Genomic DNA, 57,671 nt, shown 5'->3' on the forward strand with positions numbered 1-57,671 from the left:
GCGACCGCGATGCCGATCAGGATGCAGATCGCATAGGCCCGGATCGGCACCGGACCGAGGTGCCAGACCCCGGTTTCGGGACTGGGGATGAAGGTCAGCACCTCAGGCCGCAGTGGCGGTACGTACCGCTTCGGTGAACTGTTCGGGGGTCTGACCCTCGAACCACTCGACCTGCGTCCCGCCCACATAGAGCGCCGGGGTACCGGTGAAGTCGGCCGGCTTCTCGGCGTTGTTCACCGCGTCGACCCAGTCACCGTTCTGCTTGCGGGTGATGCAACCGGAGACGTCGCCGGCCGCGTCACCTCCGACCTGCTCGGCAAGGCTGACCAGCTGGTTGTCACTCCAGTTCAGGCCCTGATTGGCGAACAGCTGGGCCATGTAGGCCTGGCCGAAGCCGCGCTGGGCGGAGCAAGCAAAGGCATTGGCAGCATTCACCGATGCGCCCGGACGGACCATGAACGACAGTGGGTGGTAGGCGACCTTGTACTCCCCGGAGTCGATCAGTTCCTGCACTGTCGAGGCCTGCTCCTCCTCGAAAGCCTTGCAGTGCGGGCAGGAGAAGTCGAGGTAGACGTCCATCGTGTTGGGCGCAGCCTCGTCGCCGTAGACGATCGGGTCGGCGCCGGACAACTCACCGATCACCTGTTCGGAGCCGGCGACCTCGGTGTTCACACTGGGACCACCGAACTGCTGGTAGGCCAGATAGCCGCCGATGCTGCCGCCGACGATCAGCACGACGGCCACGGCGATGCCGATGATGATGTTGCGGTCACGCTTCTTCCGGGCGGCCAGGGCCGCCTCGGCCCTGGCTCGCTCGCGGGCGCTGGACGAACCGGTCTTCGGCGTCTGGTTCCGCTTGAGCTGCTTGGTCTGTCGGCTCTTGTCGCTCATCAACTTCCTTGCTCGTGACCTGACATCGGATGGGTGCCAGATGTGAAAACGCTTCGGCCCTGTCGACCGTGCCCACAGTGACCGAATCGATACCCGAGATCTCCGGACATCCGCTGTCTGCCAGCGCACGACCACTGTCGACGGTGACGAACCCGCCCACAGGCTACCTGTGGGAAGCCCCGGATCGCATCCTGACGGGCTGACACCCGTTGGGGTCGCGCGTCAGCGACCGGCCCGCTGAGAGCCTGGTCGGACTCCCCCGGCCCTGCCTCCGTCCACCAGCATGTCAACGGCGACCCGGATGACCGTGTCTACAGGTCTTGCCCCGTCCACCGGCCGGTATGGCGACCTGGATGATCGTGTCGATAGGTCCTGCCTCCGTCCGCCGGTTGGCTCGGCCGGTTCGGCTGCGGGTCGGCATCCTGGCATGTCCTGCGACACCAACGGATTGTGGGCACCCGCAGCGAACCTCGAGTCCCTCCGGTTCGACCACGTCGGGCGGGCGCTGTACGGTCAGTCGCTTCACGTACCGCAATCGTCGGTAACTCGGTCACCGACGACGCCCTCGGATGCACTTCGCGCAGAACACCCGACTCGAGCACACCGCAAACGAGCAGTCGCTACTACCTGCCCCGATCGTCGGTAACTCGGTCACCGACGACGCCCTCGGATGCACTTCGCGCAGAACACCCGACTCGAGCACACCGCCAAGGGTGTGCCGCGCCGTACAGCGGGGTCTGCGCAGGACGTCGGCGCGTACCGGATCACGCGGCCGGAATCGATTTTCGGCGCTGCGGAAACACGCAAGAGAGATGGCCAGACCACTCCGGAGTCGGGCTGTTCCCGAGCCAGGCTTGTTCCGGAGTCAGGCTTGTTCCGGAGTCAGGCTTGTTCCGGAGTCAGGCTTGTTCCGGAGTCAGGCTTGTTCCGGAGTCAGGTTTGTTCGGAGTCAGGCAGCACAGGTGTCGGGTGCGGCTGGGGGATCGCCCGGTGGCCGAGCACCCAGGTCTTCCCCGGCCGATGACCGATCCAACCGGTGGGTCATCGGTCCAGCCCGCAGGTACAGGTGACCGGCTGGGCTGACCCAGCAGAACAACCGAGGGGCGAGATGCCGGTAGCGCCAGCCGTGGAGGGTCTTGGCTCGGTGGTGCCGGCGGCACAACGGAGCGAGGTTGTCGGTGCTGGTGGGTCCTCCGGCGTCGAAGGCGACGATGTGGTCGAGATCGCACTGCTCGGCAACGGTGCTGCACCACGGAAAGATGCAGGTCGAGTTGGTGAGCACGACGTGTTCACGCATCCGCGCCGTCGGTACGTAGCAGTCGGTGGCTTCGGCATCGTTCAGATCGATCACCGGTCGCACAGTGATCTTGGCGCCGGGCACGCGACACCAGAGTCGCACCTGCTCGGCGGTGATCGATGACCCGGTATTGGCGATTCGACCGATGCCTGCCCCGGACTCGTCGTGGTCGACCGGCAGAGCACCTGCGGGGATGACGATGTGGAGAGTGACCGGACGCGGCGCAGGCCGACGGAGCGGGGGGCCCTCACTCTCGACCACCGGTTCATGACCCGCCTCGGGGCCCATCGGCTGCAGTTCCTCGGCCACAGTGCCCTTCGGAGCGACCGGGGCGGGCAGCATCGCCTGTGCCCGCGCGAGCTCTGCCAGGGCGTGAGCTCGGCGAACATCCAATGAGGCCGGATTGCCCCAGAACTTCTGCAGCGCCGCCCCGTGTTGCAGTGCCTGGTCGAGTTCGAGACCGTCGAGCAGATTGAGCTCGCCATGCAGTCGACTACGGCCGTTGACACTGGTCGTGTCATGGTCGAGGTGGACGAACAGCCCGGACTCGACCGCTGCCTGCGGTTCACCGGCGAGGGCTCGAGCAGCCTCGACCGTGCGATCGAGTTGGGTGGCCGACACGGTGCCGGCGAAGTGCACGAGTTGTTGATCAACCCAGTCGGCTGCCGGGCGGTCGAGGGACATCGTGCGGGCTGCCACCCGGCAGGCGTCATCGGCCGCAACCTCGAGTGCCTGTACCCGCGTCCACAGGCGGGGCAACCGGTGTCGCAGTTCCATCGCCTCGGCGAGGATCCGGAATCCGGAACCGGTCGGCTTGCCCAGCAGAGCGGCGAACTCCGGGACCGAGGCCGGATCGACCAGTGGGGTCCCCTCTCCCCCGGTCACCGCACGATCGGGATCGGGCAGCTCGGCCAGCAGATCATCGGTCGCCGGATGGGTGTCCACCCAGGCGCAGGCACCGTTGAGCCGATCACGCAGGGCGGCCCACAGACGGGTCGTGGCAGCACGCAACTCCGCGTGCTGGGCGACGATCCGGGTGCTGGCCATGAACAGAATCTACCTGTCGGGTCTGACACTGCCCGGTCATCGCAAACCCTTGTCCACAAATGGATGCAGGACATCAATCACCCTGGCATGACAAGCCCGACTCCACCGAGGAAGAGCGGGTGGCCCCAGCCGTGGAGCTGACCTCCGGCCCAATACGCGAGCTGCACAGTCTCGGCGGTGAATCGGTTGAATGTCTTCGGCGTTGTAGCGATCCTCATCGCCGTCCTCGCGTTCACTGGCTGGCCGACGTCCTCCGCGATGTGCTGGCCGGACCCAGGCAGCGCAACCGGCCGCCGATGGCCAGATCGATCACGGCGCCGACGCGCAGGTCGCCACTGAACGAGCCGGGGTTGATCATCTTCCTCGGGAAGTTGATCATGACCCGTGCCCGGCGCAACCGCTGCGGTTCGACCACCTGACGATCGCGTGGCCCCGCCTCGCTCCGCCACATTGCCGATCAACCCACCCGACTTCTCTCGCCCTGCCCGACCCCCGAGCGTCCGTCGCGACGGGACAAATCGATGTCGATGAGGCCCCGTGAGTTCCGTCGCGTCAGCGCGGCGGACAGCACCTCTTGCTCTGGGATGCGGTACAGCGCGCCCGGGAACTGCCTGCGACGCTCGGCCACCAGCCGGAACCTCGACCTCAGGAAGCCCGACCGGACCGGCCTCGGTGCGGATAGACCAGATACGTCGAGGGCACCAGCTCCAGCCCGGTTCCCAACGGCCCGACGATCCGGTACTGCTGGGCCGAGGTTTCGGAGAAGCGGAACAGCCGGCACAGCACAAAGGCCTCACCCCACTCCTCGGAGGCGGCCAGTTCGTTGCGCGTCAGCAGGAACGGCCGGTACCGGGAGGAGCGGGTGGTCTTCACCTCCAGGTAGCGCTCCTGCCCGGTCTCACCGGAGAACGACAGGACGTCGTAGCCCAGACCGTCACCACGGGTACGGGAGACATGTTCGACGCGCTCGGCGAGATCGTCCCTGCCACCCCGGCAAAGCACTGCCCGCTCGTAGTCCACCACCGCGTGCTCACCGGCCAGCCCGAGTGACCGGTTGGCTGCCTCCACGGCCGCGAAGTCGATCATGGCTGCGCGAGGTGTGAACCCGGTGTCCGGCACGATCAGCTCCGGGGTGTCGACCGGATCCGAGAGCACCGACCCCTGGCTCGCAGGCTCGGTTGCAGCCCGCAACATGGCCTGGCGAAGCTCGTGGTTCTTCTCGTACTGCTCGGCCACCTGTTCACGCAACAACTGCTGCACATTGCGAGCCGGCTTGTAACCGTCGACGGTCTCCGAGCCCAGGTCCTGCAGCACCGCGGAGATGTTCTGGAACTTGAACTCGAAGGAGGCCTCGGTTCGCCGATTTCCCAGATCGGCTCGCAGCTGACGCCGGAACTCGGTCTTGGAGTACCGCTCCCCACCCAGCTCCAGGCCGAGCATGGTGAAGTAGACCTCGACGGTCCGCTCCACCTCTTCGAGCGTCCAGTCCTCGGCCACTGCCCCTCCCTCGGTCGTCCTCAGGCGACCAGGCTAGTGCCGCCCGCCGGAATCGACACCGGCAGCGAACGAATCCTGCCGCACGGGCAACGAACCGCCCGCCGACGACCAACACCGTGGACCGGCCTCAGCCGCGGCGTACTCCTTCGGCCAACTCCGCGGTCAGCTTCGCCAGATCGGCCAGCTGCTCCGGGCGTGACTTCTCGGTCAGGCCGGTCTTCACCAGCGCCGAACCGACGATCACCGCATCGGCGAAACCGGCCACCTCGGCGGCCTGCTCACCGTCGGAGACGCCCAGGCCGACGCCGACCAGGGCATCGGGTACGAGCGAGCGCACCCGCCCGACCAATGCGGGCGCCAGCGAGGAGGTGCTGGTCCGGGTACCGGTCACGCCCATCACCGAGGTGGCATAGACCCATCCCCGGCAGGCGCGGACGGTCAGGCTGATCCGCTCATCGGTCGACGACGGGGCGACCAGGAAGATCCGGTCCAGACCGTGCGCCTCGGAGGCGGCGATCCACTCCTGCGCCTCGTCCGGGGTCAGGTCCGGGGTGATCAGTCCGTGACCGCCGGCATTGGCGAAGTCACGGGCGAAGGCCTCCACCCCGTACTGCTCGATCAGATTCCAATAGGTCATCACCAACGGCGACTTCCCCTGCTGGGCAACGGTTTCGGCGGCCACCAGGGCATCGCGGGTACGTACCCCGTTCGCCAACGCCGTCGTCGCTGCGCGCTGGATGGTTGGGCCGTCCATCACCGGATCGGAGTACGGCATACCGATCTCCACGATGTCGACACCCGGACCCTCGCCCCCGCCGCCGGCGATCACGCTGATCGCGTCCAGCGAGGCATGCACCTCGGGGAAACCGACGTGGTAGAAGCCCACCAGGGCCTTGCGCCCCTCGGCAGCCGCCTGCTGCAGCACCTTCCCGCTGTGGCCCGGCTGGAACTCCGCCGCCGTCACCGCGGTCCCGGTCTCGATGCTCATGCGCCCTCCACCCGATCGACCGAACCGTCCAGACCGGCCCAGGACACGGCGGTCGCCACATCCTTGTCCCCGCGACCGGACAGGCAGACGATCACCAGCGGCCGGGCCTGCGGATCGGTCTCGGCCAGCTCCCGGCCCCACTTCAGCACCCCGGCCAGGGCATGGGCCGACTCGATCGCCGGCAGGATGCCCTCGGTACGGGTGAGCAGTTGCAGGGCCTCCATCGCCTCGGTGTCGGTCACCGCGGCGTAGCGCGCCCGACCGGTGTGGGCCAGCCAGGCATGCTCCGGTCCCACCCCGGGGTAGTCCAACCCGGCCGAGATCGAGTGCGACTCGATGGTCTGCCCGTCCTCGTTCTGCAGGATGAAGGTACGGGCACCGTGCAGCACACCGACACTGCCGGCCGTGATCGAGGCCGCATGCCGACCCGTCTCCACCCCGGCACCACCGGCCTCGAAGCCCAGCAACTGCACCTCGGGATCGGGAGCGAACTCGGCGAACATGCCCATCGCATTCGATCCACCGCCGATACAGGCGGCCACCGCATCGGGCAGACGCCCGTACCGATCCAGCACCTGCTGTCGGGCCTCGGCGCTGATCACCCGCTGGAAATCGCGGACGATCATCGGGAACGGATGCGGACCGCCGACCGTGCCGATCAGGTAGTGGGTGTTGTCGACCGAGGCGACCCAGTCCCGCATCGCCTCGTTCATCGCGTCCTTGAGGGTCCTCGACCCCGCCTCGACGGCCACCACCTCGGCGCCCAGCAACTGCATCCGGGAGACGTTCAGCGCCTGCCGGTCGGTGTCCACCTTGCCCATGTAGACGGTGCACTCCAGACCGAACAGTGCCGCCGCGGTGGCCGTGGCCACACCATGCTGACCGGCACCGGTCTCGGCGATCACCCGGGTCTTGCCCATCCGCTTGGTCAACAGCGCCTGACCGAGCACATTGTTGATCTTGTGCGAACCGGTGTGGTTCAGGTCCTCCCGCTTCAGCAGCACCGTGGCATTGCCGGCGTGTTCACTGAATCGCCTCGCCTCGGTCAGCGGGGTCTCCCGGCCGGCGTAGTTGCGCTGCAGATCATGCAGTTCGGCCAGGAAGGCCGGATCGTCCTTCGCCTCGTTGTAGGCATCCTCCAACTGCGCCAGCGCGGCGTACAGCGCCTCGGGGACGAACTTGCCGCCGAACTGGTCGTAGTGACCTGCCTTGTCGGGGCGCCGCTCCTCCTCGGGCTCGGCCGGCTCCAGGGCCGGTGGGATGTCGGAAATGGATTCTTGCTGTTGACTCACGATTCCTCGTCAGGAGTTCCGCTGCGGATGTTGCAGCGCGGGATGTGCACCGGCGGCGACCAGGTCGGCAACCCCGGCGCGCGGGTCCTCGCCGGTGACCAGGGCCTCGCCGACCAACACCACATCGGCACCGGACTTGGCGAGTTCGATCACATCATGCGGACCGCGGACACCGGACTCGGCGATCCGGACGATCCCGGCCGGGATCAACGGCGCCAGCCGGTGGAAGGTGGTGGGGTCGACCTCGAGGGTACGCAGGTTGCGGTTGTTGACGCCGATCACGTCGGCCCCGGCGTCGACGGCCCGTCGTACCTCCTCGGCGGTGTGGGTCTCCACCAGCGGGACCAGGTCCAGGCTGCGGGCGCGCTCGATCAGGCCGATCAGTTCGGTGTCGCTGAGGGCGGCGACGATCAACAGCACCAGATCGGCGCCGTGCAGACGTGCCTCGACGAGCTGGTACGCGGTGACGATGAAGTCCTTGCGCAGCACCGGGATGTCGACGCTGCGGCGGACCGCGTCGAGGTCGTCCAGGCTGCCGGAGAAGCGCCGCTGTTCGGTCAGCACCGAGATCGCCGCGGCACCACCGGCCTCGTACCGTTCGGCCAGCACCGCCGGATCGGGGATGTCGGCCAGTGCACCCTTGCTGGGGCTGGAGCGCTTCACCTCCGCGATCACCGCCACCCCGTCGGCCCGGAAGGCGGGCCGGGGGTCGAGCGGTTTGCGGGCGGTGGCGAGTTGTCGCTTCAGCTCCTCCATCGGGAGCGCGCGCTCACGCTCGGCGAGATCTTCGCGAACCCCCGCGATGATCCCGTCCAGCACACTCGGACCGACGGCGGACATCATCGACGCCGACGACTGCCCTGGCCGAGACCGACGGCCCGGAGTACCACTGCTGCGATCAACCCGACCACGGCGATCACCACGGAGATGATCAACACGGTGAGGTTGAAGGCCGGGACGAACCCGAAGAAGGCGACGACGAAGGCGATCAGCGCAGCCATCGATCCCACCCAGGCAGCGGGCGAACGACCGTGGTGGTAGTAGCGCCGACCGTCGGAGCTGTACTCGACCTGGTGGTTCCGCTCCTCGCGCTCGGCGGTCCCGGTACTGGGTTCACTCATCTGTGCCCTCCTCGCTGTTGGGACACATTGTGTCCGGTCCGGTGCGTGGATGGGTAATCGGGGTCGACAGCCGAGACCGCTTCGCCGGACTCCGCGGTCGGCGGGTCGGCCTCCTCGACCGATTCCGCGGTCGGATCCCGGCCGGCGTCCATCGCCTTCCACCAGCCCTCGGGGTCGTCGGCGGCCACCGGTCCCGCGGTGCGCTGGTAGCGCGAGGAGCGGTCCGGCCACCTGCCTGCGGTCACCACCAGGATCACCGCGCTGACCAGTCCGAGCAGACCCGCCAGTACGTAGAGCCAGGCCGCGCCGGTGGCCGCCAAGGTCCATTCGGTGGCCAGGGACATGGTCTGCAAGGTGGCCTCCACCTCGCTGTCGTTCGGCTGCGGAGCACTCACCCCGAGGGCGATCATCGCCGCGAACAGCAATCCCAGCAGGACCCCCATCACCCGCCGGCCGCGACGCCCTGCCGCCAGCAGCACCAGGATGCCGGCCAGTACCACCAGCACCAGCAACACCGTCAGCCCGCTGCTGGACTCCGATCCGGTGAAGGTCGCCTGCGCACCCTCGGCCTGCAACCGCCACCAGGGGGTGCTGGCCGCACCGGCCGCGCCCACGGCGGCGAGCAACAGTCCGAGGGTGATCGCAGTCCGGGTGCCCCGGCCGATGCCGACCTTCGCCGGTACGTTGCCCGGGCCCGTCACCGGGTCCGTACCGGGTCCACCCGTCGTCCTGCGGTCCGGCTCACTCATGGCCACCTCGCTGTCCGGCACCGGGACCGCTCAGCGGTACCAGCCGATCCGCCGAGGCGATCGCCCGGAGCACGGCGGCTGCCTTGTTCCGCGACTCCTGGTCCTCGTACTCGGCGGTGGAGTCGGCGACCAGGCCACCACCGGCCTGGACATGTGCCGTACCGTCCTTCAGCACCGCGGTCCGGATGGCGATCGCATTGTCGGAGTTGCCGGCCAGGTCGAAGTAGCCGACGGTGCCCCCGTACAGACCACGCCGGGAGACCTCCAACTTGTCGATGATCTCCATCGCCCGCACCTTCGGCGCCCCGCTGAGGGTGCCTGCCGGGAAACAGGCCAGGGTCGCGGCCAGCGAGCTGACGCCCTCGGACAGGGTGCCGGTGACCGTCGATTCCAGATGCATCACATGGCTGTAGCGACGGACCACCATGAAATCGATCACCTGCACACTGCCCGGTACGCACACCCGGCCGAGGTCGTTGCGCCCGAGGTCGACCAACATCACATGTTCGGCCCGCTCCTTCGGGTCGGCCAGCAACTCGGCCTCCAACGCCGCGTCCTCGGCCGGCGTGGCCCCGCGCCAGCGGGTGCCGGCGATCGGATGGGTGGTGGCGGTGCCGTCGGTGACGGTCACCAAAGCCTCCGGGGACGAACCGACCACGTCGAACTCCCCCATCCGCATCAGGTACATGTACGGGCTGGGATTGTCGGTACGCAGTTCGCGGTAGATGTCGAACGGATCGGCCCGGGTCTGCACGTCGAACCGCTGGCTGACGACGATCTGGAACCCCTCACCGGCCTTGATCTCCTCCACCGCGGCCTCCACCGCACGGTGGTAGTCGGCGCTGTCGAGCTGCTCGCGGACCTGCGGCATCTGCGGTCCGTCGACACGGGAGGCGACCAGCGAACCGCGGGGCTCGGCGAGTCGTCGGGCCATCGCCAGCACCCGGGCCCGGGCATCGGCCCAGGCCTCCTCGGCCCGCTCGGCGCGGTCGTCCCAGTTGATCGCATTGGCGATCAGCCAGACCTCACCGCGATGGTGGTCGTAAGCGGCGATGTCGGTCGCCAGCAGCAGGCAGATGTCGGGCAGCCCGAGATCGTCGACGGTGGTGTCGGGCAGTCGTTCGATCCGCCGGACCACGTCATAGCCCAGGGTGCCGACCAGTCCGGAGTTGAACGGCGGCAGGTCGGGATCACGGGGGGTGTGCAGCCGGTCCAGGGCCTGTTCGATCAGTTCCAGAGGATCACCGCTGGCGTCCAGTACCGCCGGGACCTGTCCGAGCCAACGCCCTTCACCGCCCCGGGCGACCAGCCGGGCGGCGGAGTTCACCCCGATGAAGGACCACCGCGACCACACCCCGGCCTCGGCCGACTCCAGCAAGAAGGTCCCGGGCCGGTCGCCGCACAGCGCCTGGTACAGCGACAGCGGGGTCTCGGCATCGGCACGCAACCGGGTGTGCACACCGACCACCCGACGGTCGGCGGCCAGGGTGACGAAGTCGTCGCGGTTCGGTGTCACCTCGATCGCCTCGAGACCGGTGGCCGCGATGGGTGTGGTGGCCATCATCGGCTCCCGGCGGCGGTCAGGGTACGGGCGTCGAAACAGGTGTCGTCACCGGTGTGGCAGGCCGGGCCGGCCGGTCGTACCTGGATCAACAAGGTGTCACCGTCACAGTCCAGATCGACCTCGACCACCTGTTGGGTGTTGCCGCTGGTGGCGCCCTTCACCCACAGCTCCGAGCGGCTACGGGACCAGAAGGTCGCCAGCCCGGTCGTCAGGGTCGCCTGCACGGCCTCGGCGTTCAGCCAGGCCAGCATCAGCACCCGCCCGTCGTCGGCATCCTGGACGATGCCGGGAACCAGACCCCGGTCGTCGAAGCTGATCTGTTCGACGCTCACTGCAGAACTCACCCGACAACTCTAGGCGCTTCGACCGCTCGGCCGTCGCCACGTCTGCGCCTTGTCCGCGATCACCGACCGGCCGGCCACCGATCCGATGGCATAGCATGCGCGGATGCATCTCGCCCAGACCGAGCGCGCCGCCCTCTGCGACCTGCTGGAACTGACCGGACCCGACGCACCCACCCTGTGCGAGGGCTGGACCACCCACGACCTGGCCGCCCATCTGTGGGTACGCGAGACCGACCCGCTCGGCGCCCCGGGGATCATCGCCAAACCGTTGGCCAGTCTGACCGAACGGCGGATGGAGGAGGCGAAACAGCGCTGGAGCTATCCCGAGCTGGTGGCGCGGATCCGCCGCGGACCGGCCCCGCTGTCGCTGTTCGCGCTGCCGGGACTGGACGAGGGAGCCAATGCGCTGGAGTTCTTCGTCCATCACGAGGACGTCCGCCGCGCCGGTGAGGCACCGCTGGCGCCACGCGACCTGCCGGCAGAGACCGAGGACTGGATGTGGCGCCGGTTGCAACTGCTCGCCCGGGCGTTCTTCCGCCGGACCGAGGTGGGTGTGGTGCTCGAACGCAGCGGCGCCGGCTCCGAGGACGACGAACGGCCCGCGACCATCCGGGCAGCCGGTGGATCGCAGACCGTCACCCTGGTCGGCCGGCCGAGTGAACTGATCCTCTACGGCCAAGGACGGGGCACGCACGCCGATGTGCTGGCCGTCGGTGAACCCGAGGCGCTGCAGAGCTTGGGGCGGGCCGACCTGGGGCTTTGAGCGACCTTTCCCCGAAGCCGTCACGAACACGGACGCCCCGACAGGCGATCGGCGACCCCGATGTGGCAAAGTCGGACAGTGCTCTCAAAGATCGCCATCGTCAACCGCGGCGAAGCCGCCATGCGCCTGATCCGGGCGGTCCGTGACGTCAACTGGAGCCGCGTCGGCCAGCACCCCCTGCGTACCGTCGCCCTGTACACCGATGTCGATGCCCGGGCCGAGTTCGTCCGCGAGGCCGACGAGACGCTGTTGCTCGGCAATGCCGCCGACCGTCCGTACCTCGATCTCGCACGGCTGGAGGAGGCTCTGCTCAGCTGCGGCGCCGATGCCGTCTGGGTGGGCTGGGGCTTCGTCGCCGAGGACCCTGCCTTCGCCGAACTCTGCGAACGTCTCGGCATCACCTTCATCGGCCCCAGCCCGAAGGCGATGCGCCAACTCGGCGACAAGATCGGTTCGAAGCTGCTGGCCGAGGAGGTCGGCGTACCGGTGGCGCCGTGGAGCGGTGGGGCCGTCGACTCCCTGGACGCCGCCCTGCGCGCCGCCGAGGAGATCGGCTATCCGCTGATGCTGAAGGCGACCGCCGGCGGTGGTGGTCGCGGGATCCGCCGGATCGACACCCCCGCGGACCTGGACGACACCTTCCAGCGCACCCGGGACGAGGCGGCCCGTGCATTCGGCAGCGACGTCGTGTTCCTGGAGAAGCTGGTCAGCGGCGGCCGCCATGTCGAGGTCCAGGTGATCGCCGACGGCCAGGGCGAGGCCTGGGCGGTCGGGGTACGCGATTGCTCGGTGCAGCGCCGCAACCAGAAGGTGATCGAGGAATCGGCCTCCCCGCTGCTGGACGCCGAGCAGACCGCGGAGCTGAAGGCCGCGGCCGAACGGCTGGCCCTGGCCGTCGGCTACGCCGGCGCCGGTACGGTCGAGTTCCTCTACCAGCCGCAGAGCCGGACCTTCGCCTTCCTGGAGGTGAACACCCGGTTGCAGGTGGAGCACCCGATCACCGAGGAGGTGACCGGCCTGGACCTGGTCGGTCTGCAGCTGCAGATCGCCGAGGGCGAACCGCTCGGCGCGCAGCGCCCGACCGAGACCGGCCATGCGATCGAGGCCCGGCTGAACGCCGAGGACCCCGACCGTGACTTCGCCCCGGCCCCGGGCCGGATCACCCGGCTGGAGTTCCCCACCGGCGCCGGCATCCGGGTGGACACCGGGGTGGCCGAGGGGGACACCATCCCGGCCGATTTCGACTCGATGATCGCCAAGATCATCGCCCACGGTTCGACCCGCGAACAGGCACTCGCCCGATTGCGCCGGGCCCTGACCGAGACCACGGTGGTGATCGACGGCGGGGCGACGAACAAGAGCTTCGTACTCGACCTGTTGGACCAGCCCGAGGTGACCGTCGGTGACCCGATCTGGGCCGACACCGGTTGGATCGACCGCGCCCGGGGCGAGGGCCGGCTGGTTGCCCGACGCTTCTCCGGGATCGCCCTGGTCGCCGCCGCGATCGAGGCCTATGCCGAGGCCGAGGAGACCGAGATCGCGCAGTTCCTCTCCCACGCCCGGGGTGGACAGCCGCTGCTGCAGCACCAGCCCGCCCGGACCATCGAGCTGAAACTGCACGACGCGAGCTACACACTCACCGTCGCCAAGACCGGGCCCGACCACTACCGGGTCGGCATCGACTCCGGCACCGAGACCCGCGAGCTGGAGGCCGAGCTGGTCCACCTCGACGACGTCCACGCACGTTTGACGCTCAGCGGACAGACCTACCGTCTGGTCACCGCCAACCACGGCCTGGTGCACCTGATCGAGGTGAACGGGATCGCCCACCGGGTCAGCCACGACGAAGGCGGTGTGCTCCGCTCCCCCGCGCCGGCGCTGGTCGTGTCCACCCCCGCACCCTCCGGCGAGATCGTGCAGGCCGGCTCGCCGGCCGTGGTCCTGGAGTCGATGAAGATGGAGACCGTGATCCCGGCTCCGTTCACCGGCCGGGTGAAGGAGCTGCTGGTGCACACCGGCAGCCAGGTCGGCACCGGTGCCCCGCTGCTGCGGATCGAGCCGCTGGCCGACGGCCCGGAGACTGCGAACACCGCCGATCTGGCCGCGCTGGACCTGCCGGCGCCACCACCTGTCGGCTCCGAGGAGAAGCAGGCGCAGCGTGCCCTGGACTGGTTCCGGGCGCTGCTGCTCGGCTACGACGTGGACGCCTCCCGGCGCCAGGCGGTGCTCGCCGACTACCGTCGTACCCGCGCGGCCCTGGCCCGTTCCGGGGTCGATGTGCTGGCCGAGGAGATGTCCCTGCTGGACCTGTTCTCCGACTTCGCCGCGCTCACCCGCAACCGTCCGGCCTGGGAGGACCAGCAGACCGAACTGCGGGTGCACAGTTCCCGGGAGTACTTCCACACCTACCTGCGCAGCCTCGACCCCGACCGCGACGGACTGCCCGATCACTTCCGGGACAAGCTGCTGCAGGTGCTGAGCCATTACGGGATCACCGAGTTGACCCCGACACCGGCGCTGGAGGAGGCGGTGTTCCGGATCTTCCGGGCCCAGACCGACACCTCCGAGCTGGACGTGGTGGTCGGCATCCTGCAGTTGTGGCGTACCGACCCGCAGCCCTCGGCCGAGGTGGCGGTCCAGGCCCGGGCGAAACTCGAACGGATGGTCCGCGCCACCCAGTTGCGTTACTCGGTGATCGGTGACCTGGCCCGGTCGATCCGTTTCCAGTGGTTCGACCAGCCGGCAGTCGATGCCGACCGGGCAGCGGTGCTGGCCGGCGTCGCCGATGAGGTCGAGGATCTCGCCGCCCATCCCGACGCCGCCGACCGGGCCACACGGATCGCGGCGCTGACCGCCATCCCCGAACCGCTGGTCGGATTCCTGCGGGACCGGATGGCCGCTGAACTGCCCAGCTCCGAACCGCTGCTGGAGGTGCTGATCGGCCGCCACTACCTGGAGTACCGGCTCAGTGAGATGGCGGTGACCGAGGTCACGCTGTCGGAGGGGCGTACCCGACCGGTGGCCCATGCCGAGTACGAGAGCCACGAACACGGTCCGACCCGGGTGGTGACCACGATCGCCGACATCTCCGAGCTGTCACCGTCGGCACCCGACAGCGTGAACGAGCTGTTGTTGCCGCTGTTGGCGACCGACCACGACACCGTGGTGGAGCTGTACGTACGCTGGCCGCATCCGCCCGCCGATCCCGAGCAGACCTCCGCCGAGCTGGCTGCGATGCTGACCGGTCAACCCTTCGTCACCGCCTCCCGTCGGGTGTCGGTCGCGACCTGCCCCGATGCACCGGCAGCGGTCGACTACTTCACCTTCCGCCCCGACGGTTCGGGCGGGCTGGTGGAGGATGCCCTGATCCGGGGTATGCATCCGATGGTCGGTCGCCGGCTGAACCTGTGGCGGTTGCGTGAGTTCGACGTCACCCGCTTGCCCGCCCCCGACGACGTGCTGCTCTACGAGTGCGTCGCCCGGTCCAATCCGGCCGACCGGCGGTTCGTGGCGATGGCCCAGGTACGGCAGATGGCGGTGATCCGCGACGACGACGGTTCGATCGTCGCCCTGCCGCATGCCGAGCGGGCGGTGGAGAACTGCCTGGAGGCGATCCGCAGGGTACGCACCTCGCGTGGTCGAGCGGGTTCGCGGATGGACCTGAACCATGTGTGGGTGACGGTCTGGCCGGAGATCGAGGCCGACATCGACCAGCTCACCGCGCTGCAGTCCAAGATCACCCCGCTCAGTGAGAGCGCGGGGATCGAGGAGGTGCTGGCGATGGGTCGGGTCGCCGTGGCCGGCGGTCCGGCCGCGCCGCTGGCGATCCGCTTCCGCTCCCGACCCGGTGGTGGCGTGGATGCCGATGTGATCGAGCCGCCGACCACGCCCCTGGCGCCGATCGACGACTATGCCGGCAAGGTGCTGCGGGCGCGCCGCCGGAATCTGGTCTACCCCTACGAGCTGGAGGCGGTGCTGACCGCCGGCGGCACCATGACCGAGTACGACCTGGACGATGTCGGCCGGCTCGTACCGACCGATCGCCCCCGAGGCCGCAACTCCGCCGGGATCATCGTCGCGGTGATCAGCACCCCGACCGAGCTGCACCCCGAGGGAATCACCCGGGTGGTGCTCAGCGGTGACCCGACCAAGTCCCTGGGTGCCCTGGCCGAGCCGGAGTGCCGCCGGGTGATCGCCGCCCTGGACCTGGCCACCGAGCTGGGCGTGCCGGTGGAGTGGTTCGCCGTCTCCTCCGGTGCCCGGATCTCGATGAACAGCGGCACCGAAAACATGGACTGGGTGGCGCTGGCGCTGAAGCGGATCGTCGAGTTCACCCAGGACGGCGGGGAGATCAACATCGTGGTCGCCGGGATCAACGTCGGCGCCCAGCCGTACTGGAACGCCGAGGCCACGATGCTGATGCACACCAAGGGAATCCTGGTGATGACCCCGGACAGCGCGATGGTGCTGACCGGCAAACAGTCGCTGGACTTCTCCGGCGGGGTCTCGGCCGAGGACAACTTCGGCATCGGCGGCTACGACCGGGTGATGGGCCCGAACGGTCAGGCCCAGTACTGGGCACCGGACCTGGCCGGGGCGTTGGGGATCCTGATGGACCACTACGCCCACACCTGGGTGGCCCCGGGTGAGAGCGGGCCCCGGAAGGCGCCGACCACCGATCCGGCCGATCGGTCGATCACCGAGTTCCCGCACGGCGGCGATTTCGCCACCGTCGGGGAGATCTTCTCCGCCGAGCACAACCCGGACCGGAAACGTCCCTTCGACATCCGGACCGTCATGCGGGCGGTCGCCGATGCCGATCATCATCTGAGCGAGCGCTGGGCCGGGATGGCCGATGCCGAGACCGCGGTGGTCTCCGACACCCGGATCGGCGGCAACTCGGTCACCCTGATCGGCATCGAGTCCAAGCCGGTGGCTCGCGCCGGGGTACGTCCGACCGACGGCCCCGACACCTACACCGCAGGCACCTTGTTCCCCCGTTCGTCGAAGAAGGTGGCCCGGGCGATCAACGCCGCCTCGGGCAACCGCCCGGTGGTGGTGCTGGCCAACCTGTCCGGTTTCGACGGCTCACCGGAGTCGATGCGCAGCCTGCAGCTGGAGTACGGCGCGGAGATCGGCCGGGCGATCGTGAACTTCGACGGGCCGATCGTCTTCACCGTGATCTCCCGTTACCACGGGGGTGCCTTCGTGGTGTTCTCCAAGCAGCTCAACCCGCAGATGACGGTGCTGGCGGTGGAGGGTTCGTTCGCCTCGGTGCTCGGTGGTGCCCCGGCCGCGGCGGTGGTCTTCGCCTCGGAGGTGGAGAAGCGGACCGCTGCCGATCCGCAGATCACCGCCTTCGAGCAGCGGATCGCCGAGGCGCCGCAGGAGGAGGCCGGGGTGCTGCAACTGGAGTTGGCCGAGCTGCGGGCCCAACTCCGGGCGGAGAAGATCTCCGAGGTGGCTGCGGAGTTCGACGGTGTGCACAGCATCCACCGGGCGGTGGAGGTCGGTTCGGTCGACGAGGTGATCTCGGCCGCCGAACTGCGGCCGAAGATCATCTCGGTGATCGAGGCAGGCCGCCGCAGCTGAGAATCCGGCAGCCGGCTCCCGGCTGCCGGATCAGCCGGCCCGGACCGCGGACTGCGGCGGGCCGGCGGGCGCCTGCCGGTGGGTCCGGTGGAGGACGATCAGCAGCAACGCGATGCTGATGACGCCGATCACGATGTGCACCACCCAGCTGTTGATCCCGTCCCAGCAGGCGTGCAGGATCACCGCCAGCAGGAAGGCCAGCACGGCCAGGACGACGGCCCGCCCTCGGTGGCGGGCCCACGGGATCCGCCAGATCGCAGCCACCGTGACACCGGTCCAGGCGACGTGACCGGCAGGGACGAGCAATGCGCGCAGCAACAGGGTCTCGTCCACCGCGGCCAGACTGCGCGCCTGCAGCAGGGCGGTGAAGCCGTAGCCCATCGTCTCCAAGGTGGCGAACCCCATACCGGCGGCGATGCCGATGATCACCCCCGACTGCTGACGCCGACTGGGCAGGACTGCCAGCAGCGCCAGCGGCACGATCAGTTTGGCGAACTCCTCGATCAGCCCGATGCCGATCACCGGCAAGGCTCCCAGCTGGCGCGCGGTGTCGTACTCCCAGATCCCGGCGGTGACCGTGCCGATGATGCCGCCGCCGAGGACGGCGACCAGCACCGGGCCGGCGGTGGAGCCCAACCCGGCTCCGGTCCCCCAGGCGAAGACCAGCACCGCCAGCGGTACGGTCACCGAACCGAGCAGGATCAGTGTCGGGAAGAAGTTGATGTTCTCGGTCGCCACCAGCGCCCGAAGGACCACGATGTAGGCGACGATGCCGACGACCAGGACCCCGATCCAGGCCAGCCGTCGGGCCAACCTGTGCTCGGGTGCAGCAGCGAGTGTCATGGGGAGCTCCTCTCGGCACCAGACTGCCACTTCAGCTGCGCCTTCTGGCCGATCTCACGAAGTCCGCCGGACGATCGAGCGGATCGATGGATCACAGTGGCCTGATGAGGAGGGCCCGTGGATCCGCTACGGTGCCCGCGATGATCGTCACCTCCGGAACTGCAGCCCCGGGTGCCACTGCGGCAGTCCTGGATCAGTTGCGGAGGTCAGCATCTCGCGCGCAGTCCCGCTGCGGGGTTCGGCCGGGAGCAGGCCCCGTCGACGTAGGGCAGGCATCACCTGTTCGATGAAGTCGACATAGCCGGCCGCACCGCCGTACATGTTCTCGACCAGGATTCCGTCGATGTCGGTCGCCTCGACGAGTTCCTCCACCTGATCGGCAATCGACTCCGCCGTGCCGGTGAAACGGACACCGCCGAAGGTGGTCGGGAGGAGATCCATCACCTCACCGATCGTCGGCGAGGTTCCGTCCTCGTTTCGCCACATCGTCACCATCGTCTGTCCCACTTCGGTGGAGACATCGTCGAGTGTCTGCTCCGGGTCGTACTGCGTCAGGTCAACACCCGACCAACCGAGGAACAGCGCCGCTGTGGCTTCTCTGGTGGGGGTGGAGGTCAGCTCAGCTCGGAGGCGGTCGGCCTCCTCTTCGGTCTCAGCGACCACGAAGCTCGCACCGTTGACGATCTTCAGCGAATCCGCCGGTCGGCCCGCCGCCACCACCTTGTCCCGCAGCCTTTTCACCGTCTTGACCAGCCGAGCAGGGTCCCGGTCCTGGGTGAACACGCATTCTGCGTATCTCGCCGCGAAATCCGTGCCCGCGTTCGACGTTCCTGCTTGGAACAACGTCGGCGTCCGTTGCGGTGAAGGTGTGGCCTGGTAGTACCCGTCGAAGTGGAAGTAGTCCCCGTCGAAGACGATCCGATGAACCTTCTGCGGATCTGCGAAGACCTTCGCAGCCTTGTCGGCGATCAGTGCACCGTCTTCCCATGCCCCCTCCCACAGTTGGAGCATCAGCTGCATGTACTCATCCGCTCTGGCGTACCGCTCATCGTGCGGAGTCACCTCTCCCAGGTCCAACAGCCGCACCAATGCCTGTTGGTTGTCACTGGTGACGATGTTCCACGCAATCCGCCCTTCGGTGAGGTGATCGAGTGTGGTGAAATCCCGAGCATTCAGCAGCGGTCGCTGAGCGGTGGTCGATGCAGTCGCCACCAGCGCGATTCGTGGCACCGCCGCCCCGATGGCCGCCATGAGCAGCGTCGGATCATGCACCGGGAACTGCACCGCCTCCCGAATGACCGCCTCGGGCACTTCACCGTCGTCGTTCATCGGATAACCCACTGCTTCGGCCAGGAAGAAGAAGTCGAACCCACCGGATTCAACCGTCCTCACCAGGTCGAGCCAGAAATCCAGTCTTGCGAAATCCTTGGTCTCCGCGCGGGGGTGATGCCACGTGTTGGCAATGAAGTTCGGCGTGAACTCCTCGAAAGCACCAATGACGAGTTGTTTGGGCACAGCCCCTCCTGCGATAACTTTGACGAATCACTTGAATCGTATACAGAGTATTCTCGTCCCGACAAGCGCTCAGCACCGAAGACGCCAGGGATAGAGTCGAGCTGTGGAGAATGCATCGGAAACCGATCCCGCACCGATCGCCCTGGCCATCGGTGCGGCCGTCCGAGACGCCAGGAAGCGCCGACAGCTGTCGACCCGGGAGCTGGCTGCCAGCATCAGCGTCTCACAACCGTTCATCTCCAACATCGAGAACGGCAAGATCTTCCCCAGTCTTCGCACACTGAGTGTGATCGCAGAGACGATCGGAGTGTCGATCGACGAGCTCCTCCCTGCCCGGGCCGAACTGCAGCGGGTCGATGGCACACGCGGTATGCGTCAGCGGCGAGCTGGAGAGCCACCCGATCGAGCGTTGACAGTGAGCCCCATCTCGTTGCTCCAGGCACATCGAATCCAGCTCCGCGCACACGAGACCGAGAGCCATCCGTTCCTGCACGACGGCAGCGACTTCCTCTACGTACTCGAGGGCTCACTCGACCTCCTGCGAGAAGGCCTCCTCCCCCACAGACTCGACGCCGGGTGCTGGATCGGGATCGACGGCACCGTTCCCCATCGCCTGCGTGGGGCCGGGGACGCCGGAGGAACGGCATTCCTGGTCGCGACTCACGGGCACCACCTGGACGAAACCCGACCCCGATGACTTCACCGGACGAACTGGATCACGGCGTCGGCGCCCGCCTTCGCGAGTTGCGCACGCTCCGCGGGTTGTCGACCCGAACCTTGGCCGACCTCTCCGGCGTCTCCCAGCCCACCTTGTCGAACATCGAGAACGGCCGCACCCTGCCCAGCATCCGCTACCTCTACGCCCTCGCCGAGGCACTCGGAACGGGGCCCGGAGCCCTCCTCCCGCCCAACGACAACAGCACCCAACCGGGCGGCCACCAGCTGACCGGCGAAGACGAGGAGATCGACAACCCCGTACACATGGAACTGCTGTTCGCCGCCAGCGACAGTCCCTTGGAGGCGTACCTGATCCAGCAGGCCGCCGGCTATCGGGACCCTCGTCAGTTCGGTCATCCGGGCGAGGATCTGATCCACATCCTCGACGGCGCGGTCACCTTGGTGTTCGGATCGAAACGCATGTGGTTGCGGCACGGTGACACCGTCCGTCTCAACGGCGCCGTCCCACACTCCTTCACCACCGGCCCCGATGCAGGAGTGCGAGCACTGATCGTGACCTGCCGTCTTCCCTCGATCGATAACTCAGACAAATCGTTACTTGTCTGATCCTCCGTCTAAACACAATAGAAACAGAGCCCTCGTAGCGTGACAGCCGAACCGGACCTGCCCGGCACGCCTGTACGAGATGAAGGTGACCATGCACACAACTTCGCGCCGCCATGCACGCCGAACGGCAGCTGTCCTCCTGAGTGCCGGAAGCCTCTTCCTGGCGACAGCTTGCACGGGGGGTGACTCCGGGGAGTCCGTCGGCGGCGATACCAGCGAGGCGCCGACGATGGCGATCATCTACTATCCCCAGTTCCTCGACGGATCCTGGGGTGAGGCCGCGCTCACCGGCGGCGAGCAGCTGCTCGAAGAGGGTGCCATCTCCGATCTCGCCACCCAGGAGAACATCGAACCCGGCAGCGGCGCCGTCGACGCCTTGCGCGACTATGCCGATCAAGGCTACGACATCGTGGTCGCCCACTCGTTCAACTACGGCGATGACGTCAAGCAGGTCGCATCGGAGTATCCCGAGACGCTCTTCGTCTACGCGGGCGGCTTCGGTGATGTGGCAGGCAATGTGGGCGACTACTCCCAGCCGTTCTACGAACCCTCCTACCTGATGGGGATCCTCGCTGCCGGTTACCAACCGGAGGGCAACGTCGGCGGCGCTTCCGGGTTCGACATCCCCGTGTGCCGAGGTATGTACAACGCCTACCTCGACGGCGCACAAGAAGTTCGTCCCGAGGTGACGGGGTCGTACGTGGCCGTCGGCGACTGGGAGGACGTCCAACTGGCCACGGAGACCGCCAATGCCCAGGCCGACGCGGGTGCGACGATGTTCGTCGGCTGCGGCCAGGGCCCGACCTTCGGTCAGATCGAAGCCGCGAACCAACGTGATCTCACCGCAGTCGGTTACACCGGCGACATGTCAGGCCGTTCCGACCGGGTCGTCGCATCCTTCACCTGGAACCTTGCCGAGGTGTTTCGCCTGATGGTGGCCGATGTCGAGGGCGGTTTCGACGGGCAGGCCGGTTACTACGAGGCCAAATACGCCGACGGCGCGATGACAGTCGTCGTGAACCCGGCCGCCGAGAGCGCCATCACCGACGAGGCGATGCAACTGTTCACCGAACAGGAAGCAGCGATGCGTGACGGCAGCCTGATCCTCGAGGAGAACACCGAGTGACCCCGGCGGCCCCCGCGGTGATCGCCTCCGGAAAGAACCTGACCAAACGCTACGGTTCGGTCACCGCACTCGACTCGGTGGACATCGAACTCCACGCAGGTGAGATCCACGCACTGATCGGCGAGAACGGTGCCGGGAAGTCGACACTGACGAAGATTCTGGCCGGCCTCGAATGGCCAACCACGGGAATGCTCAGCCTCGGAGGAAAGCCCGCGAACCAGATTTCTCGACAAACGGCAATCGAGTTGGGAATAGGGCTGGTCCAGCAGCACTTCACCCTGATCCCGACTTATACGGCCGAGGAGAACCTCGCCCTTTCTCGTCCGACAGGAGCCCTGCGGGAAAGCCGGTCCGCGTTGGTCGGGCGGCTCACGAAACTGACCGAACGGTACCAATTGCCGGTGCGCCCACGGATCGCCGCACATCAACTCTCGGTGGGCGAACGGCAGCGGCTCGAGATCCTGCGAGCCCTCGACTCCGAGGCCCAGGTGCTGCTGTTGGATGAACCGACAGCAGTCCTCGTGGATGCCGAATCCGTGCGGCTGATGAAGCTGTGCCGCGAACTGGCCGAGGAAGGCCGCGCGATCATGATCGTGACCCACCGGCTGTCGGAGGTGATGAGCACTGCCGACCGGCTCACAGTGCTTCGGCAGGGCCGAGTCGTGCTGCAGTCCGACACCCCAGGTCGCTACACCAAGTCACAACTGGCAAAGGCAATGATCGGGGATGCCGCCGACTCACAGATCGACCGTGCACATCATCGACCCCGCGTCGACGAGAAGCCTGCGGTACTGAGTGTGGAGAGTGTCACGCATGGCCGCCTGACCGATTGCAGCTTCGACCTCCATCCCGGGGAGATCGTCGGAATCGCAGGTGTCGACGGAAACGGCCAAGCCGAACTGGAGACGCTTCTCTGCCGTCTGGCCACCCCCGACGAAGGTCAGGTCACCTGGCACGAGCGACGCTTCCGCGCCGGGCATCCACGCGATCGCCCCCTTGCCGGTATCGCCTACATTCCGTCCGATCGCCACCAGAGGGCTCTGGCCTCGCCACTCAGTCTCGCCGACAATCTGGAGTTGGGCAGGGGCCGCCCTTGGCGGGCCGCCAAGCGTCAGCGGCTCGCCCAATGGGCGGAGCCACTGGAGACCTGGGACGTTCGCGGGGGTACACCGAGGACACCAGCTGGCCGCCTGTCCGGTGGGAATGCGCAAAAGGTCGTACTGGCTCGGGAGATGGCTGCGGACCCGGACGTCGTGGTGGCCGCTTATCCGACCCGTGGTCTGGATCCCGGTGCAGCGACCCTCATCGCTCAGAGGATCCTTTCGGCGGTCGCCGACAGGCATGCCTGTGCGGTCTGGTTCGGGTCCGAGCTCGACGAATTGCTTGCCGTTGCCGACCGGATCATTGTTCTGGTGACCGGGCAACGCTCCGTCGAGTTCCATCCTCCGTTCGACCGCGACCTCCTGGGAGAGGCGATGGCCGGAATGGTCGGCGAGACCGAATCAGCAACCCCTCCTCCACCGGGTTCGGCCGATCGGATGGCCCCTGACCGTGAAGCCTGATCTCTCCAGCAAGAAGGCTCCGCCGTCCGAGGACGATCATCTCGGGTCTGCGAACCGTGTGGACACCTACGCGCAACGCCTGCTGCTGATTCTCCGCCGTCCGGCAGTCGAGTCGATCCTTCTGCCGATTGCCGCGATCGTTCTCGCGCTTCTCGTCGGCGCAGTCCTGTTGTCATTGCAGTCGGTGCCCGTGGTCGATGCCTACCGACAGGTGGTGAGGGGGGCCTTCGGCACGCCACGGGCTCTCACCAGTACGGCCACGACTGCAGTCCCCTTGATCCTGATCGGTCTTGGCGTCGCCTTGGCCTATCGGGCCGGATTGATCACCATAGGCGCCGAAGGGCAGTTTCTCGTCGGAGCCGTTTCCTCCGTTGCCGTGGTCACGGCACCCGGTGTCGCGCAATCGCTCCCCGGACCTGCACTGGTTGTCCTGGGACTCGTCGTTGCCGGCGTCTCCGGAGCGACCTGGTCGATCCTGAGCGCGTGGCTCAACATCCAGTTCGGCGCGTCGGTCGTCATCACCAGCTTGCTGCTCAACTACGTCGCGCAAGCGATCGTCGCCTGGTCGATCCGCGTGGGCATACCCGATCCTGCCGCATACACCCCGCAGAGCCGACCCATCGGAGCCGCCGAGTTGCCGTCCTTCCCGGGCACCAACCTGCATCTGGGGGCTCTGATCGCAGTTCTCGCGGTGCTGGTCGTCGCCGCTGCCCTGGCTCGCGGTCGTCTGGGTCTTCGCATCGATGTGATGGGCAGCAGCCCCGAGGTCTTGCAGACCCAAGAGATCTCCACTCGTCGCTACGCGGTCCTCGTTCTGGGGCTCGCCGGCTTGCTCGCGGGAATCGCTGGCTTCGTGGAGGTGGCCGGAGTGAGCGGCAGGATTGCCGGCGGGTTCAGTGGTGCGGTCGGTTTCACCGCGATCATGGTTGCTCTGCTCGGTCGTCTGCATCCGATCGGCGTCTTGCTGGCCGGAACGTTGATGGCTGCGCTCAGTGTGGGATTCGCCTCTGCGAGTCGGTCGGAACGGATCCCGACGACGACCGTCGACATCCTGCAATCGCTGGTGATCTTGTTCTTCGTGATCGGGTCCGCTGTTCTGGAGCAACGAAAGGCTGGCCGATGACATTCGATATGGCCTTGGTAGTCGCAGTGGCGGCGGCAACCCTGCGGCTCGCCATCCCGGTCGCCGTCGCTGCCCTGGGTGAGTTGATCAACGAACGGGCGGGGGTGTTGAACCTTGGTGTCGAGGGAAGCATGCTCGTCGGCGCCTATGCCGGTTACACCGCTGCACTTGCCGCAGGATCCGCCTGGGTCGGATTGATCGTCGGCATCGTCGTCGGGGCCTTGGCGGGAACGCTGCTGGCGACCTTGATGGTCGGTCTGGGCACCAATCAGATCGTCACCGGACTCGCGTTCACGATTCTCGCGTCAGCGGTGACCACTTTCCTCTTCGAGCTCAGTTACACCATCGGCGCAGCCCCTCCCCGGGTGGTCGGTCTCGGGCTACCGCAACTGGTCGCGGTGACTCTTGTCTGTCTGCTGCTGGTGTGGTTCTGGCTGGAGCGGACCAATTCGGGAATGCGGCTGGGAGCAGTTGGCGAAGAACCCGTCGCGGCGGAGACACTCGGCATTCCTGTGATCAAGACTCGCTTCCTGGCCCTGATCGGCGGCAACGCCCTTGCCGGGCTGGCCGGCGCGTTACTCGTGTGCGGGCCGCTCGGGATCTTCGTCCAGGATGTCACCGCGGGTCGCGGCTGGATCGCTCTGGCCTTGGTGGTCTTCGCCCGCTGGAAACCGGTCCCGGTCCTGTTGGGCTCCCTGCTCTTCGGGTTCTGCGACGCGATGCGACTGCGTCTGCAGACGGTGGCGACCGACGTCCCCTACGAGCTGTTCCTCGCACTGCCCTACCTGGTGACCATTGCCGCCCTGGTGATCGGTGGTCGCGCCCGCCTCGCCCCGGCGGCCCTTGGCACCACATTTCATCCGCGACGGACCGGCTAGCACCGACCGCGTCGCCCTGTCCCACCCACGGAGGAAGCATGCAACTGAGTTCGACCGGGTTCGCACTCGACCTACCCGGCTGGATCGATGCGGCACTGGATCAGGTTCCACCGGCAGTACCCGATCCCACCGACCGCATGCGGCTGGTGCACACTCTCGCCGACCGCAACTGGCGCGAAGGCAATGGTGGACCGTTCGCGGCGCTGGTGGCCGAATCCGCGACCGGACGGATCGTCTCCGTCGGCGTGAACGTCGTCCTCGCGAGCGGAATCAGCCTGGCGCACGCCGAAGTCATGGCCATCGGCACCGCGCAAGCGGCTCTCGGACACTGGGATCTTTCCGACACCGGTGCGGGATCGCTGGAACTGGTCGTGAACTGGCGCCCATGTGTGCAGTGTTACGGGGCCACACTCTGGTCCGGCGTGCAACGACTGGTCGTTGCCGGATCGGGGCCCGAGCTCGAGTCGATCACGACCTTCGATGAAGGCCCGATGCATCCGGATTGGGACCACCAGTTCCGGCAGCGCGGCATCGAGGTGGTCGACGGCGTACTGCGCGACGAGGCCCTGGCGGTGTTCTCGGAGTACCGTCGCGCGGTCGACACCGGTGCGATCACCGTCTACAACGCCCGAAACGGTGCCGAAGCATGAGTTGGGACCACCCGTGGGCCGAGAGCGCTCTGCCGCTCGACCAAGATCATCCACCCGTGGCAATCGTGCCGCCGGTTCCCACGGACCCGGCGGCCTTACGGGGGATGTTCGCCCAGCACCCCGACGGCATCACCGCCGTCGCTGCTTGTCCCGACGGCGCAACCCCGGTGGGAATGGTGGTCACGTCCTTCTCCGTGGGCATCTCCTTCGACCCGCCGCTGGTGCTCTTCTCAGCGCAGTCGTCATCGCGCACCTGGCGACAGCTCGCCGGTGCATCTCGACTCGGCGTATCGGTTCTCGCGGCACAACATGCCGTTGCCGTTCGCCAACTCGCCTCTCGCAGTGGAGACAGGTTCGCGGGCATCGACATCCATCGCACGGAGTCGGGCGCGGTCTTCGTCGACGGCGCACGACTGTGGCTGGAGTGTTCGATCTACAGCGAAACCGAGGTGGGCGACCACCGCTTGGTGTTGCTGGAGGTCCATTCGGCGAGCAGTCATCGGACCGCCGCTCCGTTGATCTATCACGATCACCAGACTCTCGTCCTCGACACCGAACCGGGGTGACGACGGGACAGCCCTAGTCCCACCACGGGGCCAGAGCCCGATCAGGACAGCTTGGCCAAGATCAACTCCCGGACCTTGCCGGCATCGGCCTGTCCGCGCATCTCCTTCATCACGGCCCCGATCAGCGCACCGGCTGCGGCGACCTTGCCACCGCGGATCTTCTCCGCGACGTCCGGATTCGCCTCGATCGCCCGGTCCACGGCATCGCCGAGGGCCGAATCATCGGAGACCACGGCCAGTCCCCGGGCCTGCACCACCTCGGCCGGCGTACCCTCCCCGGCCAGCACCCCTTCGAAGACCTGCCGGGCGAGTTTGTCGTTCAGCGTGCCTGCGTCGACCAGCTTCTGGATCTCGGCCACCTGCACCGCGGTGATCGCCAGGGCCTCCAGCTCCACACCGGCCTCATTCGCCCGCCGGGCGAGTTCGGACAGCCACCACTTGCGGGCGGACTGCGGGCTGGCGCCGGCGGTGACGGTCTCCTCGATCAGGTCGATCGCACCGGCGGCCACCACATCGCGGAGCTCGAGCTCGCTGAACTGCCAGGCCTCGGCGAGCCGCTTCAACCGCACGTTCGGCGGTTCGGGCAGCGTCTGCTGCAACTCCGCGACCCACTCCCGGCTCGGTGCGATCGGCACCAGGTCGGGCTCGGGGAAGTACCGGTAGTCCTCGGCGGTCTCCTTCGACCGGCCGGCAGTGGTGATGCCCTCACCCTCCTGCCAGTGCCTGGTCTCCTGGTTGATCATGCCCCCATCGGTCAGCACCTGCGCCTGCCGGGAGATCTCATAGGCCACCGCCCGCTCCACCGACCGCAGCGAGTTCACGTTCTTGGTCTCGGTCCGGGTACCGAACTCGGTGGTGCCGACCGGGCGCAATGACACATTCGCGTCGCAGCGGATGTTGCCCTGTTCCATCCGTGCATGGGAGACCCCGAGCGCCTTCATCAGCTCGCGGATGTACTGCACATAGGCCCGCGCCACCTGCGGCGCCTTGGCCCCGGTCCCCTCGACCGGCTTGGTGACGATCTCGATCAGCGGTACGCCGGCCCGGTTGTAGTCCAGCAGCGAATGGTCGGCACCGTGGATCCGGCCGGTGGCACCACCGACGTGCAACGACTTGCCGGTGTCCTCCTCCATGTGCGCGCGCTCGATCCCGATCCGTACCTGCTCACCGTCGACCTCCAGGTCGACATGGCCGTCGAAGGCGATCGGCTCGTCGTACTGGCTGATCTGGAAGTTCTTCGGCATGTCGGGATAGAAGTAGTTCTTCCGCGACATCCGGCACCATTCGGCGATCTCACAGTTCAGTGCCAGGCCGATCCGGATCGCCGACTCCACCGCCTTGCCGTTGATCACCGGCATACCACCGGGGAGCGCCAAGCAGGTCGGACAGGTCTGGCTGTTCGGCTCGGCGCCGAACTCGGTGGAGCAGGCACAGAACATCTTCGACGCGGTGTTCAACTCGACATGGACCTCCAGGCCCATCACCGGGTCGAAGTTCTCCAGTGCGGTGTCGAATTCCATGATCGACTCGGTCATGATCACTTCACCTCCAGCTTCGCCAGGCCCCACTCATCGGTCAGCTCGCGTTCCAGTGCCGCTCCCACGGTGTACAGGCGGTCATCGGCCATCGCCGGGGCCATCACCTGGAAACCGACCGGCAGGCCGTCGTCGGCACTGACACCGACCGGGAAGGAACCGGCACTGACCCCGGCCAGGTTGGCCGGGATCGTGCAGAGGTCGTTCAGGTACATCGCCAGCGGGTCGTCGACCCGCTCGCCGAGGTTGAACGCCGTCGTCGGCGCGGTCGGGCTGACCAACACATCGACGGTGTCGAAGGCGGCGTCGAAGTCGTTCTTGATCAAGGTCCGCACCTTCTGCGCCGAGCCGTAGTACGCGTCGTAGTAGCCGGCCGACAAGGCATACGTACCGAGGATGATCCGCCGCTTCACCTCGTCACCGAAACCGGCCTCACGAGTCAGGTTCATCACTTCCTCGGCCGAGCGCACACCGTCGTCGCCGACCCGCAGTCCGTAGCGCATGGCATCGAAGCGGGCCAGGTTGGACGAGCACTCCGCGGGCAGGACCAGATAGTAGGCCGCCAGCGCGTGGACGAAGTTCGGGCAGGAGACCTCGATCACCTCCGCACCCAGCGACTCCAACAAGGCGACGGTCTGGGTGAACTTCGACTGCACACCGGGTGCGTACCCCTCGCCGCCGAGCTCGCGGACCACACCGATCCGCATTCCGGTGACGTCACCGTTGCGAGCGGCCTCGACGACGGCCGGCACCGGGGCGTCGATGGAGGTGGCATCACGCGGATCGTGACCGGCGATCACCTCATGCAGCAATGCGGTGTCGAGCACCGTGCGCGCGCACGGTCCCGGGGTGTCCAACGAGGAGGCCAGGGCGATCAGACCGTACCGGGAGGTCCCGCCGTAGGTCGGCTTCACCCCGACCGTACCGGTCACCGCACCGGGTTGGCGGATCGATCCGCCGGTGTCGGTACCGATCGCCAACGGCGCCTGGCGGGCGGCCAGGGCAGCGGCCGAACCACCGCCGGAACCACCGGGGATCTTGGTCAGGTCCCACGGGTTGTGGGTGGGTCCGTAGCCGGAGTTCTCGGTCGAGGACCCCATGGCGAACTCGTCCATGTTGGTCTTGCCCAGGATCACCAGCCCGGCATCGACCAGCCGCTGGGTGACGGTGGCGCTGTAGGGCGGGCGCCAGCCCTCGAGGATCCGCGACCCCGCGGTCGTCGGTACGCCACGCTGGGTGAGCACATCCTTCAGCGCCAGCGGTACACCGTCCAGGGGCCCGCGGGACTCCGCGGCGGCGCGTCGCTCGTCGGCGGCGGCTGCGGCGGCCAGGGCGCCGTCGGTGTCGACATGCAGGAAGGCGTGGATCGCCTCGTCGGTCTCGGCGATCCGGTCCAGATGGACCTGGGCGATCTCGGTGGCGCTGACCTCACCGGTCGCGACCAACTCGCCCAGCCGGGAGGCGGTGGAGTCCAGCAGTTCGTTCACTGCTCCTCCCCCAGGATCCGCGGTACGCGGAATCGCTCGTCCTCTACCGCGGGGGCGCCCGACAACGCCTGTTCGGCCGGCAGCGACGGCTCGACCCGATCCGGCCGGAAGACATTGCTCCGTGGCAGGGGGTGCGAGGTGGGGGCGATGTCGGCACCACCGGCCACCGTGCTGACCTGGGCCACGGACTCCAGGATCACCTCCAGCTGCGGGGCCAACCGCTCCAGTTCGGAGGTGGTCAACTCGATCCGTGCCAGCTTGCCCAAGCGGGCGACATCGGCTGCGCTGAGTCGGTTTGCTGAAGTCGCGTTCGCCACGAAGTGTGTCCTCTCGACTGCTTGATGATGTCCCACCGTCGGTGGGACGAACTCGACGAACCCCCGGCGCTCGAAGCGGGGAATTCGGGGTTCGGAGCGAGAATAGTGCGCCGCTCCCGACGCTGCTAATCGCAGCACTCCACTGCACGCGAGAACCGCCGCCCACCGGTCTTCGGGTGGACGGCGGTCCTCGCCTCGGTCAGTGCCCGCCGATCGGTCGAAAATCGGTCGGCGGGTCACTCACCCTCGCTTCACCGGCGGGTTGTCCTCACTGCCGCCGGCGGCTCAGCGCGTACCCTCCGCCGATCAGTGCGGCACCGGCCAGAAGTCCGGGGATCACCACACTGGCGGCACCGGTGTCGGCCAACGGCGGACGATCGCCGTCGGTGTCGGTGCTGGACGAGCTCGAGGGCGCGGTGGACGGGCTCTCGCTCGACTCCTCCGAGGGGCTCTCGGTGGGCTCGGACGAGGGCGGCGTCGACTCGGTCGGGCTCGGGGCCGACTCGGTCGGGCTCGGGGCCGACTCGGTCGGCATCGGGGTCGGCGTCGGCTCCTCCACCGGGTACTTGCCGTTCACCGTCGAGGAGTCGTAGGCCAGGGTGAAGATGGCCTCGGCGATCGACGGGATGAAGATGTCCAGCGCCTCGGTGGAGACGTTGTCGATGTCGTCCTCGGGGCTGTGGTAGTTCGGGTCGTAGGGAATGCCCTCGGTACCGCCGAACATCTCCACCTCTTCGGCGGTCTTCGAACCATCGGCACCGGAGAAGATGCCGCCGGCGGCGACACCGTTGTCGATGAAGGCCTGGTAGTCCGAACGACCGCTGAACTCCGAGTCCACCCACGGCTGGCCATCGGCATCGAAGTTGTCGGTGAACAGGCTCTCGATCTGGATCGAGCCCTCCGGCACCTCGACCGGGGCGGTGTAGGTGGACTCATCGGCGTCGTAGACCCCGACGCTGTAGTTCGGCGAGGCAACCATGTCGAAGTTCAGGTAGCCGACCATGTTCTCCAGCGCCGCCGGATCGTTCGCCGCCAGATCGTTGACGTAGTGGGTGGAACCGAGCAGCCCGTTCTCCTCCGCGCCCCAGAAGGCGAAGCGGACCTTGTTGTTGATGATCTCGGGGTTCTCCCGCAACTGCAGTGCGGTCTCCAGCAGCACCGCGCTGCCCGAAGCGTTGTCGTTGATCCCGGCGCCTTCCAGCACACCGTCCAGGTGCGCTCCGGCGACCACCACGTTGTCCTCGCGACCCTCCGGGGTCTCGGCCAACAGGTTCCAGGTGTCCCGGACCTCGACCAGGGCGTCGTGGTCCATGGTCAGCTCGGCGGTCTCGAGCTGCTCCAGCAACGACGCACCGAACTCCGGGGTGGTGCCGTAACCGGGGATCTGGGCGTCGGTCGGCGAACCGTAGGTGCCGTTCAGGATGCCGGCTTCGTTGTTGTAGACGATCACCCCGACCGCACCGGCGACTCCGGCCGATTCCGACTTCTGGGCGAAGGCGCAGGTGCCGCGGCTGACGACCACGAAGGCACCCTCGGCGCTGGCGTCGTAGTCGGTCGGCTCACAGCCCTGGTTCGCCTCGTCGATGGCCTTGGCCAGACCGGCGGTGATCGGGCCGTCGGTGCTGGGCGAGTAGGCCATGGAGATCGCATCGGTCTCCGGGACCGCCTCCCCGTCGAGTTCCAGGGAGGAGGAGATGACCTGCTCGAAGGGGAACGAGAAGGCTTGCCGTTCGACCTCGTACCCGGCATCGCTCAAGGTGCTCTCGACGTAGGCGAGGGAAGCCTCGTACCCCGGTTCACCGGCGGCCCGGTTGCCGTCGTTGGCATCGGCGATGTCCTGGAATTCCTGCAGGTGATCCATCACCGCGTCCGTGCTCACCGTCGCGACCAGGTCGTCGAGGTTCGGGGGTACGGCGGCGAAGGCCGGTACGGTGACCGCCATCGCCACGGCAGTCGTGGCCGCGGCCACCACTGCTGAGGACTTCCGCAATTTCATCTCACTCCTGAGGGCTCAGGACGCACCGGGGGGCGCGTTCTCGGGGGCGGGAAGGCTGACCCCGAGCTAAGCGTTTCTTCTCCGTTCCATGTGAATTTCACGGCTGATCGTGATCCAACCGTGACCAAACACCGGAAGAACACGAGAACCCGGAGACTGCTCGGGGCGGAGTCCGCGATTCGTTGGACCATGTCGGACTGGTCGGGGATGATGGAGTGGTGTTCTTGATGCGCGTGTCCCTGCCCGACCGACCTGGCTCCCTCGGTGCCGTCGCCTCGGTGGTCGGCACTGTCGGCGGAGACATCCACGCCGTCGAGGTGGTGGGCCGACACGACGGGCACGCGATCGATGACTTCATGCTCGCACTGCCGCCGGGAACCATGCCCGATGAGCTCGTCAGCGCCTGCACCGCCGTCGAAGGGGTACGGGTGCTGTGGTTCTCCCGCTACCCCGAGGGTGACGGCCTGGAGGCCGACATCGAGACCCTGGAGCGGATGACCGCCAGCCCCGAGCAGGCCCCTCAGCTGCTCACCGCCGCGGCACCGGCGGTGTTCCACTGCGAATGGGCGGTGCTGGTCAACCGACAGACCCTCGAACAGGTCTACGGCTCCGACATGGCGCCGGACTTCACCGCCGAATCACTGCAGGCCCTGGGCTCCCTGGAGGAGCTGACCACCATGGAGCTGGCCGAGGGGTGGCTGCCCGATTGGGGTGACGCCGTCCTGGCCGCGGCTCCGGTGCGGGCGGACCTGGCGCTGGTCGTCGGGCGTCAGGGCGGGCCGACCTTCCTGCCCTCGGAGCTGGCCCGGATCCGTCACCTGGCGGCGATGGCCGGCTGAGTGTCCCGGACGACCCGCGCCCGAGACGGTCAGGTCAAGGAGTGATCAACGGATCCAGGCCGAAGCCGATCCGTCCGGTGAGCAGATAGTAGTTCAGCCAGCCGGTCGCGAACAGCACCAGCAGGGCGGCCACGAAGACGAACGGCACCCAGAACCGTTGCCGCTTCTTCGCCGTCGTTCCCGGTACTTCGGTCGGGCCCCATTCCCCCAGCCTGGGACGCACCCGCGAGGGAGTGGAACCGCTGAGATTCAGATCCGAGAACACCCGCTCGACTGTACCGGGCGCAGGTTCGGATCCGGAGCGGCGGCGACCCATCCTGCGAATCTGTGAGCCAGTTCACCCGAGCTGCCGTCCCGGTCTGCTGAGTCCTGGCCACATGAGTTCTGGCCACATGAGTTCTGGCCTGCCGGGTTCCTCCCAGCCGCATCGACGGCGTAGCGTCGGCCCGAGACCAGCGGGAGGGAGGAGCGCCGAACTGTGGACGACCTGCTACTGGAGCGCATCCTCGGTGCGGTGGAATTGATCCCACCCGGCCGGGTGGCCAGTTACGGCGACATCGCCCGGGTGACCGGGACCAGCCCGCGGCTGGTCGGTCGGGTGATGAGCACCTGGGGAGCCGATGTTCCGTGGTGGCGGGTGGTCAACGCCACCGGTGACCATCCGGTACGTCCGGCCGAACGCTGGCTGGCGCACTGGCGCGAGGAGGGTATCGCGGTCAAGGCGAGCGGCAGGGGCTGCCGGATCACCGCACACCGGGTCGACCTGGAAGACCTGCACCGTCAGTGGGAAGCACACATCGCGAGGATCGTCGAGGACGATCCGGGCCGGGCCTGAAGTAGTCCCGATCCCGGACGAAGGCTGCTACTGCTCGATCCGGGCCATCTCCGCGGCCGCCTCCGGACCCCGTTCGATCAGCACGGCGAAACCCTCGGCGTCCAGGATCGGGCGTTTCAGCGCGACCGCCTTGTCGTACTTCGACCCCGGTGAGTCCCCGACCACCACGAAATCGGTCTTCTTCGACACCGAGGAGGCCGCCTTCGCTCCCCGGGAGGTGACGGCCTCGGCGGCGCCGTCGCGGGTGTAACCGGGCAGGGATCCGGTGATCACGATGGACAACCCCTCCAGGGTCTGCTCCAGGTCGCTGCGCTCCCCCGGTTCGTCGGCCATCTCCACGCCGGCCGCGCGCCACTTGTCGATGATCGTGCGGTGCCAGTCGACACCGAACCAAGCCACGATCGAGGCGGCGATGGTCGGCCCGATCCCCTCCACCGCGGCCAACTCCTCCTCGCTGGCAGCCGCCAGGGCATCGATGCTCGGGAAGGCCGAGGCCACCTCGGGCGCCACCCCCTTGCCGATGTGCCGGATGCTCAGCGCGACCAGACAGCGGGCGAAGGGACGATGCTTGGCCTCGGCCAGGTTGGCCAGCAGTTTGTGGCCGTTCGCCGACAACGCCCCGGCCTTGGTGGTGAACAGCGGCACCCGCAGCAGCTTCTCCTCGGTCAGCGAGAACAGGTCACCCTCGTCCACCAGCAGACCGGCGGCCAACAGCGCATCGGCCGCCTGCCAGCCGAGCACCTCGATGTCCAGGGCGTAGCGTCCGGCCAGGGCGAACAAGCGTTCCCGCAGTTGCGCGGGACAGGAGCGCTGGTTCGGGCAGCGCAGATCGGCATCGCCCTCCTTCTCCGGTGCCAGCGGTGTGCCGCAGGAAGGGCACTCGGTCGGCATCACGAAAGCGCGTTCGGTGCCGTCACGCAGATCGGTGACCGGACCGAGGATCTCCGGGATCACGTCACCGGCCTTGCGCAACACGACGGTGTCGCCGATCAGCACCCCTTTGCGCCGTACCTCCGAGGCATTGTGCAGGGTCGCGTTGGCGACCGTGGACCCGGCGACGACCACCGGTTGCATCACCGCATAGGGGGTCACCCGACCGGTCCGTCCGACATTGACGGCGATGTCCAGCAGTTTCGTGGTCACCTCCTCCGGCGGGTACTTCCAGGCGATCGCCCAGCGCGGTGCCCGGGAGGTGTAACCGAGCTGGTCCTGCAGACGTCGTTCGTCGACCTTCACCACCACCCCGTCCATCTCGTGCACGAAGTCGTGCCGGTGTTCACCGGCCCAGGCGATGTAGTCGTGCACCCCGGGGAGGTCGGGCACCACCCGACGTTGTGCCGACACCGGAAGTCCGTGGCGTTCCAGGACCTCGTAGGCGGTCGACAACCGGGGCAGGTCGAGGCCCTCGACCGCACCGATCCCGTGGGCGATGAAGTCCAGTGCGCGACTGGCGGTGACCTTCGGGTCCTTCTGCCGCAGTGAACCGGCCGCCGAGTTCCGTGGGTTGGCGAACGGAGGCTTGCCGGCGGCGACCAGGGACTCGTTCAGTGCCCGGAACGCCGCCAGGGACAAGAACGCCTCGCCCCGGACCTCCAGCAGGGCCGGTACCCCGTCGGGGCCGGGCAGGAGTCGGGTGGGGATCGAGTCGATGGTCCGGACATTGGCCGTCACGTCCTCCCCGGTGTGTCCGTCACCACGGGTGGCGGCACGCACCAGTCGCCCGTCCTCGTAGACCAGATCCAGGGCCAGGCCGTCGATCTTCAACTCGCACAGGTAGCCGGACTCGGCGATCGCCTGCGCACCGACGGTACGCACCACCCGCTCCGCCCACCGATCCAGCTCGGCCGGTTCGAAGGCATTGTCCAGGCTGGTCATCGGCTGCAGGTGCACCACCGGCGCGAAGGTCGCACTCGGTGGGGCGCCGACCTGCTGGGTCGGCGAATCCGGGGTACGCAAGGAGGGGTAGTGCTCCTCCAGTGCGTTCAGCTCCCGGATGCCGAGGTCGTAGTCGGCATCGGAGATCGTCGGCGCATCCAGTACGTAGTAGCGCCAACGATGCTCGTTCAGCTCCTCGGCCAACTCCTTGTGCCGCTGGGCGTCAGCGGCCGGTGGTTGGATCGGCCCGGTGTCGGCTGCGTCTCTGTCGGCTGCGTCGTTCACGGGCCCAACCTAGCCGGGATCGCCGACACCGTGAGCGGCCCGAGACCGACCCGGTAGGGCTTCGCCGGAACGGCTTCCCCAGTCGCGGGACCTCAGTGGTGGGAATCGGGTTTGTTCTCGTTCTGTTCGTGCAGTAGCGCGGCCGCGGCAGGCCCGCGTACCGCATCGTGGGCCGAGATCTGTGGATCGTTGGCCCCGGCCTCCCGCATCTGTTCGGAGTTCAGCAGCAGGTTCAGCACGATCGCGGCGATCGCTCCGGCGGAGATCCCGGAGTCGAGGATCAAAGTCACCTGACTCGGGAACTGGGCATAGATCTCCGGTTCGACGGTGGGCAGCAGCGCGATACCGACCGACAGTGCCACCACCAGGATGTTCCGGTTGTTGAACTTGACCGTGGTCAGGGTACGGATGCCGGAGGCGGCGACCATACCGAACAGGGCGATACCGGCGCCGCCGAGCACAGGGCGGGGCACGCCCTCGACGATGGCTGCCACCTTCGGCAGCAGACCGAGCAGGATCAGGATTCCGCCGGCCATCGTGGCGACATAGCGGGAGCGGACACCGGTCAGCGAGACCAGGCCGACGTTCTGGGCGAATGCGGTGTAGGGGAAGGTGTTGAAGACACCGCCCAGGACCGTACCCAGACCATCGGCGCGCAGGCCGTCGGCGAGCTGCTTGCGCCCGACCGGCTTGTCCACGATCTCACCGATCGCGATCATGTCGCCGGTTGTCTCGGTCATGATCACGATGCCGACGATGATCATGGAGAGGATGGAGAAGAAGTCGAAGGTCGGCAGACCGAAGTGGAACGGTGTCACCAGACCGAACCAGCTCGCCTCGCCGACACCGGACCAGTCGACCATTCCCGGTACGAGCAGCGCGACCAGGGTGCCGGCCACCAGCCCCAGAAGGACCGAGGTTCGTTGCAGGGCAGGCGGCCCGAACCGCTCGATCAGGACGATGAACAACAAGGTGCCGGCGGCGAAGGCGACGTTGATCACGGGCGCCCCGGGGTTCTCCTCCGAGGCATCGCCGACGATCCAACCGGCCGCCACACTCATCAACGACAGGCCGATGATCAGGATCACCGTGCCGGTGACCAGCGGCGGGAAGAGCTTCAGCAGATAGGAGAAGAACGGCGCGACCACGATCATGAACAGACCACAGGCGATGGTCGCACCGTAGACGGCCTGGATTCCCTGGTCGGTGCCGATGGCGATCATCGGCCCGACAGCGGCGAAGGTGACACCCTGCATCAGCGGCAGCCGCACCCCGAAGCGCCAGAAGCCGACCGACTGGATGATCGTCGCGATGCCGGCGATGAAGAGGTCGGCACTGATCAGGAAGGCGAGGTCCTGGCCGGTGAAACCGAGCGCACCGCCGACGATCAGGGGGACGGCGACGGCCCCGGCGTACATCGCCAGCACGTGCTGCAGTCCCAGCGGGAACAACCGGGACAGCGGGGGAACCGAGTCGACCGAGTTGCCGGACCGGGCCGCCTTCTTGGCCGCCTTGTCGTCCTGCGGACTCGTCGTGCCCAGATCGTCGGTAGTCATGGTGGCTCCACTTCTCAGTCGTCGTGACCGGTGACACGGCGGGCTTCGTCCATCGCAGCCATCGTTGTGCTTGCTCGACGTTAGGGCCAGTGGCCTGCCCCGCGGAGCGACCCGGCACAGTTGAAGCGGACACTTAACAGGCGTGTTACGCAAGCGAAACGCGGCACACAGGATGTGTGCCGCGTTCGGCCGTGTGCCGGTCACCGACCGGCTCGTCGCAGGTGGGTCAGACCGAGGTCGGTACGTCCAGCCAGGCCTCGGGAGCCGGGTCGGCGCCGTCGCGGACGATCGTCCCCTCGATCAGGCCGTAGGGCCGGTCGTCGGCGTGGAAGACCTCGTTCGGGTTGTCGATCCCGAACTGCTCGAGGTTGTAGACGAAGTGGTGGATGTTCGGCATCGCGAACTTCACCTCGGCCAGCTCCGGGCACTGCTCGATGGCCACCTTGCCCATCGCGAACAAGGTCTGCTGCAGCGCCAGGGAGTGGACGCTGGCGAACTGTTCGAGCAGAATGCCGAGAATCTTGTCGTACAAGGCGTTGTAGTCGATGCCGGCGGCCACGGCCTCGGGCAGGAAACGCCAGCGACCGGTGACCGAGGTGGACATGATCCGGTCGTCGGTCTCGACCAGGCTGGTGTACCTGTCCCGGGGGAAGCCGTGGAACTCACTACCGGTCGACTTCAGCACCACCAGGTCCTTCACCCCACCGGTGACATGGGTGGCTCCCTCGATCACCTGCACCGTCGCCAGCCGGGTGGCCTGACCCTTGCGGACGAAGGAATGATCATGAGGTTTGCCCCCGACGGTGATCCGCTCCCAGTCGTACTGCTCGGCCTGCCACAGTCCGCCCTCGATCCACTCGAAACCCTCCACGAAGTGTTTCGACAGCTGCAGCAGGAATTCCTCGACCGAGCTCACCCCGTACTCCTTGGCGAAGGCGAAGATCGTGTTCTTCTGCGTGTCGGTGGCCACCACCAGGGAGTTGTCGCCACTGAGGTAGGAATCGACGAGTGCGGCCCCGCGGAGCTGGGAGGTGACATTCAGGTCGATGATCTCGTGCCGAGGCGTGTCCCGGACGATCCGTACCACCCGGTTCTCGGCCTTGCCGTACTTGTTCGCCCCCAGGCTCACCGAAACTTCTGCCATCGTTCAACTCCCTCTGTAGGTCGAGTATGCGAAAGGGCTGAGCAACAGCGGCACGTGGTAATGCGGTGAAGTTCCATCGCCTGCGACCTCGACACTGAACGTGATACTCACCGCAGGATAGAACGACGCAACGCCCTTCGCTGCGAAATGCTCACCTGTGGCGAAAGTCAGCGTGTAGTCACCGGCGTCGAGTCGATCGGGCCCCAGACCGGCCCGGCCGTCGTCGTCGGTGACCCCTTCGGCGACCGGGCTCCGATCGGCCCTGGTGAGTTGCAGACCGACACCGCGGGCCGGGGTACCGGTCGTCGCGTCGAGCACATGGGTGGTCAGGTGTGGCATCGAGATCTCCTTCGCTGGTGGCACTTCGGGGTCGGTTGCACTTCCGGGTCGGTGGTAATTCCGGGTGGCCACAGGATCACCGGCGAATCGTCCCGGCCCGCCGAACGGTCGTACCCGCCCTCGCACCGTTCCATGATCATCCGATCTGGGCTCGGTCGTCGGTGATCGCGGTCCGCAGCCGCAGCAGTGCGATCTCGGTCAGTTGGCCCACTGCCTCGGCGGTCTCGGCCTCGGCATCGTTACCGAGCCGGCGGTGCAGCTCGTCCAGCATCTCCTGCGGCCCCCGGCCGGCTGCCCGGATCAGGAACACCCGCCCGAACCGCTGCTCATAGGCGGCGTTGCCGGCCGCCATCGCCGTGCTCACGGCATCGTCGGCCGTGGCCATCGATGCCTGTTCCCGACGCGATGCCTCGGCCTGGGCCCCCGACGTCTCGACCCGCTGCCCGATCCGTGGGTGGTCGGCCAGCGCCGCGTCCAGTTCGTCGGCCTGCCAGCCCGCAGCCGCCTGCCGGGCTGCCACAGCCAGCGCGTCGAGGTCCGGATAGGGCCGTCCCTCCACGATCGCAGTGACCCAGCCGGGTACGTTCGCCCAGACGCCGACGAGTTCGGCGGCGCGATCGGCGGACAGGGCGTTGAACTCCGACAGCTGCATACTGCACACGGTATCGGCAGCCGGGCGGCCGGGGAGCCGAACCGATGACGGACCGCTGCGGCGGATCCGGTAACACCGGCGAAACGCGGATCTCGTAGCGTCGGGGCATGAATGTCGCGCCTGCCTCGGTCGCCGCCCCCAGGGTGTACCTGAACGGCACCTTCTCCCCCGCCACCGTGGTCATCGAGAACGGTACGATCGCCGCGATCACCCCCTTCGACCCCGGGGCCGATCTGGTGCTCGACCCCACTGCGGTGTTGTTGCCCGGTCTGGTCGACTCCCACGTCCACCTCGACGAGCCCGGACGTACCGAGTGGGAGGGTTTCGCCACCGGGACCGCGGCAGCCGCCGCGGCCGGCATCACCACGGTGGTCGACATGCCGCTCAACTCCGTACCGGTGACCACCACGCCGCAGGCCCTGGCGGTGAAGCGGGCGGCCGCGGTCGGCAAGCTGGCCGCCGATGTCGGCTACTGGGGTGGGGCGGTGCCGGAGAATCTGGGACACCTGTCCGAACTCGCCGCGGCCGGTGTGGTCGGCTTCAAGTGCTTCCTCTCCCCCTCCGGGATCGACGAGTTCGGCCATCTGGACCAAGATCAGCTACTGGCCGCGCTGACCGAACTGGCCGAGATCGATGCCACCTTGATCGTGCATGCCGAGGATCCCGCCGAACTGCCGCAGGCCGGTCCACTGGGCCGGGTCTACGCCGACTTCCTGGACTCGCGACCCGACTCCTCGGAGATCTCGGCGATCGGCACGGTGATCGAGGCCGCTTCCCGCACCGGGGCCCGGGTGCACATCGTCCACCTGGCCAGCGCCGAGGCACTGCCGCTGATCCGGCAGGCGAAGACCGACGGTGTCCGGTTGAGCGTGGAGACCTGCCCGCACTACCTGACGCTGTTCGCCGAGGAGGTGCCCGACGGCGCCGCGGCCTTCAAGTGCTGCCCACCGATCCGCGGCGGGGACAATGCCGACCTGCTCTGGGAGGCACTGCTGGACGGCACGATCGACGCCGTGGTCAGTGACCACTCTCCCTCGACCCGGCAGTTGAAGGATCTCGGTGACGGTGACTTCGGCCTGGCCTGGGGCGGGATCGCGGGACTGCAGACGGGATTCTCGGCGGTCTGGACCGCGGCCCGCGAACGCGGCATCGTCCTCGAACGCCTGCTGCCGCTGTTCACCACCGGTCCGGCGATGGTCGCCGATCTGCACGGCCTGGGGGTGATCGAGGTGGGGGCCCCGGCCAACCTGGCGATCTTCGAACCCGACACCGACTACGTCGTCGACGCCGAGGAGTTGCAGTACCGCAACCCGATCTCACCGTGGGACGGAACCAAACTGTCCGGCCTGGTCAGTCGGACCCTCCTGCACGGGCGGGTGGTCTACGACCACACCGACGGTGTGCTGGAGCGCAACGGCCGGGAGATCCTCCTGGCGCCGGCCGCCGCATCGAAGGAGAGCCCGGTATGACCCCGGCGCAGAAGTCCCCGGTGGCCGCGTCCGGATCGGCATCCTCGATCGGGCAGATCCTGCAGCCCGGCCAGGGACCGATCGACGGTGATCATTACCTGCCGGCCGGACCGGACACGGTGAGCTGGGGGCGGTTGCCATGCCGGACCGACTCGCCGGTGCTGCGGATCGCACCGGGTCAGAGCGTCACCATCGACACCGTCAGTCACGAGGGAGTCCTGGAGGACCAGGGCAAGGACCCCCTGACCTACTTCACCGGACACGGTGTGCCTGCCGACCAGGTGCTGACCGATGCCATCGCCATCGCCGCCGAACTCGCCCGCGATCCGATCGCCGACGGTCCGCATGTGGTGACCGGACCGATCCTGGTCGAGGGGGCCCGGCCCGGTGACCTGCTCAAGATCACCGTGGAGCGGCTGCTGCCACGGGTGCCGTACGGCGTGATCTCCAACCGCCACGGCAAGGGTGCGTTGGTTGGTGAGCTCCCCCGTGCCGAGCACAACGTCAGTGTCTTCACCCCGGTGATCGAATCCGGTGGCGCGCTGTTCGGCAGCCTGCCACTGAGCGAGGGGGGCGCGGCCGAGGTCAGCTTCGCCCTGGCCCCCTTCCTCGGCACCATGGGGTTGGCCGTGGACAGTGATCAACATCCGCATTCGGTACCGCCGGGCGCCTTCGGCGGCAACATCGACATCAAGCTCCTGACCGAGGGAGCGGTGCTCTTCCTGCCGGTGCAGGTCGACGGTGCGCTGGCCTATGTCGGTGACCCGCACTTCGCCCAGGGCGACGGTGAGGTGGCGCTGACTGCGCTGGAGGCGTCCTTGCGGGCGACCCTGCGCTTCGACGTGGTCAACCGTGCCACTGCGGTACAGGAGTTCGGCCAGATCAGCGGCCCGCTGGTCCGGACCGACGAATGGCTGGTACCGACCGGTCTGGATCCGGACCTGAACCTGGCGATGCGCAAATGTGTCCGGGCCGCCCTGGATCTGATCATGGCGCGTTGGGGTATGGACGAACACCTCGCCTATGCCTATCTCTCGGCGGCCACCGACTTCGACATCTCCCAGGTGGTCGACATCGTCTGTGGTGTCCATGCCCGGATCCGGGAGAGCGATTTCGACCAGCCGACGCCCCCTGCCGCAGCGGACCCGGCACCAGCCGAGAAGGAAGGCGATCGATGAGCGACCACCCGATCCGCGGAGCCGAAGCAGTTCCGGCGGACCTGCTGCAGGCATTCGACGCCTACGAGCGGGCGATCATGATCAACGACCTCGATGCCCTCGACGATGCCTTCGCGCCCGGCCCGGGTTCGATGCGCGGGGACAATGCCGGACTGCTCGTCGGTCACGACGCGATCAGCGCCTTCCGCGGCACCCGCGGCGGCGTCCCGCCACGCGTGATCGAGCGCGTGGAGTACCGCGAGCTGGGCCCCGGGGTCGCGCTGTTGATCTCGGTCTCCCGATTCAACGGTGGCGGCACCGGGCTGCAGACCCAGGTCTGGCAGCTGATCGACGGGCAGTGGTTGATCACCGCCGCCCATGTCACCCCCCGCGCCCAAGCGCTGGACCGCTCGGTCTGGCGATCGGTCGGCGATCCCCTGTGGCAAGGAGCCTGGGAGGGCCCGCTGGCCGGCCTGACGGTTGCGGTGAAGGACCTGTTCGCGGTCAAGGGTTACCGGATCGGGGCCGGCAACCCGACCTTCCTCAACGAGTCGCGGGCGGAGAAGACGATGGCTCCCGCGGTCGGTGACCTGATCCAGGGCGGAGCTTCGCTGCGCGGTATCGCCCGTACCGACGAGTTCGCCTACTCGATCGCCGGCGACAACGCCCACTACGGGACCCCGCCGAACGGTGCCGTCGCCGGTGCCCTGCCCGGCGGTTCGTCCAGCGGTGTGGCCACGGCGGTGGCCACCGGTCAGGCGGAGATCGGTCTGGCCACCGACACCGCCGGCTCGATCCGGGTACCTGCTTCCTACCAGGGTCTGTGGGGACTGCGCACCACCCACGGGCTGGTCCCCCGTCAGGGACTGCTGCCCCTGGCGCAGTCGTTCGACACGGTCGGCTGGCTGACCCGTCGCGGGGATGTCCTGGCCCGTGTCGTCGACTGGTGCCTGAACTCCGACGAGACGATCACCGAGACCCCCAGCCCCGACCTCGACCTGACGTTGCGCTTCGCCGTACCGGTCGAGGTGCTGGCGGCCACCGAACCCGACACCCGCAGCGCCTTCGAGGAACTGACCGGACGACTGCAGGCGATCGGGGCAGAGGTCACCGAGGTCGAACTGGGTGATCTCGACGACTACTACGAGCCGTTCCGGCTGGTCCAGGGGGCGGAGGCCTGGCGGAACAACGGTGACTGGGTCGATGCCCACCCCGGAGCGCTGGGAGCGGCCGTCGCCGAACGATTCGCCACCGCGGCGAAGATCAGCGAACAGACCGAGGACGACGCCCGGGCACAACTGGGCGAACTCCGGGCACGATTGCGCGACCTGGTCGGCGACACGGTGATCTGGATGCCGACCGTACCGGGACCGGCGCCGATGCGGACCGCCAAGGGCGACCGCGTCGATGCGGTACGCCATGCCACCTTGCGGATGACCACCCCGGCGGCGATCGGCGGGCTGCCTGCCCTGTCGATCCCGCTGCTGAGCGTCGACTCCCAGCTGGGACCGGCCCCGGTCGGTGCGTGCGTGATATCGACACCGGGAAGCGACGCCGCTCTGGTACGACTGGGACTGCAGTTGGCCGACCGGCTCGCCCCCGACCACGAAAGGACGTCATGACCGATCTGCGGACCTCCTCGATTCCGGGGCCGATCGATCCACCCCCGCGGTTGCTGATGGGGCCGGGACCGATCTCTGCCTATCCGAGCGTCCTGCGGGCGATGTCGGCACCCCTGGTCGGCCAGTACGACCCGTTCATGACCGAGGCGATGGCGCAGACCCAGGAGTTGTACCGCGCGGTCTGGGACACGACCAATCAGGCCACGATGCTGGTCGACGGGACGTCGCGAGCCGGCATCGAGGCAGCCCTGGTCTCGCTGATCCGTCCCGGGGAGAAGGTGCTGGTGCCGGTCTTCGGCCGATTCGGTCACCTGCTGGCCGAGATCGCCGAGCGGGCGATGGCTCAGGTGCACACGATCGAGACCGAGTGGGGACAGGTGTTCACCCCCTCGGCGATCGAGCAGGCGATCATCGCCACCCGTCCGAAGCTGCTCGCGCTGGTGCAAGGTGACACCTCGACCACGATGAACCAGCCGTTGGACGAGATCGGCGCCATCTGCGAACGCCACGGCGTGCTGTTCTACACCGATGCCACGGCGTCGGTGGGCGGTAACGACTTCGCCGCCGACGCCTGGGGGCTGGATGCGGCCACGGCGGGCTTGCAGAAGTGCCTGGGCGGGCCCTCGGGTTCGTCGCCGATCACCCTGTCGGAGAAGGCGGTCGAAGTCATCCGCTCCCGTGGGCGGGTGGAGGTAGGCATCCGTGAGGACGGGGATCCCGATGCCAGCGACTTCATCCGCTCCAACTACTTCGACCTCGCAATGATCATGGACTACTGGGGTCCCCGACGGTTGAACCACCACACCGAGGCGACCTCGATGCTCTACGGGGCAAGGGAATGCGCCCGTCTGCTGCTGCTCGAGGGCAGGCAGGCGGTGATCGACCGTCACGCCCGCGCCGGCGCGGCGATGCTGGACGGTGTGCGCGCCCTGGGACTGCAGGTGTTCGGCGATGTGGCGCACAAGATGAACAATGTCGTCGCCGTCCGGATCCCCGACGGCGTGCCCGGGGATCCGATTCGTGCGCGCCTGCTGACCGACTTCGGGATCGAGATCGGCACCTCCTTCGGACCCCTGCACGGTTTGGTCTGGCGAATCGGCACCATGGGTTACAACGCCCGACTCGATGCCGTCCTGACCACCTTGTCCGCCCTCGGCGCCGTGCTCTCCCAGGCCGGGTTCCCGGCCCGCGTCGACGCCGCCCTGGAGGCAGCCTCGGCTGCCTTCGGCCCGACCTCAAAGGAGGCCTGAGCCTGGTGGGTGACCCACGACTCGATGCCTCCGCCGAGGAGATCGCCCTGGCCGCGCGACGGGTGATGACCCGCTGTGACGACCTCGCCAAGGTGAGTGCCGACAGTGATCGGATCGCCCGGGTCTATCTCTCACCGGAACATGCGCGGGTGAACCGGCTCGCCTCCCGCTGGATGCGGGAGGTCGGTATGCGCACCTGGCAGGACGCCGCCGGGAACCAGGTCGGCCGGCTGGATGTCCTGGACTCCCCGGCCCGCGGCGGTGCGGCAGCCGGTTTCGAGCCTCCCCGGCGGCACAACGAGACACCGGCGCTGGTGCTCGGTTCACATCTGGACACGGTGCTGGATGCCGGCCGCTACGACGGCATCGCCGGTGTGTTGATCGCCCTGGAGGTGGTACGGCTGCTGGCCGTACCCGGTCCGGACGGTACGCCCCGCTCCCCCTTCCCCTTCGCCATCGAGGTGATCGCCTTCTCCGACGAGGAGGGCACCCGATTCGGCAAGGCACTGCTCGGCTCCTCCGCGGTCGCCGGCACCTGGGCCGATGACTGGTGGTCGCTGACCGATGCCGACGGGATCACCCTGCGGCAGGCGTTCTTGGAGTTCGGCCTGGATCCGGGCCGGGTCGACGAGGCAGCGCGCTCCCCACGCGACGTCGTCGGCTATCTCGAAGCACACATCGAGCAGGGTCCCGAACTCGATCGGCGTGGTGAGTCACTGGCCGTCGTCTCCTCCATCGCCAGCGCCCGGCGGTTCCAGCTGGTGGTCTCCGGTGAGGCACGACATGCCGGGGGTACGCCCTACGACATGCGTCACGACGCGCTGCTGGGGGCCAGCGAGGCAGCGCTGGCGGTGGAGCAGATCTGCCGCGCAGAACACCACATCATCGGCACCGTCGGGCAGTTCGAGGCCTTCCCGGGTTCGGTGAACGTGATTCCCGGGGAGACCCGGTTCAGCCTCGATCTGCGTGGGGAGTTCGACGACCATCGCGACCAGGTGTGGCAGCAGATCACCGGCGAGTTGGACATGATCACCGCCCGTCGCGGTCTGCGCTGGCGGGCGCTGGAGGTGCACAACGCACCGGCGGTGATGTGCGCCCCGCTGTTCCGGGACGTGATCGCCGAGGGGATCAGGAGCACGCTGAGCCCCGGGGCCGAGGAACCGGCGACGCTGTTCAGCCGGGCCGGTCACGACGGGATGTCGATCGGTGCGATCACCGATGTCGGGATGCTCTTCCTGCGCAACCCCGATGGCATCTCCCACCACCCCGACGAGAGCGTCAGCACCGCCGATGTGGCTCTGGGAATCCAGGCCCTGGCCGAGTCGGTGCTGCACCTGGCTGCCGAGAGCGCGCTGCGGCGCTGACCCTGATCCACCCCTGAGCGGCTGGATTCGGATTGGGTTGCCGTTAGGCTTGACCCCATGCGATTCATCAAGGGACTTGTCAAGACCGCCGTTGTTGCCAAGGTGATCCAGGTGGCCGAGCGTGAGCTCCGCAAGCCGGAGAACCAGCAGAAGATCAAGGATTTTCTGTCCAAGTCGCGCAAGAAGTCCTGAGCGGACCACTCGGTTCGGCGATCCTTTCGCCGTTCAGCGACTCAACTCCTCGGCGACTGGTCCGCAACTGCGGGCCAGTCGCCGAAGCAGTTCGGCGGCCACCGCCGGGGACCAGGTGGCCAGTCCGCAGGCCGGGGTGAGCACCAGTTCCCGGGTCGCGACCGCACCCAGTTCCAGCGGCCGCAGCAGCTCCAGGGTCCGGCCGACCAACCCGTCAACGCTCGGCAACCGGTCCGGTACCGAGGTGTCGGCGATCCCCAGTTGCAGTTCCTTGCCGGTTTCCAACCACCCGGCCACCCGATCCAGGTCGGCGGCGGTCAGCCGGCCGGCATCCAGTGCCACCGCATCGGCCCCGGCCAGCGCGGCCCAGGGGAAGCGTGGGGCGCAGCAGTGCACCATGGTCGAGACCGGGGCCATCGCGGCGAACAGTTCCTGCAGCACCTGCGCCGCGTCCGGCTCGGGGACCGCGCGGTAGCGGTCGTACCCGCTGGCGGTGGGTACGGCTCCGGTGAGCACCGCAGGCAGCATCGGCTCGTCGAGTTGCAACCGCCATCTCACCTGCGGCAGCCGCCGCGCCAGCTCGGCCAGCAGTTCGGCGATGCCGGCAGTCAGCGACTGCGCCAGGTCCCGGCGGGCGCCGGCGTCGGAGAGCAGCTTGTTCCCGCGCGGGAGCTCCACCGAGGCGGCCATGGTCCACGGCCCGGCGAAGGAGATGAGGGCCTCACCGGTGAAGCCCTGGGCAGCCTCTTCGAAGATCTCCAGGTCGTTGCGGAGCAGGGTTCTCGCTCGACGGTGGTCGATGCCCGAGCCACCGGCGATCCGCCAACCCGAGGGCTGCAGGTCCAGCCCCAGCTCTGCCAGCACCGCCGTGGTCCGGCCGATCATCTCCGCCGGGGCGCCCCGATCGGGAAGTTCCGGCACATGGGTGGGATCGGGGGTCTCGGACAGCGCCATCCGGGAGGCGGCGGCGAAATCCTCACCGGGCAATGATCCGAGCTGGCCCCAGCGTGGCCGCATCAGGCAGCAGAGCTGATCGTGGCCGATCCGATCACCCGGTCGCCGTCATAGATCACGACTGCCTGGCCGGGTGCGACACCGGTCGCCTGCTCGCCCAGGTCGACTCGGATGTCCTGGCCCGTGTCGGTGCTCACCCGGGCCGGCAGCGGACGCCCGTGGGCACGGAACTGGACCATCGCCGGCCACTGCTGCAGTTGCAGCGACTCACCGGTCCAGGTCGGTCGGATGCCGTCGATCCGGGAGACCTGCAGGGCTTCGCGCGGCCCGACGGTGACGGTGTTGGTCACCGGTGAGATGTCCAGCACGTAGCGGGGCTTCCCGTCGGCAGCGGGTACGCCGAGTTTCAGCCCCTTGCGCTGGCCGATGGTGAACCCGTGCGACCCTTCGTGGCGGCCGAGGACCGTACCGTCGGTGTCACGCACCTCACCGGTCCTGGCGCCGAGATGCCTGTCCAGGAATCCCTTGGTGTCACCGTCGGCGATGAAGCAGATGTCGTGGGAGTCGGGCTTGTCGGCCACCAGCAGGCCACGCCGGGCTGCTTCGGCGCGTACCTCGGACTTCAGCGAGTCGCCCAGCGGGAACAGCGAGTGCCGCAACTGCTCCTGGCTGAGCACGCCCAGGACATAGGACTGGTCCTTGTCCGGGTCCTTGGCCCGATACATCTCCACCCGCTCACCGGTGGTCGTCAACCGGGCGTAGTGACCGGTGCAGACAGCGTCGAAACCGAGTGCCAGTGCGCGCTCCAGGACGGCTGCGAACTTGATCTTCTCGTTGCACTTCAGACACGGATTCGGGGTCCGGCCGGCGGCGTACTCGGCGACGAAGTCATCGACCACGTCCTCGGTGAACCGATCGGACAGATCCCAGACGTAGTAGGGAATCCCGAGCACATCGGCCGCCCGGCGGGCGTCACCGGAGTCCTCGATCGAGCAACACCCGCGGGCGCCGGTACGAAACGACTGGGGATTCTTCGACAAGGCCAGGTGCACACCGGTGACCTGATGGCCGGCGTCGACCATCCGGGCTGCCGCGACGGCGGAATCGACTCCGCCGGACATGGCTGCCAGCACCTTCATTCCGATTCTCCTCATCCTCGTCTGCCGGACCGCCGGGCGGGAGGGACCGGCAGCAGGTCACGAGTCTAATGGCTCGGACGGGATCGGCCGATCCGCCGCGGCTCAGCGATCCAGCCGCAAGGTCTGCTCGGTGAGCTCGAGGGGCACCCGGATGGCGCCGAAGATGGTCCGACGGCGCAGCGCGAATCCCAGTTTGCGATAGAGCCGGATGGCATTGTGGTTGGCCGCCGAGGCGTGCATCAGGGCCCGGTCGCCCCGGGCCTGGATACCGGCGGCGACCGCCAGCACCAACCGGCTCGCCAGTCCTCGTCCACGGTGCTCGGGGTCGGTGCAGACGGCACTGATCTCGGTCCAGCCGTCCGGTTTCAGGCGTTCCCCGGCCATGGCGACCAGCCGCCCGCGATACCGGATCCCGAGGTAGCTGCCGAGTTCGATGGTCCGTTCGAAGAACGGCCCGGGTTCGGTGCGGGCGACCAGATCCAGCATCTCCGGTACGTCGGCGGGCTGCAGTTGCACGATCCCGGGGCCGCGTTCGGGTGCCAGCGCCGGTGTCTCGACCAGTTGCACACCGTCACCGCGGGACTCGACCTCCCACCCCGGCGGAAGCACCATCGCGACATCGCGATACGGGAAGAGTCCCCCGGGCCCCACCAGTCCGGCGATGTCGGCGAAGACCGACGGCGCCTCCCAGTCGGCGACCCCGCCGAAGCCGGAGACCTCGGGCAGGTACCGGCGGGCATTGCGGTGGGCCTGGGCCAGTCCGGCGTGGCGACCGGTCAACGCCGACCAGGCTGGGTTGTCCAGTGCCGGGACCGTACCGGCGGCGAAGTCGGGTACGGGATCCAGTGGTTCGGCGAACTCCCCCGGCTCGGCGAACTCCCCCGGCTCGGCGATGGATTCGGTGGCCAGCTCGGTGCCGCGGTCGCCGATGGTCGGGATCTCAGCCATGTGTCGTCTCCTTCTGTGCGTCGTTCAACCTCTCCAGGGCCGGTACCGCCACCACCCGGCCCTGGTCGAGGACAAGTGCCCACCGGTCGGGTCCGTCGAAGCCCGCCAGCCGTGCAGCGGTGCGGGCAGACCGCTCGCCCACCCCGGCCCGGCGGGTCACCGGCTCGCTCACCAGGGCAGCCGGCAGGTCGCCGCCCAGCCCGCTCAGCCGATGGGCGCTCACCGCGCCGATCACCTCACTCGGATGCGGCGGCAGATCGCGGTGGGCGCGCCGGTGCACCAGCAGCCCCACCGACCCCGGTCGGGCCAGCAACTGCTGCTGCGCCGCGCCCACCCGTTCCTCGGCATCCAGCCAGGTGATCGGCGTTGCCTGCCCGCCCACGGTCGGGGCGTCGTCGGTCGGCTCGCCCGCGCCGGCGTCGAACCCCGCCGCGGCCAACCAGTCGTCGTCGAAGTAGGTCGACAGGTAGGAGCGTCCGGAGTCGGGCAGGACGACCACCAGCACATCCTGTGCGGTCAGTTCGGCGGCCAGTTCGAAGGCGGCCGCCAGCGCCACACCCGACGAGCCGCCGGCGAGGATGCCCTCGGTCCGGGCGAGGGTGCGGATGGCATCGATCGCCCGTTTGGTCATCGATCCGCCGCCACTCGTCGACCACCTCGGTGTCCAGACAGCGCGGCCAGGTGTCGACGGCGGCCTCGGGATGGACGAAGTGGCCGGTTCCCTCGATGTGCTTGTGGCTGCCGTCGCCACCGCCGTAGGTCGAGGTCAGCGGATCGGCGCCGATCACCCGTACCCGCTCACCGGAGACCTGTTTCAGGTGACGACCGGTGCCGCTGATGGTCCCGCCGGTGCCGACGGTCGCCACCAGATGGGTGATCCGACCCTCGGTGTCGGCCCAGATCTCCGGTCCGGTGGTGTGCAGATGGGCCTGCGGATTGGCCTCGTTGTCGTACTGGCCGGCGAACCACGCACCCGGCGTCTGCGCCACGTACCGTTCGGCATGGGAGCGCAGGCTGTCGGGATGATCCCGGGGGACGAAGTTGTCGATCAGCCGCAGTTGCGCACCGTAGGCGGTGATCTGGCGCCGCTTCTCGACCGAGATGGTCGAGCTGGCGAAGATCACCGCCCGGTAGCCCAGCTGTGCTGCGAGCAGCGAGAGTCCGATCCCAGTGTTGCCGCTGGTCAGTTCGACCACGGTCCCGCCGGGCCGCAGCAGCCCGTCGGCCTCGGCCTCCCGGATCATGGACAGGGCTGCTCGGTCCTTGCTGCTGCCGCCGGGGTTCCACCATTCGGGTTTCACGTAAATGGTCGGTGGCAGGTGCCGGCCGGCCCGGTTCAACCGGATCAGCGGGGTACGACCGACTGCGTCGGCCAGGGATTCGTACCGGACCGGTGCTGGTGTTGCGCCAGGTCCGGAACGGGACCAGAAGTCGATCATCGTCGTCGAAGGCGAGATAGCCGTGCATCATCGCCGAGATCCCCACCCCGGCCAGGGCGGTCGGCCGGGCGCCGTACCGCTCCTCGGTGTCACCCAGCAGGTCGGTGAAGGCTGCCTGCAGCCCGGACCAGATCGCCGTCTCGGAGTAGGTCCAGGTCTGCTCGCGGTAGTCGTTCTCCCATGCCTGGCTGTCGGTCGCGAGCACCTCGTCGGGATGCTGCGGGTCGATCAGGCAGGCCTTGATCCGGGTCGAACCCAACTCGATACCGACCACCGCCGACCCGGGCGGTGATCACTTCCGTGGGACTCACCGGGGTTCGTCCTGCTGATCGGACTGTCCGTAGACGTTCTGGTAGCGATCGAAGAGGGCATCGATCCGGTCCTGCGGGATCGGGATCAGCTCCCCGCCCTCTCGCGCATGGTGCACGGTCCTGCCCACGTCCTCACACATCACCGCCGCCTTCACCGCGTCGCGGGCGGAGGAACCGATGGTGAAGGGGCCGTGGTTCTGCATCAACACGGCCCGGCTCCGTGAACCGCGCAGGGTCTGCACGATGCCGCGGCCGATCGAGTCGTCGCCGATGACCGCGAACGGGCCCACCGGGATCGGCCCACCGAACTCGTCGGCCATGGCCGTGAGCACACAGGGAATCTCCTCACCCCGAGCCGCCCAGGCGACGGCATAGGTCGAGTGGGTGTGCACGACACCACCGACCTCGGGCATGTGCCGGTAGACATAGGCGTGGGCGGCGGTGTCACTGGAGGCCGCCCGGTGGGACCCGAACGAGCCGGGTACGACCTGCCCGTCGAGGTCGCACAGAACCATGTCCTCGGGACCGAGCTCGTCGTAGGAGACACCGGAGGGCTTGATCACGAAGTAGTCGGTGCCCGGAACCCGTCCGGAGATGTTCCCACCGGTCCACACCACCAGTCGGTACCGCGTGAGTTCGCCGTGGAGCCGGGCGACCTCGGCACGGATCTCGGCGAGATCGGCCTCACTCGGCGGGGCATCGAATGCCCGTGCTGGATCCGAACGCTGCATCATTCCACTTCCCGTCGATCGGTCGCGCCGTCGGCGGGGTGGCCGCGGCGCCGCAACACGTCCCTCACCTGTCCGGCGAGGTCCCTGCAGTTGCAGTATGCCGAAGATTGTTCGCGCTAACAAGACCGGGGGGCTGTGCTCTTCGGCACCGTCGTTCGGCGGTCGGGTCGCGGATTCAGCGTGCTGCGGTCGATCGGCGAACGACCAACTCGGGTTCGACCAGCACCGCCGTCCGGGGACCGGGCGCCGCCTCGCGCTCGGTCCGGACCAGGTGGAGCAACATCTCGACCGCCCGCGCCCCGACCAGGTCGAAGTCCTGCCGCACAGTGGTCAGCGGCGGCAGATAGTGCGCGGACTCGGGGAGGTCGTCGAAACCCACCACACTGATGTCGTCCGGCACCCGCAGGCCCCGGTCGGCCAGACCGTGCATCAACCCCAGAGCCATCTGATCATTGGCCGCGAAGACGGCCGTCACCTCGTCGATCCGCGGATCGGATCGACCGACCGTGTAGCCGCTGTCGGCCCCCCAGTCCCCCTCGGCCGCCAGTTCGGCGGCCAGTCGCCCTCCTACGGCCTGCGCCCAGACCTCGCGCCGGAGCCGGGACTCGAACCAGTCGTCGGGACCCGCGAGGTGCAGGATCCGCTCATGCCCCAGGCCCTGCAGATGCTCGACGGCAGCCCGCGCCCCGGCCAGCTGATCCACAGCCACGCAATGAGAACCGGGGATGGGTTCGGTCTGGATGATCACGCTCGGCACCCGCAACGACCGGCTGACCATCGGCAGCGAGGAGACCCGCGGAGAGATGATGCAGATCGCATCCACGCCTTGTGCGTGCAACCGCTCGATCCCCCGCTCGGGTCCGTCGTCCCCGGAGGTCGTGATCACCGCGTACCCGTCCTCACGAGCCGCCCGCTCGATCCCCCGCAGGGTCGAACTCGGTCCGTACTCGACCGCCCGGTCGACCAGGACGCCAATGCGCATCACCCGCCGGGTGACCAGGGCGCGGGCGGCCGAACTGCGTGTGTAGGCCAGTTCGCTGATGGCAGCCTCGACGCGTTCACGGGTGGACTCGCGAATGTTCGGATGGCCGTTGAGCACCCGGGAGACCGTCATGTGGGACACTCCCGCGAGGTTGGCGACGTCGTAGATGTTGGCGTGCCGCTCGGTCGAACCGTTCTGATCGGACACCGTCCCACTCCCTTCGCCGATCGACCCGGTGATCGGAACCCTGTACTGGCGACGTGCATCGTAACCGGCAGGCCGTGGTGGGCGCGCGGCACCACCGATCGGACTCGGATCGAGACGACGACCACCCCAGGGATTCTCCGGTGTTGCGCTGCCGCGCTCCTGCCGCGGCGGCCGGGCAGGTCGGGTCAGTAGGCGGCCCGCGCTCGGCGTACCGCATCGGGCAGGACCGCCAGCAGCCGATCCACATCGGCATCGGTGGTGCTGTGACCGAAGGAGATCCGTAGCGCCCCCGATGCCAGCTGCTCCGACAATCCCATGGCCACCAACACCGCGCTGGGGCGCGCGACCCCGGCACTGCAGGCCGAACCCGCACTGACGTCGATCCCCTCGGCGTCGAGCAACAGCAGCAGATCATCCGAACGCAACCCGCTGAAACTCAGGTTGATCGTCGACGCCGGGCCCTCGGCCACACCGTTCAGCCTGGCCCCGTCGATGCGGCGCACGAGGTCGACGATCCGTCGGCGGTGCTGCTCGTAACCGCGGGCGGCCAGCTGCCGTCCGGAGACCGTGGCCCGCAGGGCCGCGGCGAAACCGAGCGCGAGGGCGACCGGCACCGTACCGGAGCGCAGATCCCGCTCCTGGGCACCGCCGAAACCGAGCGCGGCCGGCGAGACGGTCTTCCTGGCGATCAGTGCGCCGACACCGACCGGGCCGCCGATCTTGTGCGCGGTGACACTCATCAGGTCCGCGCCCGCCGCGGCGAAGTCCACCGGCAGCGAGGAGAGTGCCTGCACCGCGTCGGTGTGGAACCAGATGTCGTGACCCGCGGCCAGTGCCGCCAGTTCGGGGACCGGCTGACCCACCCCCGTCTCCCCGTTCGCCCACTGGATCGACAGCACGGCGATCCGCTCGCTGAGGACATCGGCCACCTCACCGAGATCGACCCGGCCCCGGGCATCGACACCCACTTCCACCAGTTCGGCCCCCTCGGCGACGGCGGCGGCCGCCGCCTTGCTCACGGCGGGATGCTCCACCGTCGAGGTGACGATCCCGTTCCGTGCGGCTGGGCCCGTCCGGCGGGCCAGCCACGAACCCTTCACCGCCAGATTGTCGGCCTCGGTGCCGCCGGAGGTGAAGATCACCTCCGAGGGTTGTGCACCGAGATCGGCAGCGATCGACTCGCGGGCCTCCTCCAATGCCTTGCGGGCGCGCCGGCCGGCCGCGTGGGTGGACGACGGATTGCCCGGTTGGCCGAGCTCGCGCGCCATCGCCTCGATCGCCTCCGGGCGCATGGGCGAGGATGCGGCGTGATCCAGATAGCTGCGGACACCGGTCTCATTCACCACGGGTCCCTCCGTCACTGAGCTGGGAGTCGGCCATGTCGGACAAGATACGCCTGCCGTACCCCGAGAACCCGCAGCCCCGAGGGCCGAGAACGACGAAAGGCGGCCTCCCCGAGGGGAGACCGCCTTCGCCAGTCGAGCCGGATCAGCCCTTGGCCTGCTTGACCTGTTCGGTCGCCGCCGGCAGCACCGTGTGCAGATCGCCCACGATGCCCAGATCGGCCAGTTCGAAGATCGGTGCATCGGGGTCCTTGTTGACCACCACGATCGCCTTCGAGGTCTGCATACCGGCGCGGTGCTGGATCGCGCCGGAGATACCGGCGGCCACGTACAGCTGCGGGGAGACGGTCTTGCCGGTCTGTCCCACCTGGAAGTTGTGCGGGTACCAGCCGGAATCCACCGCTGCCCGGGAGGCGCCGACAGCCGCGCCCAGGGCGTCGGCGAAGGCCTCCACCTCCTCGAAGTTGCCACCCGTACCCCGACCGCCGGAGACGACGATCGCGGCCTCACCCAATTCCGGGCGACCGGTCGGGGGCTTCTCCTCCGACGAGACGATCCGGGCCGTCTTTGCCGCATCGGAGATCGTCACCGACACCTCCTCGACGGCATCGGAGCCCGCAGCCTGCTCCGGTGCGATCGAGTTCGCCTTCACCGTGATCACCGGATTCGGACCGGCCTCGGCATCCACGGTCCAGTTCCCGGCGAAGACCGACTGGGTGGTGGCGATACCGTCCTCACCGGCGTTCAGGTCCACCGCGTCGGTGATCAGGCCACTGTCGCGACGGACCGCCAGCCGACCGGCGATCTCCTTGTTCTCCGGAGTGGAGGCCAACAGCACCGGAATGTCGTCACCGGCGAGTTCGGCCAGCGCATCGACCTTCGGGCCGACCAGGTACTCCCCGATCGCCGGGTCGGCGACCTGCAGGGTCCTGGTCGCACCGTAGGCAGCCAGTTGCGGGGCCAAGGTGGCGGCATCGCTGCCGAAGACCACCGTGACCGGTTCTCCGACCCGCCGGGCCAGGGTCAGCAGTTCGAAGGTGGGCTTGCCCACCGTTCCGTCGGCCGCCTCGACGACCACCAGGATTTCACTCATCTCGTTCTCCAGTTCCGATCGTCGTCTCAGAGGTACTTGCCGGCCACGAGAAATTCGGTCAACGCGGTCGCACCGCTGCCGTCCTCATCGGTGATCACCTTGCCGGCCTCCTTCGGCGGCCGCTCCCTGGTCTCGACGACCCGGGTCCGGGCTGCCTCGAAACCGACGCCGTCCTCATCGAGTTCCAGGTCCTCCAGGTCCCATTCCTCGACCGGCTTGCGCTTCGCCGCCATGATCCCCTTCATCGAGGGGTAGCGGGCCTCACCGCTCTGGTCGGTGACGCTGACCACGGCCGGCAACGATGCCTCGATCCGCTGGCTGGTGACATCGCCCTCCCGCCGGATCGAGACCTTGTCACCCTCGACGCTCAGTTCGTTGGCCAAGGTGGCCGCCGGCCAGCCGAGACGCTCGGCGACCATCACCGGAATCACGCCCATCACGCCATCGGTCGAAGCCATACCGGTGATCACCAGATCGGGCTCGATCTGGCTGATCGCGGCGGCCAGGATGGCCGAGGTGGCCAGGGCGTCCGAACCGTGGATCGCATCATCGAGGACATGCACCCCGGAGTTCGCGCCCATCTGCAGCGCCTTCTTGATGGCATCGGCAGCATCGTCCGGGCCCACCGTCAGCGCCACGACCTCCACATCATCGCCCTCATCGGCGATCTGCAGGGACTGCTCGATGGCGTACTCGTCGAGCTCGGAAAGGATGCCGTCGGACCCTTCGCGATCCACGGTGCCGTCGTCATCGAACTCACGATCACCGGTCGCATCGGGAACGTACTTCACCAGTGCAACGATCTTCATATCTCTCCACTCCGTCGTCGGGACCCACCTACCGATCCGCCGTACTCGCAGGTAACTTCGGTGGGCCGAAGACCAGCTTAGCGGGCGTTCAGACTGGATTCGAGGGGAGGGCTCACCCCGATGAACACGCCTCAACGCCACGAATACGCTAGAACAGGATGCGGTTAGCGTCGACCGTGCATCCGTATCAGCAGACGAAGGCCATACCGCCGCCCGGAGCGCGATCGAGCGCTCCGGCACTGGAAAGGGACCATGACGAACACCGCGCAGCCCATCATCAACTCCTCGATCCTGGGCGCGAACATCGGCGACGGCGGAACCAGATTCGCCCTCTGGGCCCCGCGTGCCACCCGTGTGGAGGTGGCGCTGGTCGCCGCCGACCGCAGCCAGCGCAACCTGGACATGGTCCGGTCCGACGCCGACGGGGTCTGGAGCGTCTTCGTCCCCGGCGTCGGCGCCGAACAGCGCTACGGCTTCCGGGTCCACGGGGAGTGGGACCCCGACGACGGTGCCCGCTTCAACCCGGCCCGACTGCTGCTCGATCCGTACGCCAAGGCGATCACCGCCGGGGTGGACTACCTGGGACCGATCCTCGACCACACCGCGGATTCGGACTTCGAGCTGGACACCACCGACAGCGCCGAGGCGGTACCGCTGAGCGTGGTGGTCGCCCCCACACCACCGCCGACCCCGCTCGCCCGTCGACGGCCGCTGTCGGAGACGGTGATCTACGAAGCACACCTGAAGGGCATGACCCGGACCCACCCGGCGGTGCCCGAGCATCTGCGCGGCACCTTCGCCGGTCTGGCCTATCCGGCGATGATCGACTACCTGGTCGATCTCGGGGTGACCGCGATCGAACTCCTGCCAGCGCAGTACTTCATCTCCGAGCCGTTCATCATCGGCCGCGGCCTTTCCAACTACTGGGGTTACAACACCTTGGGGTTCTTCGCCCCGCATTCGGCCTACACCTCGGTCGGCACCCTCGGTGAGCAGGTGGGCGAGTTCAAGCAGATGGTCAGCGCCCTGCACGAGGCCGGGATCGAAGTGATCATGGACGTGGTCTACAACCACACCGGTGAAGGCGGGCACGAGGGACCGACCCTGAG

The 57,671-nt window shown here is 67.9% G+C and carries 52 protein-coding genes and 2 pseudogenes (2 of these 54 cut by a window edge); 19 read left to right on the forward strand and 35 right to left on the reverse strand.

The genetic code is table 11. The features are described from left to right. The 12 genes from lgt to hisI all read right to left on the reverse strand — a co-directional run. A protein-coding gene (gene lgt, locus CLV29_RS05865; RefSeq protein WP_243831753.1) for a prolipoprotein diacylglyceryl transferase crosses the window boundary here: on the reverse strand, nt 1-101 show its start. Its footprint begins 997 nt before the window's first position; the window shows 101 of its 1,098 coding nt (coding positions 1-101); it begins with the start codon at nt 99-101; its stop codon lies beyond the left edge, outside the window. Nucleotide 102: 1 nt separating this feature from the next. Continuing rightward, nucleotides 103-891, reverse strand: coding sequence for a DsbA family protein (locus CLV29_RS05870; protein ID WP_133754051.1), 789 nt, complete (start codon nt 889-891; stop codon nt 103-105). Between the two features lie 949 nt (nt 892-1,840). Then, nucleotides 1,841-3,235 carry an HNH endonuclease signature motif containing protein gene (locus tag CLV29_RS16715; RefSeq protein WP_133754052.1) on the reverse strand — a complete coding sequence of 465 codons (1,395 nt, stop codon included), beginning with the start codon at nt 3,233-3,235 and terminating at the stop codon, nt 1,841-1,843. Between the two features lie 232 nt (nt 3,236-3,467). Then, nucleotides 3,468-3,650, reverse strand: a complete 183-nt coding sequence (locus CLV29_RS05880; RefSeq protein WP_133754053.1) for a hypothetical protein — start codon at nt 3,648-3,650, stop codon at nt 3,468-3,470. A gap of 230 nt (nt 3,651-3,880) precedes the next feature. Next, nucleotides 3,881-4,732: a protein NO VEIN domain-containing protein gene (locus CLV29_RS05885; protein ID WP_133754054.1), complete on the reverse strand. Its 852-nt coding sequence runs from the start codon at nt 4,730-4,732 to the stop codon at nt 3,881-3,883. 127 nt (nt 4,733-4,859) lie between these two features. Continuing rightward, entirely contained in the window at nt 4,860-5,720 is an 861-nt protein-coding gene (gene trpA, locus CLV29_RS05890) for a tryptophan synthase subunit alpha (RefSeq protein ID WP_133754055.1), read from the reverse strand. Then, on the reverse strand, nt 5,717-6,970 hold the full coding sequence (gene trpB, locus CLV29_RS05895; protein ID WP_133755064.1) for a tryptophan synthase subunit beta: 1,254 nt from the start codon (nt 6,968-6,970) through the stop codon (nt 5,717-5,719). The genes trpA and trpB overlap by 4 nt, the downstream gene beginning before the upstream one ends. 51 nt (nt 6,971-7,021) lie before the next feature. Further along, on the reverse strand, nt 7,022-7,852 hold the full coding sequence (trpC, locus tag CLV29_RS05900) for an indole-3-glycerol phosphate synthase TrpC (protein ID WP_133754056.1): 831 nt from the start codon (nt 7,850-7,852) through the stop codon (nt 7,022-7,024). Beyond that, the gene (locus CLV29_RS05905; protein ID WP_133754057.1) at nt 7,852-8,133 is read right to left on the reverse strand and encodes an HGxxPAAW family protein; all 282 of its coding nucleotides are present in this window, start codon (nt 8,131-8,133) and stop codon (nt 7,852-7,854) included. Before CLV29_RS05905 ends, trpC begins: the two co-directional genes overlap by 1 nt. After that, nucleotides 8,130-8,882, reverse strand: coding sequence for a Trp biosynthesis-associated membrane protein (locus CLV29_RS05910; RefSeq protein ID WP_133754058.1), 753 nt, complete (start codon nt 8,880-8,882; stop codon nt 8,130-8,132). Before CLV29_RS05910 ends, CLV29_RS05905 begins: the two co-directional genes overlap by 4 nt. After that, on the reverse strand, nt 8,875-10,443 hold the full coding sequence (locus CLV29_RS05915) for an anthranilate synthase component I (RefSeq protein WP_208292770.1): 1,569 nt from the start codon (nt 10,441-10,443) through the stop codon (nt 8,875-8,877). The genes CLV29_RS05910 and CLV29_RS05915 overlap by 8 nt, the downstream gene beginning before the upstream one ends. Next, nucleotides 10,443-10,790 (reverse strand): phosphoribosyl-AMP cyclohydrolase, encoded by a 348-nt coding sequence (hisI, locus tag CLV29_RS05920; protein WP_243831754.1) that lies wholly within the window; start codon nt 10,788-10,790, stop codon nt 10,443-10,445. The genes CLV29_RS05915 and hisI overlap by 1 nt, the downstream gene beginning before the upstream one ends. Nucleotides 10,791-10,893: 103 nt before the next feature. Between hisI and CLV29_RS05925 the strand changes: the two genes are divergently transcribed. Further along, complete coding sequence (locus CLV29_RS05925; protein WP_133754060.1) at nt 10,894-11,553, forward strand: TIGR03085 family metal-binding protein; 660 nt, start codon at nt 10,894-10,896, stop codon at nt 11,551-11,553. Between the two features lie 78 nt (nt 11,554-11,631). Further along, nucleotides 11,632-17,145 (forward strand): ATP-binding protein, encoded by a 5,514-nt coding sequence (locus CLV29_RS05930; RefSeq protein WP_133754061.1) that lies wholly within the window; start codon nt 11,632-11,634, stop codon nt 17,143-17,145. Between the two features lie 30 nt (nt 17,146-17,175). On the opposite strand, the gene CLV29_RS05935 is transcribed toward CLV29_RS05930, so the two are convergent. Together CLV29_RS05935 and CLV29_RS05940 are read right to left on the reverse strand one after the other, a co-directional pair. Beyond that, nucleotides 17,176-17,988 carry a PrsW family intramembrane metalloprotease gene (locus CLV29_RS05935; protein WP_133754062.1) on the reverse strand — a complete coding sequence of 271 codons (813 nt, stop codon included), beginning with the start codon at nt 17,986-17,988 and terminating at the stop codon, nt 17,176-17,178. Between the two features lie 147 nt (nt 17,989-18,135). Next, the gene (locus tag CLV29_RS05940; protein WP_166649147.1) at nt 18,136-19,503 is read right to left on the reverse strand and encodes an NtaA/DmoA family FMN-dependent monooxygenase; all 1,368 of its coding nucleotides are present in this window, start codon (nt 19,501-19,503) and stop codon (nt 18,136-18,138) included. 103 nt (nt 19,504-19,606) lie between these two features. Between CLV29_RS05940 and CLV29_RS05945 the strand changes: the two genes are divergently transcribed. From CLV29_RS05945 to CLV29_RS05980, 8 genes are all read left to right on the forward strand, one after another. After that, nucleotides 19,607-20,200, forward strand: coding sequence for a helix-turn-helix domain-containing protein (locus tag CLV29_RS05945; RefSeq protein WP_133754064.1), 594 nt, complete (start codon nt 19,607-19,609; stop codon nt 20,198-20,200). Beyond that, on the forward strand, nt 20,197-20,787 hold the full coding sequence (locus CLV29_RS05950; protein ID WP_133754065.1) for a helix-turn-helix domain-containing protein: 591 nt from the start codon (nt 20,197-20,199) through the stop codon (nt 20,785-20,787). Before CLV29_RS05945 ends, CLV29_RS05950 begins: the two co-directional genes overlap by 4 nt. 229 nt (nt 20,788-21,016) lie before the next feature. Continuing rightward, nucleotides 21,017-21,913 carry a BMP family protein gene (locus CLV29_RS05955; protein WP_166649148.1) on the forward strand — a complete coding sequence of 299 codons (897 nt, stop codon included), beginning with the start codon at nt 21,017-21,019 and terminating at the stop codon, nt 21,911-21,913. Continuing rightward, nucleotides 21,910-23,475: an ABC transporter ATP-binding protein gene (locus tag CLV29_RS05960; RefSeq protein ID WP_133754067.1), complete on the forward strand. Its 1,566-nt coding sequence runs from the start codon at nt 21,910-21,912 to the stop codon at nt 23,473-23,475. The genes CLV29_RS05955 and CLV29_RS05960 overlap by 4 nt, the downstream gene beginning before the upstream one ends. After that, the gene (locus CLV29_RS05965; RefSeq protein WP_166649149.1) at nt 23,465-24,598 is read left to right on the forward strand and encodes an ABC transporter permease; all 1,134 of its coding nucleotides are present in this window, start codon (nt 23,465-23,467) and stop codon (nt 24,596-24,598) included. Before CLV29_RS05960 ends, CLV29_RS05965 begins: the two co-directional genes overlap by 11 nt. Next, a complete protein-coding gene (locus tag CLV29_RS05970) occupies nt 24,595-25,476 on the forward strand; it encodes an ABC transporter permease (protein ID WP_133754069.1) in 882 nt (293 codons plus the stop codon). The genes CLV29_RS05965 and CLV29_RS05970 overlap by 4 nt, the downstream gene beginning before the upstream one ends. A 38-nt stretch (nt 25,477-25,514) precedes the next feature. After that, nucleotides 25,515-26,126, forward strand: a complete 612-nt coding sequence (locus tag CLV29_RS05975; RefSeq protein ID WP_133754070.1) for a nucleoside deaminase — start codon at nt 25,515-25,517, stop codon at nt 26,124-26,126. Between the two features lie 56 nt (nt 26,127-26,182). Beyond that, on the forward strand, nt 26,183-26,692 hold the full coding sequence (locus tag CLV29_RS05980) for a flavin reductase family protein (RefSeq protein ID WP_208292771.1): 510 nt from the start codon (nt 26,183-26,185) through the stop codon (nt 26,690-26,692). A 41-nt stretch (nt 26,693-26,733) separates the two neighbouring features. Here CLV29_RS05980 and gatB read toward each other — a convergent pair whose 3' ends face one another. The 4 genes from gatB to CLV29_RS06000 form a co-directional block, all read right to left on the reverse strand. Continuing rightward, the gene (gene gatB, locus CLV29_RS05985; RefSeq protein ID WP_133754072.1) at nt 26,734-28,227 is read right to left on the reverse strand and encodes an Asp-tRNA(Asn)/Glu-tRNA(Gln) amidotransferase subunit GatB; all 1,494 of its coding nucleotides are present in this window, start codon (nt 28,225-28,227) and stop codon (nt 26,734-26,736) included. A gap of 2 nt (nt 28,228-28,229) precedes the next feature. After that, entirely contained in the window at nt 28,230-29,714 is a 1,485-nt protein-coding gene (gatA, locus tag CLV29_RS05990; RefSeq protein WP_133754073.1) for an Asp-tRNA(Asn)/Glu-tRNA(Gln) amidotransferase subunit GatA, read from the reverse strand. Then, the gene (gene gatC / locus CLV29_RS05995; protein ID WP_133754074.1) at nt 29,711-30,031 is read right to left on the reverse strand and encodes an Asp-tRNA(Asn)/Glu-tRNA(Gln) amidotransferase subunit GatC; all 321 of its coding nucleotides are present in this window, start codon (nt 30,029-30,031) and stop codon (nt 29,711-29,713) included. The genes gatA and gatC overlap by 4 nt, the downstream gene beginning before the upstream one ends. A 268-nt stretch (nt 30,032-30,299) precedes the next feature. After that, nucleotides 30,300-32,027, reverse strand: coding sequence for a M20/M25/M40 family metallo-hydrolase (locus tag CLV29_RS06000; RefSeq protein ID WP_208292772.1), 1,728 nt, complete (start codon nt 32,025-32,027; stop codon nt 30,300-30,302). A gap of 227 nt (nt 32,028-32,254) precedes the next feature. Here CLV29_RS06000 and CLV29_RS06005 point away from each other — a divergent pair, with 227 nt between their 5' ends. Beyond that, nucleotides 32,255-32,866, forward strand: a complete 612-nt coding sequence (locus CLV29_RS06005) for an ACT domain-containing protein (RefSeq protein ID WP_243831872.1) — start codon at nt 32,255-32,257, stop codon at nt 32,864-32,866. A gap of 34 nt (nt 32,867-32,900) precedes the next feature. Here CLV29_RS06005 and CLV29_RS06010 read toward each other — a convergent pair whose 3' ends face one another. Further along, nucleotides 32,901-33,131, reverse strand: coding sequence for a hypothetical protein (locus tag CLV29_RS06010; protein WP_208292773.1), 231 nt, complete (start codon nt 33,129-33,131; stop codon nt 32,901-32,903). 213 nt (nt 33,132-33,344) lie between these two features. Between CLV29_RS06010 and CLV29_RS06015 the strand changes: the two genes are divergently transcribed. After that, the gene (locus CLV29_RS06015; RefSeq protein WP_133754076.1) at nt 33,345-33,701 is read left to right on the forward strand and encodes an MGMT family protein; all 357 of its coding nucleotides are present in this window, start codon (nt 33,345-33,347) and stop codon (nt 33,699-33,701) included. 27 nt (nt 33,702-33,728) lie between these two features. Here CLV29_RS06015 and ligA read toward each other — a convergent pair whose 3' ends face one another. From ligA to uraD, 5 genes are all read right to left on the reverse strand, one after another. Next, the gene (ligA, locus tag CLV29_RS06020) at nt 33,729-35,861 is read right to left on the reverse strand and encodes an NAD-dependent DNA ligase LigA (protein ID WP_208292774.1); all 2,133 of its coding nucleotides are present in this window, start codon (nt 35,859-35,861) and stop codon (nt 33,729-33,731) included. A gap of 92 nt (nt 35,862-35,953) precedes the next feature. Next, nucleotides 35,954-37,417: a nucleobase:cation symporter-2 family protein gene (locus CLV29_RS06025; RefSeq protein WP_133754077.1), complete on the reverse strand. Its 1,464-nt coding sequence runs from the start codon at nt 37,415-37,417 to the stop codon at nt 35,954-35,956. A 226-nt stretch (nt 37,418-37,643) separates the two neighbouring features. Continuing rightward, nucleotides 37,644-38,561 carry a factor-independent urate hydroxylase gene (gene pucL / locus CLV29_RS06030; protein WP_133754078.1) on the reverse strand — a complete coding sequence of 306 codons (918 nt, stop codon included), beginning with the start codon at nt 38,559-38,561 and terminating at the stop codon, nt 37,644-37,646. A gap of 3 nt (nt 38,562-38,564) precedes the next feature. Further along, nucleotides 38,565-38,900: a hydroxyisourate hydrolase gene (uraH, locus tag CLV29_RS06035; protein ID WP_133754079.1), complete on the reverse strand. Its 336-nt coding sequence runs from the start codon at nt 38,898-38,900 to the stop codon at nt 38,565-38,567. Nucleotides 38,901-39,036: 136 nt separating this feature from the next. Then, nucleotides 39,037-39,552, reverse strand: a complete 516-nt coding sequence (uraD, locus tag CLV29_RS06040; RefSeq protein WP_133754080.1) for a 2-oxo-4-hydroxy-4-carboxy-5-ureidoimidazoline decarboxylase — start codon at nt 39,550-39,552, stop codon at nt 39,037-39,039. A 107-nt stretch (nt 39,553-39,659) separates the two neighbouring features. Here uraD and allB point away from each other — a divergent pair, with 107 nt between their 5' ends. Genes allB through CLV29_RS16975 form a run of 6 tightly spaced genes read left to right on the forward strand, consistent with a single transcriptional unit; the run spans nt 39,660 to nt 46,606 of the window. Next, nucleotides 39,660-41,021, forward strand: coding sequence for an allantoinase AllB (allB, locus tag CLV29_RS06045; RefSeq protein ID WP_133754081.1), 1,362 nt, complete (start codon nt 39,660-39,662; stop codon nt 41,019-41,021). Next, nucleotides 41,018-42,199: an acetamidase/formamidase family protein gene (locus CLV29_RS06050; RefSeq protein WP_133754082.1), complete on the forward strand. Its 1,182-nt coding sequence runs from the start codon at nt 41,018-41,020 to the stop codon at nt 42,197-42,199. Before allB ends, CLV29_RS06050 begins: the two co-directional genes overlap by 4 nt. Beyond that, on the forward strand, nt 42,196-43,800 hold the full coding sequence (locus CLV29_RS06055) for an AtzH-like domain-containing protein (RefSeq protein WP_133754083.1): 1,605 nt from the start codon (nt 42,196-42,198) through the stop codon (nt 43,798-43,800). Before CLV29_RS06050 ends, CLV29_RS06055 begins: the two co-directional genes overlap by 4 nt. Next, nucleotides 43,797-45,050, forward strand: coding sequence for a pyridoxal-phosphate-dependent aminotransferase family protein (locus CLV29_RS06060; protein WP_243831755.1), 1,254 nt, complete (start codon nt 43,797-43,799; stop codon nt 45,048-45,050). Before CLV29_RS06055 ends, CLV29_RS06060 begins: the two co-directional genes overlap by 4 nt. A gap of 5 nt (nt 45,051-45,055) precedes the next feature. Beyond that, nucleotides 45,056-46,414, forward strand: coding sequence for a Zn-dependent hydrolase (locus tag CLV29_RS06065; RefSeq protein WP_208292775.1), 1,359 nt, complete (start codon nt 45,056-45,058; stop codon nt 46,412-46,414). Nucleotides 46,415-46,471: 57 nt separating this feature from the next. Further along, the gene (locus tag CLV29_RS16975; protein ID WP_279586454.1) at nt 46,472-46,606 is read left to right on the forward strand and encodes a hypothetical protein; all 135 of its coding nucleotides are present in this window, start codon (nt 46,472-46,474) and stop codon (nt 46,604-46,606) included. Nucleotides 46,607-46,639: 33 nt separating this feature from the next. Here the strand turns inward: CLV29_RS16975 and CLV29_RS06070 are convergent, their stop codons facing one another. The 11 genes and pseudogenes from CLV29_RS06070 to CLV29_RS06115 all read right to left on the reverse strand — a co-directional run bounded on the left by CLV29_RS06070 (nt 46,640) and on the right by CLV29_RS06115 (nt 56,562). Then, complete coding sequence (locus tag CLV29_RS06070) at nt 46,640-47,623, reverse strand: uroporphyrinogen decarboxylase/cobalamine-independent methonine synthase family protein (protein ID WP_133754084.1); 984 nt, start codon at nt 47,621-47,623, stop codon at nt 46,640-46,642. Next, nucleotides 47,623-48,699 carry a tRNA 2-thiouridine(34) synthase MnmA gene (gene mnmA, locus CLV29_RS06075; RefSeq protein WP_133754085.1) on the reverse strand — a complete coding sequence of 359 codons (1,077 nt, stop codon included), beginning with the start codon at nt 48,697-48,699 and terminating at the stop codon, nt 47,623-47,625. Before mnmA ends, CLV29_RS06070 begins: the two co-directional genes overlap by 1 nt. Nucleotides 48,700-48,801: 102 nt before the next feature. Further along, entirely contained in the window at nt 48,802-49,647 is an 846-nt protein-coding gene (locus CLV29_RS06080; RefSeq protein ID WP_133754086.1) for a GNAT family N-acetyltransferase, read from the reverse strand. Then, the gene (locus CLV29_RS16720) at nt 49,640-50,278 is read right to left on the reverse strand and encodes a hypothetical protein (RefSeq protein ID WP_243831756.1); all 639 of its coding nucleotides are present in this window, start codon (nt 50,276-50,278) and stop codon (nt 49,640-49,642) included. The genes CLV29_RS06080 and CLV29_RS16720 overlap by 8 nt, the downstream gene beginning before the upstream one ends. Before the next feature lie 124 nt (nt 50,279-50,402). After that, nucleotides 50,403-51,086, reverse strand: a pseudogene (locus CLV29_RS16725) (PLP-dependent cysteine synthase family protein); the annotation flags it as partial. Next, nucleotides 51,052-51,360: pseudogene (locus CLV29_RS17195) on the reverse strand (FGGY family carbohydrate kinase); the annotation flags it as partial. The pseudogenes CLV29_RS16725 and CLV29_RS17195, both read right to left, overlap by 35 nt. Nucleotides 51,361-51,393: 33 nt before the next feature. Beyond that, a complete protein-coding gene (locus CLV29_RS06095) occupies nt 51,394-52,128 on the reverse strand; it encodes an L-ribulose-5-phosphate 4-epimerase (RefSeq protein ID WP_133755070.1) in 735 nt (244 codons plus the stop codon). Between the two features lie 175 nt (nt 52,129-52,303). Continuing rightward, the gene (locus CLV29_RS06100; RefSeq protein WP_133754087.1) at nt 52,304-53,317 is read right to left on the reverse strand and encodes a LacI family DNA-binding transcriptional regulator; all 1,014 of its coding nucleotides are present in this window, start codon (nt 53,315-53,317) and stop codon (nt 52,304-52,306) included. A gap of 185 nt (nt 53,318-53,502) precedes the next feature. Next, the gene (locus CLV29_RS06105) at nt 53,503-54,663 is read right to left on the reverse strand and encodes a cysteine desulfurase family protein (RefSeq protein WP_243831758.1); all 1,161 of its coding nucleotides are present in this window, start codon (nt 54,661-54,663) and stop codon (nt 53,503-53,505) included. Nucleotides 54,664-54,805: 142 nt separating this feature from the next. After that, complete coding sequence (locus CLV29_RS06110; protein ID WP_133754089.1) at nt 54,806-55,753, reverse strand: electron transfer flavoprotein subunit alpha/FixB family protein; 948 nt, start codon at nt 55,751-55,753, stop codon at nt 54,806-54,808. A 26-nt stretch (nt 55,754-55,779) separates the two neighbouring features. Then, nucleotides 55,780-56,562 carry an electron transfer flavoprotein subunit beta/FixA family protein gene (locus CLV29_RS06115; RefSeq protein ID WP_133754090.1) on the reverse strand — a complete coding sequence of 261 codons (783 nt, stop codon included), beginning with the start codon at nt 56,560-56,562 and terminating at the stop codon, nt 55,780-55,782. A gap of 252 nt (nt 56,563-56,814) precedes the next feature. Between CLV29_RS06115 and glgX the strand changes: the two genes are divergently transcribed. After that, nucleotides 56,815-57,671 carry the 5' end (the start) of a glycogen debranching protein GlgX gene (glgX, locus tag CLV29_RS06120; RefSeq protein WP_133754091.1) on the forward strand. Its footprint extends 1,327 nt past the window's final position, so the window shows 857 of its 2,184 coding nt (coding positions 1-857); the start codon lies at nt 56,815-56,817; the stop codon falls past the right edge of the window.

Origin of the sequence: Naumannella halotolerans (assembly GCF_004364645.1) — a bacterium.
GTDB classification, from domain to species: domain Bacteria; phylum Actinomycetota; class Actinomycetes; order Propionibacteriales; family Propionibacteriaceae; genus Naumannella; species Naumannella halotolerans.

Coding starts and splice junctions, on each gene's coding strand:
- CLV29_RS05870 (WP_133754051.1), bottom strand. CDS start 891: ATGAGCGACAAGAGCCGACAGACCAAGCAGCTCAAGCGGAACCAGACG.
- CLV29_RS16715 (WP_133754052.1), bottom strand. CDS start 3,235: ATGGCCAGCACCCGGATCGTCGCCCAGCACGCGGAGTTGCGTGCTGCC.
- trpA (WP_133754055.1), bottom strand. CDS start 5,720: ATGAGCATCGAGACCGGGACCGCGGTGACGGCGGCGGAGTTCCAGCCG.
- trpC (WP_133754056.1), bottom strand. CDS start 7,852: ATGTCCGCCGTCGGTCCGAGTGTGCTGGACGGGATCATCGCGGGGGTT.
- CLV29_RS05905 (WP_133754057.1), bottom strand. CDS start 8,133: ATGAGTGAACCCAGTACCGGGACCGCCGAGCGCGAGGAGCGGAACCAC.
- CLV29_RS05910 (WP_133754058.1), bottom strand. CDS start 8,882: ATGAGTGAGCCGGACCGCAGGACGACGGGTGGACCCGGTACGGACCCG.
- CLV29_RS05915 (WP_208292770.1), bottom strand. CDS start 10,443: ATGGCCACCACACCCATCGCGGCCACCGGTCTCGAGGCGATCGAGGTG.
- CLV29_RS05925 (WP_133754060.1), top strand. CDS start 10,894: ATGCATCTCGCCCAGACCGAGCGCGCCGCCCTCTGCGACCTGCTGGAA.
- CLV29_RS05935 (WP_133754062.1), bottom strand. CDS start 17,988: ATGACACTCGCTGCTGCACCCGAGCACAGGTTGGCCCGACGGCTGGCC.
- CLV29_RS05950 (WP_133754065.1), top strand. CDS start 20,197: ATGACTTCACCGGACGAACTGGATCACGGCGTCGGCGCCCGCCTTCGC.
- CLV29_RS05955 (WP_166649148.1), top strand. CDS start 21,017: ATGGCGATCATCTACTATCCCCAGTTCCTCGACGGATCCTGGGGTGAG.
- CLV29_RS05970 (WP_133754069.1), top strand. CDS start 24,595: ATGACATTCGATATGGCCTTGGTAGTCGCAGTGGCGGCGGCAACCCTG.
- CLV29_RS05975 (WP_133754070.1), top strand. CDS start 25,515: ATGCAACTGAGTTCGACCGGGTTCGCACTCGACCTACCCGGCTGGATC.
- gatB (WP_133754072.1), bottom strand. CDS start 28,227: ATGACCGAGTCGATCATGGAATTCGACACCGCACTGGAGAACTTCGAC.
- CLV29_RS06000 (WP_208292772.1), bottom strand. CDS start 32,027: ATGAAATTGCGGAAGTCCTCAGCAGTGGTGGCCGCGGCCACGACTGCC.
- CLV29_RS06005 (WP_243831872.1), top strand. CDS start 32,255: ATGCGCGTGTCCCTGCCCGACCGACCTGGCTCCCTCGGTGCCGTCGCC.
- CLV29_RS06025 (WP_133754077.1), bottom strand. CDS start 37,417: ATGACTACCGACGATCTGGGCACGACGAGTCCGCAGGACGACAAGGCG.
- pucL (WP_133754078.1), bottom strand. CDS start 38,561: ATGGCAGAAGTTTCGGTGAGCCTGGGGGCGAACAAGTACGGCAAGGCC.
- uraH (WP_133754079.1), bottom strand. CDS start 38,900: ATGCCACACCTGACCACCCATGTGCTCGACGCGACGACCGGTACCCCG.
- uraD (WP_133754080.1), bottom strand. CDS start 39,552: ATGCAGCTGTCGGAGTTCAACGCCCTGTCCGCCGATCGCGCCGCCGAA.
- allB (WP_133754081.1), top strand. CDS start 39,660: ATGAATGTCGCGCCTGCCTCGGTCGCCGCCCCCAGGGTGTACCTGAAC.
- CLV29_RS06050 (WP_133754082.1), top strand. CDS start 41,018: ATGACCCCGGCGCAGAAGTCCCCGGTGGCCGCGTCCGGATCGGCATCC.
- CLV29_RS06055 (WP_133754083.1), top strand. CDS start 42,196: ATGAGCGACCACCCGATCCGCGGAGCCGAAGCAGTTCCGGCGGACCTG.
- CLV29_RS06060 (WP_243831755.1), top strand. CDS start 43,797: ATGACCGATCTGCGGACCTCCTCGATTCCGGGGCCGATCGATCCACCC.
- CLV29_RS16975 (WP_279586454.1), top strand. CDS start 46,472: ATGCGATTCATCAAGGGACTTGTCAAGACCGCCGTTGTTGCCAAGGTG.
- CLV29_RS06070 (WP_133754084.1), bottom strand. CDS start 47,623: ATGCGGCCACGCTGGGGCCAGCTCGGATCATTGCCCGGTGAGGATTTC.
- mnmA (WP_133754085.1), bottom strand. CDS start 48,699: ATGAAGGTGCTGGCAGCCATGTCCGGCGGAGTCGATTCCGCCGTCGCG.
- CLV29_RS06080 (WP_133754086.1), bottom strand. CDS start 49,647: ATGGCTGAGATCCCGACCATCGGCGACCGCGGCACCGAGCTGGCCACC.
- CLV29_RS16720 (WP_243831756.1), bottom strand. CDS start 50,278: ATGACCAAACGGGCGATCGATGCCATCCGCACCCTCGCCCGGACCGAG.
- CLV29_RS06095 (WP_133755070.1), bottom strand. CDS start 52,128: ATGCAGCGTTCGGATCCAGCACGGGCATTCGATGCCCCGCCGAGTGAG.
- CLV29_RS06110 (WP_133754089.1), bottom strand. CDS start 55,753: ATGAGTGAAATCCTGGTGGTCGTCGAGGCGGCCGACGGAACGGTGGGC.
- CLV29_RS06115 (WP_133754090.1), bottom strand. CDS start 56,562: ATGAAGATCGTTGCACTGGTGAAGTACGTTCCCGATGCGACCGGTGAT.